51 protein-coding genes, 2 tRNA genes and 1 riboswitch (1 of these 54 running past the window's edge) are annotated in these 57470 nt (G+C 70.0%); of the genes, 25 read left to right on the top strand and 28 right to left on the bottom strand.

Features of this window, described 5'->3' with window-relative positions; genetic code table 11:
• Together IL992_RS38125 and purU are read left to right on the top strand one after the other, a co-directional pair.
• Positions 1–548, top strand: partial view of a tetratricopeptide repeat protein gene (locus IL992_RS38125; RefSeq protein WP_226874554.1) — the final stretch only. Its footprint begins 1378 nt before the window's first position; 548 of the gene's 1926 nt are visible here — the last part of the coding sequence; the start codon falls outside the window, past its left edge; the stop codon is at positions 546–548.
• A gap of 120 nt (positions 549–668) precedes the next feature.
• On the top strand, positions 669–1517 hold the full coding sequence (gene purU, locus IL992_RS38120; RefSeq protein ID WP_193208169.1) for a formyltetrahydrofolate deformylase: 849 nt from the start codon (positions 669–671) through the stop codon (positions 1515–1517).
• 10 nt (positions 1518–1527) lie between these two features.
• Here the strand turns inward: purU and IL992_RS38115 are convergent, their stop codons facing one another.
• The gene (locus IL992_RS38115; protein WP_193208168.1) at positions 1528–3591 is read right to left on the bottom strand and encodes a prolyl oligopeptidase family serine peptidase; all 2064 of its coding nucleotides are present in this window, start codon (positions 3589–3591) and stop codon (positions 1528–1530) included.
• A gap of 301 nt (positions 3592–3892) precedes the next feature.
• On the opposite strand from IL992_RS38115, the gene IL992_RS38110 reads away from it, so the two are divergent.
• The 3 genes from IL992_RS38110 to IL992_RS38100 all read left to right on the top strand — a co-directional run bounded on the left by IL992_RS38110 (position 3893) and on the right by IL992_RS38100 (position 5516).
• Entirely contained in the window at positions 3893–4402 is a 510-nt protein-coding gene (locus tag IL992_RS38110; protein ID WP_193208167.1) for an HNH endonuclease, read from the top strand.
• Between the two features lie 11 nt (positions 4403–4413).
• Positions 4414–5229, top strand: coding sequence for a GNAT family N-acetyltransferase (locus tag IL992_RS38105; RefSeq protein WP_193208166.1), 816 nt, complete (start codon positions 4414–4416; stop codon positions 5227–5229).
• A gap of 62 nt (positions 5230–5291) precedes the next feature.
• Complete coding sequence (locus tag IL992_RS38100; RefSeq protein ID WP_193208165.1) at positions 5292–5516, top strand: FmdB family zinc ribbon protein; 225 nt, start codon at positions 5292–5294, stop codon at positions 5514–5516.
• An 80-nt stretch (positions 5517–5596) separates the two neighbouring features.
• On the opposite strand, the gene IL992_RS38095 is transcribed toward IL992_RS38100, so the two are convergent.
• The gene (locus tag IL992_RS38095) at positions 5597–6091 is read right to left on the bottom strand and encodes a helix-turn-helix transcriptional regulator (protein WP_193208164.1); all 495 of its coding nucleotides are present in this window, start codon (positions 6089–6091) and stop codon (positions 5597–5599) included.
• Positions 6092–6643: 552 nt separating this feature from the next.
• Between IL992_RS38095 and IL992_RS38090 the strand changes: the two genes are divergently transcribed.
• Positions 6644–7117: a hypothetical protein gene (locus IL992_RS38090; protein WP_226874553.1), complete on the top strand. Its 474-nt coding sequence runs from the start codon at positions 6644–6646 to the stop codon at positions 7115–7117.
• 48 nt (positions 7118–7165) lie between these two features.
• Here the strand turns inward: IL992_RS38090 and ilvD are convergent, their stop codons facing one another.
• Both ilvD and IL992_RS38080 read right to left on the bottom strand, forming a co-directional pair.
• Positions 7166–9004 (bottom strand): dihydroxy-acid dehydratase, encoded by a 1839-nt coding sequence (gene ilvD, locus IL992_RS38085; RefSeq protein WP_193208162.1) that lies wholly within the window; start codon positions 9002–9004, stop codon positions 7166–7168.
• A 91-nt stretch (positions 9005–9095) separates the two neighbouring features.
• The gene (locus IL992_RS38080; protein ID WP_319019084.1) at positions 9096–9875 is read right to left on the bottom strand and encodes a nuclease-related domain-containing protein; all 780 of its coding nucleotides are present in this window, start codon (positions 9873–9875) and stop codon (positions 9096–9098) included.
• 195 nt (positions 9876–10070) lie between these two features.
• Here IL992_RS38080 and IL992_RS38075 point away from each other — a divergent pair, with 195 nt between their 5' ends.
• On the top strand, positions 10071–11498 hold the full coding sequence (locus IL992_RS38075; protein WP_193208160.1) for an amidase: 1428 nt from the start codon (positions 10071–10073) through the stop codon (positions 11496–11498).
• 3 nt (positions 11499–11501) lie between these two features.
• Here the strand turns inward: IL992_RS38075 and IL992_RS38070 are convergent, their stop codons facing one another.
• The 3 genes from IL992_RS38070 to IL992_RS38060 are packed head-to-tail and all read right to left on the bottom strand — an operon-like array spanning position 11502 to position 14503.
• Positions 11502–12473 (bottom strand): hypothetical protein, encoded by a 972-nt coding sequence (locus IL992_RS38070; protein WP_193208159.1) that lies wholly within the window; start codon positions 12471–12473, stop codon positions 11502–11504.
• 9 nt (positions 12474–12482) lie between these two features.
• Entirely contained in the window at positions 12483–13949 is a 1467-nt protein-coding gene (locus IL992_RS38065) for a DUF2207 family protein (RefSeq protein WP_193208158.1), read from the bottom strand.
• Positions 13950–13951: 2 nt separating this feature from the next.
• A complete protein-coding gene (locus tag IL992_RS38060; protein ID WP_193208157.1) occupies positions 13952–14503 on the bottom strand; it encodes a LemA family protein in 552 nt (183 codons plus the stop codon).
• A 391-nt stretch (positions 14504–14894) separates the two neighbouring features.
• On the opposite strand from IL992_RS38060, the gene IL992_RS48010 reads away from it, so the two are divergent.
• On the top strand, positions 14895–21050 hold the full coding sequence (locus tag IL992_RS48010) for a DNRLRE domain-containing protein (protein WP_264295173.1): 6156 nt from the start codon (positions 14895–14897) through the stop codon (positions 21048–21050).
• Entirely contained in the window at positions 21032–21511 is a 480-nt protein-coding gene (locus tag IL992_RS38050; protein ID WP_193208155.1) for a hypothetical protein, read from the top strand. The genes IL992_RS48010 and IL992_RS38050 overlap by 19 nt, the downstream gene beginning before the upstream one ends.
• Positions 21512–21550: 39 nt before the next feature.
• Here IL992_RS38050 and pepN read toward each other — a convergent pair whose 3' ends face one another.
• Positions 21551–24115 (bottom strand): aminopeptidase N, encoded by a 2565-nt coding sequence (gene pepN, locus IL992_RS38045; RefSeq protein WP_193208154.1) that lies wholly within the window; start codon positions 24113–24115, stop codon positions 21551–21553.
• Between the two features lie 182 nt (positions 24116–24297).
• On the opposite strand from pepN, the gene IL992_RS38040 reads away from it, so the two are divergent.
• Both IL992_RS38040 and IL992_RS38035 read left to right on the top strand, forming a co-directional pair.
• Positions 24298–24906 (top strand): mycothiol-dependent nitroreductase Rv2466c family protein, encoded by a 609-nt coding sequence (locus IL992_RS38040; RefSeq protein ID WP_193208153.1) that lies wholly within the window; start codon positions 24298–24300, stop codon positions 24904–24906.
• A 95-nt stretch (positions 24907–25001) separates the two neighbouring features.
• Positions 25002–26408, top strand: coding sequence for an aldehyde dehydrogenase family protein (locus IL992_RS38035; protein WP_193208218.1), 1407 nt, complete (start codon positions 25002–25004; stop codon positions 26406–26408).
• Positions 26409–26412: 4 nt separating this feature from the next.
• Here IL992_RS38035 and def read toward each other — a convergent pair whose 3' ends face one another.
• Entirely contained in the window at positions 26413–26901 is a 489-nt protein-coding gene (gene def, locus IL992_RS38030; RefSeq protein ID WP_193208152.1) for a peptide deformylase, read from the bottom strand.
• 108 nt (positions 26902–27009) lie between these two features.
• Between def and IL992_RS38025 the strand changes: the two genes are divergently transcribed.
• On the top strand, positions 27010–27480 hold the full coding sequence (locus tag IL992_RS38025) for a ribose-5-phosphate isomerase (RefSeq protein WP_193208151.1): 471 nt from the start codon (positions 27010–27012) through the stop codon (positions 27478–27480).
• 16 nt (positions 27481–27496) lie between these two features.
• Here IL992_RS38025 and IL992_RS38020 read toward each other — a convergent pair whose 3' ends face one another.
• Entirely contained in the window at positions 27497–27670 is a 174-nt protein-coding gene (locus IL992_RS38020; RefSeq protein WP_193208150.1) for a hypothetical protein, read from the bottom strand.
• 54 nt (positions 27671–27724) lie between these two features.
• Positions 27725–28954 (bottom strand): GNAT family N-acetyltransferase, encoded by a 1230-nt coding sequence (locus IL992_RS38015; protein ID WP_193208149.1) that lies wholly within the window; start codon positions 28952–28954, stop codon positions 27725–27727.
• A gap of 117 nt (positions 28955–29071) precedes the next feature.
• Between IL992_RS38015 and IL992_RS38010 the strand changes: the two genes are divergently transcribed.
• Positions 29072–30184, top strand: a complete 1113-nt coding sequence (locus tag IL992_RS38010; protein ID WP_193208148.1) for a PP2C family protein-serine/threonine phosphatase — start codon at positions 29072–29074, stop codon at positions 30182–30184.
• A 4-nt stretch (positions 30185–30188) separates the two neighbouring features.
• Here IL992_RS38010 and IL992_RS38005 read toward each other — a convergent pair whose 3' ends face one another.
• Positions 30189–30794 (bottom strand): response regulator transcription factor, encoded by a 606-nt coding sequence (locus IL992_RS38005; RefSeq protein ID WP_193208147.1) that lies wholly within the window; start codon positions 30792–30794, stop codon positions 30189–30191.
• 190 nt (positions 30795–30984) lie between these two features.
• Between IL992_RS38005 and IL992_RS38000 the strand changes: the two genes are divergently transcribed.
• Positions 30985–32289 (top strand): M50 family metallopeptidase, encoded by a 1305-nt coding sequence (locus tag IL992_RS38000; RefSeq protein ID WP_193208146.1) that lies wholly within the window; start codon positions 30985–30987, stop codon positions 32287–32289.
• Positions 32290–32307: 18 nt separating this feature from the next.
• Here the strand turns inward: IL992_RS38000 and IL992_RS37995 are convergent, their stop codons facing one another.
• From IL992_RS37995 to IL992_RS37985, 3 genes are read right to left on the bottom strand one after another with little or no spacing between them, the layout of a single operon-like run.
• Positions 32308–32817, bottom strand: coding sequence for a DinB family protein (locus tag IL992_RS37995; RefSeq protein ID WP_193208145.1), 510 nt, complete (start codon positions 32815–32817; stop codon positions 32308–32310).
• Between the two features lie 37 nt (positions 32818–32854).
• Positions 32855–33409: a dihydrofolate reductase family protein gene (locus tag IL992_RS37990; RefSeq protein ID WP_193208144.1), complete on the bottom strand. Its 555-nt coding sequence runs from the start codon at positions 33407–33409 to the stop codon at positions 32855–32857.
• A 5-nt stretch (positions 33410–33414) separates the two neighbouring features.
• Positions 33415–33660, bottom strand: a complete 246-nt coding sequence (locus IL992_RS37985; protein WP_193208143.1) for a hypothetical protein — start codon at positions 33658–33660, stop codon at positions 33415–33417.
• Positions 33661–34168: 508 nt separating this feature from the next.
• Here IL992_RS37985 and IL992_RS37980 point away from each other — a divergent pair.
• The gene (locus IL992_RS37980; protein WP_193208142.1) at positions 34169–34432 is read left to right on the top strand and encodes a hypothetical protein; all 264 of its coding nucleotides are present in this window, start codon (positions 34169–34171) and stop codon (positions 34430–34432) included.
• A 1495-nt stretch (positions 34433–35927) separates the two neighbouring features.
• The gene (locus IL992_RS37975; RefSeq protein WP_193208217.1) at positions 35928–36377 is read left to right on the top strand and encodes a tyrosine-type recombinase/integrase; all 450 of its coding nucleotides are present in this window, start codon (positions 35928–35930) and stop codon (positions 36375–36377) included.
• 13 nt (positions 36378–36390) lie between these two features.
• On the opposite strand, the gene IL992_RS37970 is transcribed toward IL992_RS37975, so the two are convergent.
• From IL992_RS37970 to IL992_RS48710, 7 genes are all read right to left on the bottom strand, one after another.
• On the bottom strand, positions 36391–37281 hold the full coding sequence (locus IL992_RS37970) for a coiled-coil domain-containing protein (RefSeq protein WP_193208141.1): 891 nt from the start codon (positions 37279–37281) through the stop codon (positions 36391–36393).
• A 55-nt stretch (positions 37282–37336) separates the two neighbouring features.
• A riboswitch (cyclic di-AMP (ydaO/yuaA leader) is annotated at positions 37337–37475 on the bottom strand.
• A gap of 70 nt (positions 37476–37545) precedes the next feature.
• Positions 37546–38604: a galactose-1-phosphate uridylyltransferase gene (gene galT, locus IL992_RS37965; RefSeq protein WP_193208140.1), complete on the bottom strand. Its 1059-nt coding sequence runs from the start codon at positions 38602–38604 to the stop codon at positions 37546–37548.
• A gap of 63 nt (positions 38605–38667) precedes the next feature.
• Positions 38668–39471, bottom strand: a complete 804-nt coding sequence (locus tag IL992_RS37960; protein ID WP_193208139.1) for a DeoR/GlpR family DNA-binding transcription regulator — start codon at positions 39469–39471, stop codon at positions 38668–38670.
• A gap of 234 nt (positions 39472–39705) precedes the next feature.
• Positions 39706–40272: a TIGR03086 family metal-binding protein gene (locus IL992_RS37955; RefSeq protein WP_182900108.1), complete on the bottom strand. Its 567-nt coding sequence runs from the start codon at positions 40270–40272 to the stop codon at positions 39706–39708.
• A gap of 87 nt (positions 40273–40359) precedes the next feature.
• Entirely contained in the window at positions 40360–42093 is a 1734-nt protein-coding gene (locus tag IL992_RS37950; RefSeq protein WP_193208138.1) for an ATP-binding SpoIIE family protein phosphatase, read from the bottom strand.
• A gap of 162 nt (positions 42094–42255) precedes the next feature.
• Entirely contained in the window at positions 42256–43614 is a 1359-nt protein-coding gene (locus IL992_RS37945) for a TrpB-like pyridoxal phosphate-dependent enzyme (protein WP_193208137.1), read from the bottom strand.
• A gap of 77 nt (positions 43615–43691) precedes the next feature.
• Positions 43692–44189 (bottom strand): DUF2087 domain-containing protein, encoded by a 498-nt coding sequence (locus IL992_RS48710; protein ID WP_193208136.1) that lies wholly within the window; start codon positions 44187–44189, stop codon positions 43692–43694.
• 20 nt (positions 44190–44209) lie between these two features.
• Between IL992_RS48710 and IL992_RS37935 the strand changes: the two genes are divergently transcribed.
• Entirely contained in the window at positions 44210–44632 is a 423-nt protein-coding gene (locus IL992_RS37935) for a VOC family protein (protein WP_226874552.1), read from the top strand.
• A 3-nt stretch (positions 44633–44635) separates the two neighbouring features.
• Here IL992_RS37935 and IL992_RS37930 read toward each other — a convergent pair whose 3' ends face one another.
• Positions 44636–45397 (bottom strand): enoyl-CoA hydratase, encoded by a 762-nt coding sequence (locus IL992_RS37930; RefSeq protein WP_193208135.1) that lies wholly within the window; start codon positions 45395–45397, stop codon positions 44636–44638.
• Positions 45398–45560: 163 nt separating this feature from the next.
• Positions 45561–45637, bottom strand: a tRNA-Pro gene (locus tag IL992_RS37925).
• A 90-nt stretch (positions 45638–45727) separates the two neighbouring features.
• Between IL992_RS37925 and IL992_RS37920 the strand changes: the two genes are divergently transcribed.
• A tRNA-Gly gene (locus IL992_RS37920) sits at positions 45728–45798 on the top strand.
• A gap of 190 nt (positions 45799–45988) precedes the next feature.
• On the opposite strand, the gene IL992_RS37915 is transcribed toward IL992_RS37920, so the two are convergent.
• Together IL992_RS37915 and IL992_RS37910 are read right to left on the bottom strand one after the other, a co-directional pair.
• On the bottom strand, positions 45989–46327 hold the full coding sequence (locus tag IL992_RS37915) for a tyrosine-type recombinase/integrase (protein WP_193208134.1): 339 nt from the start codon (positions 46325–46327) through the stop codon (positions 45989–45991).
• Positions 46328–46335: 8 nt separating this feature from the next.
• Positions 46336–46476 carry a hypothetical protein gene (locus IL992_RS37910; RefSeq protein WP_193208133.1) on the bottom strand — a complete coding sequence of 47 codons (141 nt, stop codon included), beginning with the start codon at positions 46474–46476 and terminating at the stop codon, positions 46336–46338.
• A 231-nt stretch (positions 46477–46707) separates the two neighbouring features.
• On the opposite strand from IL992_RS37910, the gene IL992_RS37905 reads away from it, so the two are divergent.
• Positions 46708–47019 carry a hypothetical protein gene (locus tag IL992_RS37905; RefSeq protein ID WP_193208132.1) on the top strand — a complete coding sequence of 104 codons (312 nt, stop codon included), beginning with the start codon at positions 46708–46710 and terminating at the stop codon, positions 47017–47019.
• A gap of 230 nt (positions 47020–47249) precedes the next feature.
• Here the strand turns inward: IL992_RS37905 and IL992_RS37900 are convergent, their stop codons facing one another.
• Together IL992_RS37900 and IL992_RS37895 are read right to left on the bottom strand one after the other, a co-directional pair.
• Positions 47250–47897: a class I SAM-dependent methyltransferase gene (locus IL992_RS37900; protein ID WP_193208131.1), complete on the bottom strand. Its 648-nt coding sequence runs from the start codon at positions 47895–47897 to the stop codon at positions 47250–47252.
• A gap of 114 nt (positions 47898–48011) precedes the next feature.
• Positions 48012–48491, bottom strand: coding sequence for an ATP-binding protein (locus IL992_RS37895; RefSeq protein WP_193208130.1), 480 nt, complete (start codon positions 48489–48491; stop codon positions 48012–48014).
• Positions 48492–48767: 276 nt separating this feature from the next.
• On the opposite strand from IL992_RS37895, the gene IL992_RS37890 reads away from it, so the two are divergent.
• From IL992_RS37890 to IL992_RS37865, 6 genes are all read left to right on the top strand, one after another.
• On the top strand, positions 48768–49634 hold the full coding sequence (locus tag IL992_RS37890) for a helix-turn-helix domain-containing protein (RefSeq protein WP_079317764.1): 867 nt from the start codon (positions 48768–48770) through the stop codon (positions 49632–49634).
• Positions 49635–49835: 201 nt separating this feature from the next.
• Positions 49836–51230 carry a trigger factor gene (tig, locus tag IL992_RS37885; protein WP_193208129.1) on the top strand — a complete coding sequence of 465 codons (1395 nt, stop codon included), beginning with the start codon at positions 49836–49838 and terminating at the stop codon, positions 51228–51230.
• A gap of 356 nt (positions 51231–51586) precedes the next feature.
• Positions 51587–52231, top strand: coding sequence for a ClpP family protease (locus IL992_RS37880; protein ID WP_030509565.1), 645 nt, complete (start codon positions 51587–51589; stop codon positions 52229–52231).
• Between the two features lie 14 nt (positions 52232–52245).
• A complete protein-coding gene (locus tag IL992_RS37875; protein WP_193208127.1) occupies positions 52246–52893 on the top strand; it encodes an ATP-dependent Clp protease proteolytic subunit in 648 nt (215 codons plus the stop codon).
• Between the two features lie 222 nt (positions 52894–53115).
• Positions 53116–54399, top strand: a complete 1284-nt coding sequence (gene clpX / locus IL992_RS37870; protein ID WP_079317756.1) for an ATP-dependent Clp protease ATP-binding subunit ClpX — start codon at positions 53116–53118, stop codon at positions 54397–54399.
• A gap of 73 nt (positions 54400–54472) precedes the next feature.
• Positions 54473–57061 (top strand): valine--tRNA ligase, encoded by a 2589-nt coding sequence (locus IL992_RS37865; RefSeq protein WP_193208126.1) that lies wholly within the window; start codon positions 54473–54475, stop codon positions 57059–57061.
• Positions 57062–57470 lie beyond the last annotated feature (409 nt).

The following is a 57470-nucleotide window of genomic DNA, read 5'->3' as shown; positions in this document are numbered from 1 at the left end:
AGGCGTACTACAACCGGGCGGAGCTGCGCCTGGCCGCCGGGGACCTGGACGGCGCCCGGGCCGACCTCGACCACGTGCTCGACCTCGACCCCGGCTACCTCGACGCGTACGTCAACCGGGCCGGCGTGCTGGAGATGCTCGGCGAGCACGAGGCCGCCAGGCGCGACGTCGAGGCGGGGCTCGCGCTGGACCCCGGCAACGCGCACCTGCACGGCGTGCTCGGGCAACTGGAGACCGAGGCCGGCCGCTACGCGGAGGCCGCCTTGGCCTTCGACGCGGCGCTGTCGGCCGACGCCCGCCTGGCCTCGGCCTGGGCGAACCGCGCGACCCTGCGGTTCGAGACCGGTGACGCGCAGGGGGCCGTCGACGACCTGACCCAGGCGATCGAGCTGGGCGAGGACGCGGCCCTGTACTTCAACCGGGCCACCGCGCTCGACGCGCTCGGCCGGGGCCGGGAGGCGCTGCTCGACCTGCGCCGGGCGCTGTCCCTGGCCCCCGGCGACCCCGACGTACGCGCGGCGCTGGAGCGGCACGAGAAGGAGGGCTGACGCGGGGACGATCATGGCGGGCGGCCGGCCGCCCGCCATGATCGCCTCCACCTGCCCGCACCCTCCGATCCGCTGGCCCTACCCTTGAAGCCGACACCGTCACCCGTCGAGGATCTGAGCATGAGCGCTGAATATGTGCTGACCCTTTCCTGTCCGGACCGGCCCGGAGTGGTCGCGGCCGTCTCCGGGCTGCTGGCCGGGAAGGGCTGCAACATCATCGAGAGCCAGCAGTTCGGCGACCCGGTCGAAGAGCGGTTCTTCATGCGCGTGCAGTTCTCCAGCGGGTGCGCCGCCGACGAGCTGCGGGCCGCGTTCGCCTCGCTCGCGCCGGAGTTCGCCATGGAGTTCCAGCTCTTCGACCTCGCGGTGCGGACACGTGCGCTGGTGCTCGTCAGCCGGTTCGACCACTGCCTCAACGACCTGCTCTACCGGGTGCGCTCGGGCCTGCTGCCCATCGAGATCGTGGGCGTCGCGTCCAACCACCCCGACCTGCGCCCCCTCACCCAGTCGTACGGCGTGGACTACCACCACCTGCCGGTCACCGCGGAGACCAAGCCCCGGCAGGAGGCGGAGATCCTCACACTGGTCGACCACTATCAGGCCGACCTGGTCGTGCTCGCCCGCTACATGCAGGTGCTCTCACAGGAGATGTGCGCCAAGCTCGCCGGGCGGATGATCAACATCCACCACTCGTTCCTGCCGTCGTTCAAGGGCGCCAAGCCGTACCATCAGGCGTACTCCCGGGGCGTGAAGCTGATCGGCGCCACGGCACACTACGTGACGCCCGACCTCGACGAGGGGCCGATCATCGAGCAGGAGGTCGCGCGGGTGAACCACACCCACTCGCCCGAGGACCTCGCCGCGATCGGCCGTGACCTCGAATGCCAGGCGCTGGCCCGGGCCGTCCGCTGGCACGCCGAGCACCGCGTGCTGCTGGACGGCCACAAGACCGTCATCTTCCCGCGCTGACCTCTACGCCTCAGCCGACCTTCAGGCCGGTATGCCGGGCCATGAACGCGAGCTGGTCGGCCGAGAGCTCGACCGACCGGCTCACCGCCCGGGCGCCGTGTCCTACCTCGGTCTCGTTGCGCAGCAGGATCGGGCGGTCGCCCGCCTGGGCGTGCTGCAGGGCCGCCGCCATCTTCCACGCGTGCAGGGGATGGACGCGGGTGTCGGAGGCGAACACGGCGAACAGCGTGGCCGGGTACGACACCCCCTCACGCACATGGTGGTAGGGCGAGTAGCCCCACAGCCAGGCGAACTCCTCCGGCACGTCGGCCGAGCCGTACTCGACGTTCCAGGTCGCTCCGAGACCGAACTTCTCATACCGGACCATGTCGAGCAGCGGGGCCAGGCAGACGACGGCCGCGTACAGGTCGGGGCGCTGGGTGAGCGCCGCGCCGACGAGCAGGCCGCCGTTGGAGCCGCCGGAGATGGCGAGCCGGTCCGGGCTGGTGACGCCGGTGGCGATGAGATGCTCAGCCGCCGCGTGCAGGTCGTCGAAGACGTTCTGCTTGTTGCCGAGCATGCCGTCCCGGTGCCACTGCTCGCCCTCCTCGCCGCCGCCGCGAAGCTGGGCGACCGCGTAGACGCCGCCCGCCTCGACCCAGGCCAGCGTCGTGGCGGAGAACCCGGGGTTCATCGGGACCCCGAAGCCGCCGTAGCCGTACAGGATGGTGGGACGGGGCCCGGAGCCGGGGCGTGAGGTGATCAGCATGCGCACCTCGGTGCCGTCCTTGGACCGGTAGACCACCTGCTCGGTCGTCGCCTCGGGCACCTCCACCGCGCCGGGAGGCGCTTCCCAGAGGGAGGTCTCGCCGGTGAGCGCGTCGTAGTGGTAGACCGCGGTCGGGGTGATGCCGTCGGTGTAGCTGAACCAGGCCTCGTGCCCGCCCTCCGGACGCTCGGAGATCCCCCCGATCGAGCCGAGCCCCGGCAGCGGGACCTCGCCGATCCGCTCGCCGCCCTCCAGGGCGTGGACGGAGATCTCGCCGATCGCGTGCCGTGTCCAGCCGACGAGCAGGACCGGCTCGGCCATGCCGTCGAGGATCGCGAAGTCGGACAGCACCGCCTCGCCGTCCTCGGGAATCAGGTCGCGCCAGTGCTCGGGGCCCGGCGTCTCCGGTGAGGTGACGCAGACCCGCCCGCGCGGGGCGTCGAGGTCGGTGAAGACGTAAAGCCGCCCGTCGCGGCCGAAGTGGAGCCCGGTCTGGGCGTCGACGTCCTTTTGCACGGTGACCAGTTCCGGCGCCTGCGGCGACGAGGCGACCAGGTCGGCCACCCACAGGTCGTTGCGCGGGGCCGTTCCCCGTGAGGCGGAGACCGACAGCCATCTGCCGTCGAGGGAGACCGAGACCCCGTAGTAGTTGGTCTTCTCCAGGCCCTCGCCGAAGATCAGCACGTCGTCGTCGGGGGAGGTTCCGACGCGGTGCAGGTAGACGCGGCGGTGGTACTGCTCCTCGCCGGCCGGGACCAGCGAGGGCGCCAGCCTGCGTACGTAGTAGAACGCCTCACCGCCGGGCAGCCAGGCCACGGGGGAGTAGCGGCAGCGGTCGATCGGCCCCTCGACGACCTCTCCGGTCACCACGTCGACGACGTACAGGCGCGACTCCTCGTCACCGCCGACCGAGATCTGGTACGCCAGCCGGTTGCCCTCCTTGTCCGGCTGGTAGGAGTCGAGCGTGGTCAGGCCCGAGGGGTCGAGGGCGGTCGGGTCGAGCAGCACGCGCTCGCCGTCTCCGTCCGCGACGTACAGCACCGGGTGCTCCTGGTCGGGGGCCCGGCGGGTGAAGAAGCGACGCTCGCCGCGCCAGGACGGCGTCCCCACCGACCCGGATCGCAGCAGTTCGGCGATGCGCTCCCGGAAGTGGTCGCGCCCTTCGAGTTCGGCGGACCGGAACAAGGTTTCCTGCGCGTCCAGCCACTCCTTCGTCGCCGGATCGTCCGGATCCTCCAGCCACCGGTACGGGTCGGGGACGGGCGTTCCGTGGAGATCGTCGACGATGTCGTCACGGCGGGCTGGTGGGTACGGCACTCGGCTCATGCTGGCACTTTAAATCAGCCGGACGACTGCGACGGTACATCGTCCGTACCCGGCCAAGACGGGAATAAAGGGGTGAACGGCTGGGCATAGAAGCAGCAGGCGTCCCAGTCGTTCACCTCACAGACCCTTTTTATGGGGTGGCGAAGGGGCCGCCGAAAAGGCCACACTTTGGTGAAGGGCGGTGCCGTGGTGACGATCCGCTGGGCCGTCCGGCGGAGGTCCCTGTGACGGAAGCACCAGGGTCCCAACAGACGGGGCCACAACCCAGGCGCACAGCCGAGACCGCTGTGGAGGCCGGCTGATGCGCCAAGTCCTGCTACTCAACGCCACATACGAACCGCTGACCACGCTCTCCCTGCACCGGGCCGTCATCCTGGTGCTGAGAGAGAAGGCGGACGTCGTTCACCGCGACGGCCGGGGTGCGGTTCTGCGCTCGGCCACCCGCACGCTCGACGTCCCCTCGGTGATCCGGCTCCGGCGTTACGTCCGCATCCCCTACCGGACGCGTATCCCGCTCACCCGGGCGGCGCTGATGCGCCGGGACAACTTCCGCTGCGCCTACTGCGGCCAGCGGGCCGAGACCATCGACCACGTCATCCCGCGGTCTCGGGGAGGCCCCCACACCTGGGAGAACTGCGTCGCCTCGTGCATGCCGTGCAACCATCGGAAGGCCGACAGGCTGCTGGAGGAACTCGGGTGGGCGCTGAGCGTGGCCCCCGTGGTGCCGCACGGCGCGCACTGGCGGCTCATCGGCGCGCAACTCGACGGCGATCCGCAGTGGGCGCCCTACCTGTCGGAGACGGCGGCCTGACGGGTGACGTCATGAACTGGACGTTCACCAGCGACGTGGAGGAGTACGCCGCGGCGGCCGAGCCCTGGCTGCTGCGCGATCCCGTCCGCAGCACGGTCATGCTGACCGTGCTGCGCGGGATCCGCGGCGGCCAGTTCACGGCCGAGCCTTTGCTGGCCTGGCTGGAGGACGGCGGCATCGTGGTGGGGGCGGCCTGTCAGACGCCGCCCTATCCGCTCGCGCTTGGCGACGTCCCGCTCGCGGCGCTTCCCCTGCTGGCGCGCGACCTCATCGAGATGGACCACGACGTGCCCGCGGTCGGCGGTCCCGTGGCCGTCGCCGAGGCGTTCGCCCGCGCCTGGTGGCGGCCGGAGACACGCCGCCGGGCCGAGCGCCTCTACCGTCTCGGCGCGCTGCGGGCACCCTCCGCGCCGGGGAAGCCCCGCGTCGCCGGCACCGACGACCTGCCGATCGCCGTGCGCTTCTTCCGGGAGTTCCAGGAGGAGGCGCATGTCGAGCGCACGGCCGATCCCACCCCGGTCGTCGCCGCGCGTGTCAACCGCGAGGAACTGGTCCTGTGGGAGGACGACGACCGGCCCGTGTCCATCGCCGGCGCCTCCGCGCCGATCGCCGGCATGTCCCGGATCGGCCCCGTCTACACCCCGCCCGACCTGCGCGGACGCGGGTACGGCAGCGCCGTCGCCCATGCAGCGAGCAGGAAGGCGCTCGACGACGGTGCCACCGAGGTGCTGCTGTTCACCGATCTGAGCAACCTCACGTCGAACTCCATCTACCAGCGGCTCGGCTACCGGCCCATCGCCGACTACGCCACCATCCACTTCGCCTGAGGTGCTTCCCGTGCTTCCCCTGTGGCGCTCGCGTCCGCCGCGTCGGGCCGTAATCTGGACGCATGCCTCGCTATGACTACCGTTGCCGCGCGTGCGGATCGACGTTCGAGCTCAACCGTCCCATGGCGGAGGCCGGTGACCGGGCGGTCTGCCCCTCCGGCCACGACGACACCGTGAAGCTGCTGTCCACCGTGGCCGTCACGGGCAGGGCCTCCGGGGCTTCCGCTCCCCGTCCGGCGGGTGGCGGGGGCGGCGGTTGCTGCGGCGGTGGCTGCTGCGGCGGCTGAGCCGTACTGTCTCCGGTCGCGCCGCCGTGTCCGGCCGTGCGGTCCGCGGGCGTGGGCGCCACGCCCGCGGGCCGGCGGGGTCAGGCCGCGGACGGCCGCCTGGTGCGCGAACGCCGTTGGAACGGCAGGTAGCGCTGCGGCAGGTGGGCGCGGGCCGGCAGGTCGGTCGGCTCGACCGCCAGGATGCGGTCGAAGCGGAAGGCCCGGATCGACCGGCGCATCCGGCACCAGCCCACCAGGTACCAGAACTCGCCGTGGACCAGGCAGGTCACCGGCTCGACGTCGCGGACCGTCATCCGGCCCGCGGCGTCGTGATACTGGATGCGGATCACCAGGCGTGCGGTGATCGCGTTGGCCACCGCCCGCGCCCGCCGGGCGACGTCCGTGGGCAGCGGAGTGGTCAGGGTGGTCAGGGTCGTGGCGATGACGTCGTCGTCCAGATCGAGATGCTCGAAGGCGTGGCGCAGTCCGCGCCGGGCGGTGACCGACTGCGGGCCGGCACCGAGGTGAGCGAGCGACAGGGCGAGGGCGGCGAGTTCCTCGGCGGTCAGCGCGTGCCGAATGACGTTGGCCATACCTCGACAATAACGGCGAGGACTGACATTTTTCCGAACGCGTGCTCGCAAGAAGAGGCAGTATGGCCTATCCTTCCGGCCATCTTTTCCTGACTGGGGCGCCTATCCGCCGACGGGGAAAACCACTTCCCGGCCCCTGCCGGTCACTGTAGTTCCTCCGGTGCCTGGTCGTGGTGGACGACGCGGGGCGTCGGCGGCGACGCCGTGCGCCGGGAGATCGGGGCGGCGCCGGACGGTTCGCAGCGGGCGCGGCGGGCGGATGACGCGCTGAAACTTTCACCGGCCGGGCTCCGCCCGGAAATCGCGGCGGTCGAGGTATTCGAAATATTTCGCCGAATTACCCGCATAAATGTCGTGATCGCCGCTGCATATCGGATTTCGGCCGAGGGATCGGCCGGCGCCAGGTTTCGGGCGCTCGGCAGGGCACACTTTCGCGTGCCTGCCGGCCCGACGTTCCGGCCCTGCCGAAATCGCTGGTGATTGACGGTGCCCCGGGGAGGTGGTGAATTCGCGGTGCTCGATGTCGAGGGGAGAACGTTACTCATGTTTGCTGTGAATTCAGCCCGGCGGGTGCTCGCGTTCGGTGCGGCGCTCGTCACGACCGGCGTGCTGAGCCTGGCACTCGCGCCCAGCCCTGCCATGGCCGGCACCGTCACGCTGCAGGCCACGGTGGACTGCCTCAACTACAACAGTTTCGGGGACACCAGGGACTGGTACCCCATCGCCCCGGCCGTCGGCGCCTCGCCGTACGGGGGAGGAGGGGCGGTGCCCTACACCAGCATGGTCGCGGTCCCGGCCACGCACGCGTGGCAGTTCACGCAGGCGCTGCCCAGTGGGACGACGTCCGTCAGCGTCTCCGCCAAGTGCAGCGAGGGCCATACGTACGACCTCACCGGCTCCACGGGCGGCGTCAGCATCCCCGCGGGAACCACCACCGTGACCGCCACCTGGGGCTGCACGACGGCCCCGGTCTATCCCGGTCCGTGGATGACAAACTGCAGCGTGCAGTCGGTTTCCTACAGCTGACCGGTATGAACACGTGGGGCCGCCTCCGGCGAGGCGGCCCCGAACGACCTACCGGGAGAGCTGGGACAGGTCGCGGGACGCGCCGGTCGAGGCCGAGGTGGTCAGCGCGGCGTACGCCTGCAGGGCGGCCGACACCGGGCGGTTCCGGTCGCGCGGCCGGTAGCCGCCGAGGTCGGCCAGCAGCCGCTCGCGGCGGGCGGCCAGCACGTCCTCGGCCACCTTGAGCTCGATCGAGCGACCCGGGATGTCGATCTCGATGGTGTCGCCGTCCTCGACCAGGGCCATCGTGCCGCCCTCGGCCGCCTCCGGGGAGGCGTGGCCGATGGACAGGCCGGACGTGCCGCCGGAGAAGCGGCCGTCGGTGACCAGCGCGCACACCTTGCCCAGGCCCCGGCCCTTCAGGAAGCTCGTCGGGTAGAGCATCTCCTGCATGCCCGGGCCGCCCTTGGGGCCCTCGTAGCGGATGACGACCACGTCACCGGGCTTGACCCGGTTGCCGAGGATGCCCTCGACGGCGTCCTCCTGCGACTCGAACACCACGGCGGGGCCGGAGAAGCGCCAGATCGACTCGTCCACGCCGGCCGTCTTGACCACGCAGCCGTCCTGGGCGAGGTTGCCGTACAGCACGGCGAGGCCGCCGTCCCTGGTGTACGCGTGGTCGAGGTCGCGGATGCAGCCCTCGGCGCGGTCGAGGTCGAGCGACTCCCAGCGGGCGTCCTGCGAGTACGCCTTGACGGTCCGCACGTTGCCGGGCGCCGCGTGCCACAGTTCCACGGCCTCGTCGGTGACCTCGGGCGACTTGGGGTCCCACTTGGCGATGTACTCCGCGATGGAGGCGGAGTGGACGGTCGGCAGGTCGCGGTGGAGCAGGCCGGCCCGGTCCAGCTCGCCGAGGATGCCGGGGATGCCGCCCGCCCGGTGCACGTCCTCGACGTGGTACTTCATCGTCGCGGGGGCGACCTTGCACAGGCACGGCACCCGCAGCGACAGCTCGTTGATCTCCTTGAGCCCGAAGTCGACGCCCGCCTCGCGGGCGGCGGCCAGGATGTGGAGGATCGTGTTGGTCGAACCGCCCATGGCGACGTCGAGCGCCATCGCGTTCTCGAACGCCTCGCGGGTGGCGATGCTCCTCGGCAGGACGGACTCGTCGTCCTCCTCGTAGTAGCGCCGGGTGAGGTCGACGATCCGCCGTCCCGCGTCCTCGAACAGGGCCTTGCGGGCGGTGTGGGTGGCGAGCGTGGTGCCGTTGCCCGGCAGGGCCAGGCCGATCGCCTCGGTGAGACAGTTCATGGAGTTGGCCGTGAACATGCCGCTGCAGGACCCGCAGGTCGGGCAGGCGTTCTCCTCCATCTCGAGGAGGTCGGCGTCCGACACGCTCGCGTCGGCGGAGGCGATCATCGGGTCGATCAGGTCGAGCTTGCGGCCGGGGACCTTGCCGGCCTCCATCGGGCCGCCGGACACGAAGATCGTGGGAATGTTCAGCCGCATCGCGGCGAGCAGCATGCCCGGCGTGATCTTGTCGCAGTTGGACACGCAGACCAGCGCGTCGGCGCAGTGGGCGTTGACCATGTACTCGACCGCGTCGGCGATCAGCTCGCGGGACGGCAGCGAGTAGAGCATGCCGCCGTGGCCCATCGCGATGCCGTCGTCCACGGCGATCGTGTTGAACTCGCGCGGGATGGCCCCCGCCTCGCGGACCGCGCCGGCCACCACCTCGGCGACCTCGCGCAGGTGCACGTGGCCGGGCACGAACTGGGTGAAGCTGTTGGCCACCGCGACGATCGGCTTGCCGAGGTCGCTGCCCGCTACGCCCGTGGCCCTGAGCAGCGCACGGGCGCCGGCCATGTTCCTGCCGTGGGTGACAGTGCGGGACCTGAGAGCGGGCATCGAGGGACCCCCATCCGGAGACTACTGAGTCTTCAAATGGTACGACCAGTGCCCGGCTGCCGAGACCCGCTGTCCACGACTCGGACCGTGTCTACTCGGGATACCGCGCGGGCAGCACGCGTTCGGCGGCCCGGTAGATCGCGTCGATCTCCGCGGTGGTGAGCGACCTCTCCCGCTTGGTGATCCACTTGCGCACCAGCCCGCCGGAGAAGACGTCCACCTCACGGATGTTGAGGATGCGCCACGGGATCGGCGGACCGTAGATGGCCAGGGACGGCACCACGGTGATCTCCCGGCCGAGCGCCTTGCTGATCAGGTCGCTGGCCTGCGCCGCCTCCCACCGGGCCTCGTCGAGGCGCGGCTTCTGGTTGAACGGGCCGTGGAAGAGCTTGCGGTGCGACTGGACCCGTACGGGCAGCCGCTTGTCCCACTTCTCCGAGTCCACCGCGTAGACACCGGTGGGGCCGACCACCAGATGGTCGATCTGCGCCTCGCTGCCGGGAATGGCCCTGGCATGCAGCGTTTTGTAGCCGTTGCGCTCCAGCTTCTTGAGCTGGGCCTCCGTCTGGCGCTCGGCGGCGGAGGCGCGCCGCCACGCGGGGATGGAGGAGACCGTCCTCGCCCGGTAGACGGCGTCGGCGACGCACGCGAGGATGGCCGCGGTGAGCCCGAGCCGCCAGCTGCCGAAGAGCACGCCGAACACCACACCCGCCGCGACCGCGATCACGGCCCGGCGGCGCAGGTGGCGGTATCGCGTGTCCTGCCACAGGCTGCTGAGCGACGTGCGCTCGACCGGAGCGTACGTGGGAGACTCCGGCGCCTCAGGTGGCGCCGAAGGGCGTTCCGCCTGCTCCGACGATTGGTCACCCACCCAGATAGGTGACGTATCGTGACCGTCTTCTGGCGCTAGACCGGTATCCACATCACTCACGGTAGTTGAGCCGTCAGCGGCTTGCCTAGTGTTGGATGGTTCATACTTTTGTGGCCTGCTTGAGCCGATTCGTTGCGCGGAAGTGCGGGTATCTTCTCTAGATATCCGCGCCCCGGAGGCCTACCGTTCGGTAGCGTGGCGCACATTCACGATCTTACCGCCCTTGAGCAGGCGGCAGCCGTACGTACGGGTGAACTTTCTCCTGTCCAGATCACCGAGCACTACCTGGAGCGTATCGAGCGGCTCGACCCCGGCCTGGGGGCGTTCGTCACGGTGACCGCGGAGCGGGCCCTGGCCCAGGCGCGCGAGCAGGAGGCCCGGCTCGCCGCCGGCGACACGGAGGACCTGCCCCCGCTGCTGGGCGTGCCGATCCCGATCAAGGACCTCAACTTCGTCAAGGACGTTCCGGTGCACTTCGGCTCGGCCACGTACGAGGGGTTCGTCGCGCCCGCGGACGACAGCGTGGTCGAGCGCCTGCGGGACGCCGGCACGATCATGCTGGGCAAGACCAGCACCCCCGAGTTCGGCATGCCCTGCTACACGGAGACCTACCTGCACGAGCCCACCCGGACACCGTGGGACACCACGCGGTCGGCTGGAGGGTCGAGCGGGGGAGCGGGGGCCGCCGTCGCGGCCGGTCTCGCGCCCGCGGCGCAGGGTAGCGACGGCGCGGGCTCGATCCGCATCCCCGCCTCCGTCTGCGGCCTGTACGGCATCAAGCCCAGCCGCGGCCGCATCTCCGCGGCGCCCATCATGCCCGACCTCGCGGGGCTGTCGACCAACGGGCCGCTGGCCAGGAACGTCGCCGACGCCGCGGCGCTGCTTGACGTCATGGCCCACAACAACCCCGGCGACCTCTACCACGCCCCGGCGCCGGCGCTCGGGTCGTTCTCCGCCTACGCCGGGCGCGACCCGGGCCGCCTGCGGATCGCCAGGTTCGCCACGCCCGCCGTGCCCGGCGCGGAGGTCCACCCCGACGTGCTCGCGGCGTACGAGAGCGCCTCGGCGGTGCTGGAGTCGCTCGGCCACGAGGTCGAGGAGATCGCGCCGCCGTTCGGCCCCGACGTCGTGCCCGAGTTCGTCAAGATGTGGTTCAGCTTCTCCTGCATGCACCCTGTGGCGGAGGAACTGGAGCCGAAGCTGCGCCCGCTCACCGCGTGGCTGCGCGAGCGGGGCCACGCCGTCTCGGCCCCCGAGTTCCTCCAGGCGCAGTCGACGCTCCAGCTCGCCACCCGGTTCGCGCTGCTCGTGACCGACGCCTACGACGCGGTGCTCTCGCCGACCGTCACCCAGCCGCCCGTGCCGGTGGGCTGGTTCGAGGACGTCGAGTCGCCCGAGGAGACGTTCGAGCGGATGATGCGCTTCGCGCCCTTCGCGGCGATCTACAACGTGAGCGGCCAGCCCGCGGTGAACCTCCCGCTCTACTGGACGCCCGACGGCCTGCCCATCGGCGTCATGCTGGCGGGCAGGTACGGCGACGAGGGGACGCTCATCTCGCTGTCGTCCCAGGTGGAGGCGTCGGTCGGCGGCTTCTGGGGGGATCGCAGGCCGCCGGTCTGGTGACGGCTACCCCCGAAGCAGTTCGACGACGTACGCCGAGACGTCGGCGAGCAGCGTGGCCGGCCGCACCGGCGCCGCCGCCACGGCGGAGAACAGGGCGGGCAGCCCCGGCAACGGGAAGCCGTCGTCGGCGGTGACCGCGGCGGCCGCCTCGTGCTTGGCCAGCGCGGCGCGGCTGCGCTCCCACGCCTCCAGCACCTCCTCCGGCGACGGCACGCCGAAGCCGTGCCCGACCGGGGCGGCGTGGCGCAGCCGTACGAGCGGGGTCTCGGCGAACGCGAGCGCGATCCGGCAGCGGGCGGACAGGCCGTCGAGGTCCGCCACCCAGTCGAGGGCGGGACAGGGGGTGCGGCACCGGCCCGCGCAGGTGGCGAGGGCCCCCGCCACCTGGCTGTGCTGCCGGTCGAAGTAGGCCCGCCATCCCGCGGGCGGCTCAACGGCCACCCGCAGCGTCCGCTCGGCCGCCGAACGCTCGGCCCTGGTGTGGTCACACTCCCGGTCGGGCATGACCCCGAACCGGCTGCCGGGGGCGCGCAGGCCCTCCGGCCAGCGAACCGGGTCGCCCGCGTGGCCGAGCGCGGGCTCGAAGGCGAGCAGCGGGAGATACTCGCTGCAGATGTGCACGGCCGCGATCATCGAGCTGAGCTCGCGCCGCCGCCAGCGGGCCTCGACGACCTCGAGGAGCAGCGCGTACGCCGGCCGCAGCGAGTCGAGCGCGCCGCGCGGCTGCTCCCTCGGCGTCTGCGGCATGTGGCACGCACGGGCGCGCCTGCGCAGGTCCGCCGGCACCGTCTGGGCGTCGATCTCGGTGTGGAAGTCCTCGGCGTCGAGGGTGAGCAGCCGCTGGCCGAACTCGCAGACCGACGCCACCAGGGCCGCCCGCCCGCCCTCCCCGAGCACGGCCGGCGCGAGCGCGCCGACGTCGCCGAACGAGTACCTCCCGGCCAGGGCGATCAACAGGTCGTGGGCTGAGTGCACCCGACGACCCTACTCAGGGCGCCGAGGGCCGTCCGCCGGGCCGTCCCACGCGCGCGGCGGGCGGTCGGGCAGGACGCGCACCTCGCCGAGGTTCTCCGGCGCGTCCACCAGGTATTCGCCGGTGTCGTCGTAGGTGGCGGCGTCCCGCAGGCGCGAGCCCTCGATCACGTCGACCCGCCTGATCCAGCCGAGCCTGCGCCCCGCCACGGCCCGCACCCTGTCGCCCTCCCGCAGGGGGCGCCACATCTCCTCGCTCAGGCACATGGCCCTGACCTCGCGCGAGCCCCCTTCGTCGATCGCGCACCAGTACGTCCACTTGGGGGTGTCGTTCGCCTTGCCGCCGTCCCCGAAGCGGCGCAGCCGGACGATCTGGCCCTCCACGGTCGCCGCACCGCCGAGGTCGGAGATCGCGCGGACGACCGGCAGGCCGGCGACCGCCAGGCCCACGGCGAGGGCGGCGGGCAGGACCAGCCCGTCCGGCCACACGCCGAAGGCGGCGGCGACCACCAGGAGGATCCAGGTGAAGAACCCGGTGAACCAGCCGGCCGCGAGGCCCCGCAGGATCGTCGCCCCCGGCGGCCGTCCCCACAGCAGGCGTGAGGGGTAGCGGACGTTCACGACGTGCCACATCCCGCCGTAGTCGGACCAGGCCCGGTTGTCGTCGGCCGGGGTGCTGACCGGAAGGCTCCTGACGGCCCGCGGCGCGAGCCCGACCGCGGCGGCGTACGCGAGGTGGCGGCCCCAGATCGTGACCGAGGCGGCGGGCTGCTCGGCGAACCGCCCGGTCGCCCGCAGGTGCTCGCGGACGCCGAGCCAGTGGGCGGCGGCCCTGGCCCCCTCGGCCGTGCCGCGCTCCCCGTTCAGCCTGCCCATCAGCGCCATGAGCAGGGCGAAGGACACGATCGCCGCGCCGGGCCCGCCGTCGTGGTTCCCGCGGGCGTCGTCGGCCGCGACCGCGATGCCGATCGCCGCGGCGGGGACGACCGCCGCCACGCCGAGGAGCAGCGCGTGGGCCCTGCTCCAGCGCGGCCGGGACAGGCCCTGCGCCCGCGCCTCGACGATCACCTTCTTGCGGAAGCTCTTCCACCACCGGCCGAGGTCGCGCGAGCCCTCGGCCAGCGCTCCCGTCGCCACCACGCCGTCGACGGCCAGCGAGCGTACGTGGTCGTAGACCAGCCGCTCGTACGGCCGCAGGCCGCCGGGCTCTCCACGCAGCCGTACGAGGGACAGCTCGGGACCGATCTCCTCGACGGCCACGACGCCCCTGGCGGCCAGGTCGAGCAGGGTGGCCGAGGGCGCCTCGTCGCACAGCCGCCAATCGCCCGTGATCAGGTCGACCACCGCGGGGGACTGCTCGTCGAGCTCCCCGGTGGCCGGCCCCGGCTCGACGTCCGGGTTCCTCGTCGCCATGGCGAGCGCGAGCAGGAGCAGCAGCCACAGGCCGGTCGCCGCCGCTGCGGCAATCCAGGCGCCCATCGTCAGAACCTGACCTGCACGGGGCCGCGCTCCTCGCCGGGCGCCCGGAAGTACTCGCGGGGCGTGAAGCCGGTCATGCCGGCCACGATGTTGGCGGGAACCGTCTGTATGGCGTTGTTGTAGGTCAGGACGGCGTCGTTGTAGTACTGCCGGGAGTAGGCGATCCGGTTCTCCGTGGCGGCCAGCTCCTCCTGCAGCTCGGCGAAGTTGGCGCTCGCCTTGAGGTCGGGGTAGGACTCGGCCACCGCGAACAGGCTCTTCAGCGCGCCGGACAGCATGTTCTCGGCCGCCGCCTGCTCCTCGGGGCCCCGGGCGCCGATGGCCTGGGAGCGCGCCGCGACGACGGCCTCCAGCGTGGCCCGTTCGTGCGCGGCGTAGCCCTTGACGGTCTCGACCAGGTTGGGGATCAGGTCGTAGCGGCGCTTGAGCTGCACGTCGATCTGCGCCCAGGCGTTGTCGGCGTTGTTGCGGGCGCGTACGAGGCGGTTGTAGACGGAGACGAGCGTCGCGACGAGGACGGCCACGACGGCGAGGACGACGATCATGGGGATCATGGGGGCCTCCTGCACGGACGGTAGTCCCGGCCCGTTCGCCCTGTAAACGGCCCGGCGCGCCGCACCGCTGACGGTGCCGCGACCGGTGAACGACCCGGTGCGCCCCATGTCACCCCGGCGGCCTTGCACGGGGCTTGCGCCCCGCTTTCGGGGCGGCGCACGGCGACCGCCGGGTGGGGTGGATACCCGATGAAATCTTCGTGAATCCCGCTTCGGGATAGTTCCGGGGCTTGATCGTAAACGTTTACGATCACCGCGGTTGATCTTTGGACGAGATCGGAGAACCGAATTGCCCCACGGTCACACCCCCCTCGGTCGCCTTTGCGACTGGCATCCCCGCCGCGGCTTCGCCGGGCCCGCCCGAGCCGTCGCCGCCGCTTTGTCCGTGACGATGGTGGTGAGCCTCGTGGAGGAGGTGCCGGCCCGGGCCGCCGCGACCACCGCGGCGGCGCCGTCCCCCGCCCCCGCCACGGCCGCCGCCTCCGCCGACCCCTCCGCGACCCCCGACGGCGGGCCCAGCGCCGCCGACGAGCCGTCGGCCAGGCTCACGGCCCGGCTGACGGGCCGCAGGACCGAGATCGAGTCCCTGCGAACCGAGACGTCCACCACCTACGCCAATCCCGACGGCTCGCTCACCATGGAGTCCTTCTCCGGTCCCGTCAGGACCAGGCAGGGCGACGGCTGGGCCCCCGTCGACGTCTCCCTCGTGAAGATGACGGACGGGACGGTGGCGCCGAAGTCCCACTCCCGCGGCCTGCGCATCGGCGCGCGGGGACAGGCGCGGTCGGCGGCGGCGGACACCGACCTGATCACGCTCGGTGAAGGTGACGCGCAGGTCACGCTCCAGTGGCGTGGCGCGCTGCCGGCGCCTCAGGTGTCGGGACAGGACGTCACCTACCCGGAGGTGTCGCCCGGAGCCGACCTGCGGGTGACCGCGACCCGGACGGGAGCCGAGCAGTTCCTGATCCTCAACCGCAGGCCCGGCGGCGAGCTGTCGTACCGGCTGCGGCTGAAGGCGCCCGGCCTGAAGGCCCGCCAGACCGGCGACGGCGCGATCGAGCTCACGGGCAAGGACGGCAAGGCCGTCGTCACCGTGCCCGCGCCGGTGATGTGGGACGCCACGGTCGACCAGGCGTCAGGGGAGCACCCGCGCAGGGGCGCGGTGCGGATGACGCTCGACGGCAAGGACCTGGTCGTCACCCCCGACCCCGCCTTCCTCGCGGACCCCGCCACCGTCTATCCGGTCACCGTGGACCCCTCGGTCAACCTCGGGCAGGTCTTCGACACCTTCGTCCAGGAGGGCTACGGCACCGACCAGTCGGGGTCGACCGAGCTCAAGCTGGGCAACAACGGCAGCGGCCAGGTCGCCAGGTCGTTCATCACCTGGAAGACGCCCGGCATCGCCGGCAAGAAGATCCTCTCGGCCACGCTCAACCTGTGGAACTTCCACTCCTGGTCGTGCACCGCCAAGAGCTGGGAGGTCTGGGCCGCCAACCGCGCCTCCACCTCCTCGCGGTGGCCGGGGCCGGCCATGGCGGCCAAGTACGCGGCCTCCACTCAGACCAAGGGCTACAGCTCGTCCTGTGCCGACGGCTGGGTCACCGCCAACGTCACCTCGCTGGCCCAGTACTGGGCCGACAACGGCTGGTCGGAGTCCGGCATGGGGCTGCGAGCCACGGACGAGTCCGACCCCTACGGCTGGAAGCGGTTCAACTCCGGCAACGCGTCGTCGCACGTGCCGTACATCTCGGTCACGTACAACTCCTACCCGACCACGCCGCTGTCGGCCTGGATCTCGCCGTACAGCGACTACACCGACGGCGGCACCACGACCCACTGGACGAACACCACCACGCCCCAGCTCAGGGCGCACGTGGGCGACCCCGACGGGGGTAACGTCCGGGGCCTGTTCGACGTCTACGACGGGAGCACGCTGCTCTTCAACGACGTCTACGGAGGCTACGTCGCCAGCGGCGGCTTCTCGTCGGCCTCCGCGCTGGCGTCGGGCAAGCTCGTGAACGGCAAGACCTACTCGGTCCGCGCCTGGTCGAACGACGGCTCGCTCACCTCCAAGGCGTACCAGACCTACACGTTCACCGTGGACACCACCAAGCCGCCCGCCCCGTCCATCACCAGCACCTCCCACCCCAACGACGGCGGCTGGTACGGCGACGCGGGCAAGGTCGCCACGTTCACGATCCAGCCGGCGAACGGCGACACCGGGTGGATCGCCTACAAACTCGACGACGGAGCCGAGACCCGGGTGCTCACCACCGGCGCCGCCAAGGCCGTCTCGGTGACGCCGGCGAGCTCGGGGACGCACACGCTGAGCTTCTACACCGTGGACAAGGCCGGCAACGCCTCTCCCACCGTGAGCCACGAGTTCAACGTGGGCGCGGGAACGGTCGTCTCGCCCACCGACGGGCAGCGCACGGCTCGCCGCCTGGAGCTCGCCGCCGCGGGCCGCGGAGAGTTCGACCGGGTGACCTTCCAATGGCGCAGGGCCGAGACCGACGCCTGGGCCGATCTTCCCACCGCCGCCGTGGCGGGCGCCGACGGCAGGACGCTCACGTCCTGGCCGGTGACGGCGACCGCGGCGAACGGCTCCGCCAAGGTGTCCGGCCTCACCTGGAACATGGTCGACCAGCTCGGCGGGGACGCCGCCGTCCAGGTGCGAGCGGTGTTCGCCAACGGATCGGGCGGCTCGGCGACGACCGCGGCGGTCGACGTGGTCGCCGACAGGCAGGCCACCGGCGCCGCCACCGAGGAGATCGGCCCCGGCACCGTGAACCTGCTGACCGGCGACTTCCGCCTGGAGGCCACCGAGGCGTCGGAGTTCGGTCTTTCGCTCTCGCGCACCGCCTCCTCCCGCGACCCGCTCCTCGGCACCCGCGTCAGCGGGCAGACCTCGCCCTTCGGGCCGGAATGGTCGGCGGGCGGCGTGTCCGAGGTGGCGGAGACCGACTACGCGACGCTCCGCGAGACCTCCGCGACGTCGGCCGAGCTGACCCTCGTCGACGGGACGCCCATCCAATTCGTGAAGTCGGCGAGCGGATGGAAGCCGGAGGAGGGCGCGGAGGAGCTCACGCTCACCGGCCCGGCGTCCGGCGCCTACACCCTGAAGGACTCCGACGGGGTCGTCACCACGTTCACCAAGCCGTCGGGCTCGGCCGTCCACCTGGTGGCCACCACGACGCCGCCGGGCGAGCAGAACGTCACCCGCTACGTGTACGAGACGTCGGGCGGCGCCACCCGTCTGAAGGCGATCGTCGCGCCGACGCCCGCGGTGGCCGATCTCGCCGCCGACTGCGCCCTGCCCGCGCCCAAGGTGGGCTGCCGTGTGCTTGAGCTGGTCTACGCGACCACGACGACCGCGACAGGCTCGTCGCTCGGCGACTACACGGGCCGCGTGAGCAAGGTGCTGTTCCACGGCGCCACGCCGGGCGCGTCGGCCGGGCAGGCGACGATGGGCACGCCGGTCGCGCTCGCGCAGTACGCCTACGATGCCTCGGGACGGCTCCGCGAGGCGTGGGACCCGCGGGTGACCCCCGCGCTGAAGACGGCCTACGCCTACGACGCCGCGGGCCGTGTCACCTCGCTCACCCCGCCGGGGACGCTGCCGTGGACCTTCCAGTACGGCAGGGCGGGCGACCCGGCCGACGGCAACGACGGCCGGCTGCTCTCGGTGTCCCGGCCGGCGCTCAAGCAGGGCACGGCCGACCAGGTGGAGGGCGAGGCCCGCACCACGATCGTCTACGACGTGCCGCTCGACAAGGCGGGCGGCGGCCCCGCCGACATGCGGCCGCAGCACACGGCGGCGTGGGGCCAGCGGGACAACCCGACCGACGCGACCGCGGTGTTCCCGGCCGACCAGCGGCCGGGCTCCAGCACGGGAGCGCAGGCGTCCTGGACCCGGGCGAGCGTGACCTACCTGGACGCCAACGGCCGTGAGGTGAACGGCCTCACGCCCGGCGGACACCTGACCACCCGGGAGCATGACAAGTTCGGCAACGTCGTACGCGAGCTCACGGCGGGCAACCGGGAGCTGGCGCTCGGCCGGGGCTCAGCCGATCGGCTCGCCGAGCTGGGCCTGACCGGCCTCGGCACCGCCGAGCGCGCCGAGTTGCTGTCGTCGCGGACGATCTACGACGACGAGGGCCAGCGTGAGCTGGAGAAGCTCGGCCCCGTTCACACCGTGACCCTGCAGGCGGCGGCCCCCGCCGTGGCCGGCCTGCCCGACCTGCCCGCGGGCTCCCAGGCCGTCGCCCGCGCCCACACCGTGAACACCTACGACGAGGGCCGGCCCGCCGACGCGCCGACCAGGAACCTCGTGACCAAGGCGGCGGCCGGCGCCGCGATCCTCGGCAGGCAGGGGCCCGACGCCGACGTGCGGGTCACCGCGACCGAGTACGACTGGAAGCTCGGCCAGGCCGTCAAGACCGTCCAGGACCCGGGCGGCCTCGCCATCACCAAGACCACGCAGTACGACGACCAGGGCAGGGAGATCAGGTCCACCCTTCCCAAGGGCTCCGACGCGGGCACCACGGTGACCACGTACTACTCGGCCACCGGCTCGGGAGACTGCGCGGGCCGTCCGGAATGGGCCGGGCTCGTCTGCCGCAAGGCGCCGGCCGGGGCGATCACGGGAGGCGGGTCGAACCCGTCCCAGCTTCCGGTGAAGACCACGACGTACAACCGGTTCGGCGATGTCGTCACGTTCACGGAGTCCGCGAACGGCACGACCAGGACCACCACCACCGACTACGACACGGCCGGACGCCCGGTCACGACGTGGACCAGCGGGGGAATCGGCGAGCCGCTGCCCGCGGCCAACGTCTACTACGACCCAGCGACGGGCGCCGTGCTCGAGAACCAGCGGATCGACGCGGCGGGCAAGGTGATCGAGCGGGTCGTCACGGCCTACGACAAGCTCGGCAGGACGATCTCCTACACCGACGCGGACGGCGGGGTGACCAGGACCGAGTACGACCTGCTCGGCAGGAAGGTCAAGGTCGCCGACTCCGCGCCGTCCACCACCGTCTACGCCTACGACCACCAGCAGGAGCCGCGAGGGCTGGTCACCTCCCTCACCGACTCCGTGGCCGGCACGTTCACCGCCGAGTACGACGCCGACGGCGAGATGACCGGTGGCGACCTGCCCGGCGGCGTGCACCTGGTGGCCGAGGGCGACGAGACCGGCGCGGACACCTCCCGGATCTTCACCCGGGACGGCGTGGCCGAGCCGCTGCTCAGCGAGCAGGTGTCGGAGTCCGTGCACGGTCAGTGGCTCACCCACGCGCGCAGCGACTCGGGCGCGTCCCAGGTGTACGGGTACGACAAGGCGGGCCGCCTGACGTCGGTGCGCGACACCGCGGGCGAACAGTGCACGCTCCGGCGGTACACCTACGACGAGAACTCGAACCGCACCCGGCTCGCCGTGCAGACCGGTGAGACGGAGTGCCCGCAGGCCGACGACTCGGCGGCGGCGATCACCGCGTACGGCTACGACTCGGGCGACCGGCTGGTGGGCGACGGGTACGCCTACGACGCGCTCGGCCGGACCACGTCGCTGCCCGGGGGCCGGTCGCTGGAGTATCACGTCGACGACCTGGTGCGCCGCCAGACGATCGGGTCCGACCGGATGACCTGGTCGCTGGACGCGGCCGGCCGGATCAGGTCCTTCACGGCCGAGACCGAGTCGGGCGGCACGTGGAGCCCGTCCTGGACCAAGGTCAACCACTACGGCTCCGAGAGCGACTCGCCCGACTGGATCGTCGAGAACGTCTCGACCGGGGACGTCACGAGGAACGTCTCGGGAATCGACGGCGACCTCGTGGCGACCACCGCGAAGACCGGTGACGTCCGGCTTCAGCTCACCACCCTGCACGGCGACGTCGGGACCGAGCTCGTGCTCGGCACGGGCGAGGCCACGGTGCTCGACGCCGACGAGTTCGGCGTGTCGCGCTCGCGGCCCCAGCGGTACGGCTGGCTGGGTGGCAAGCAGCGGTCGGCCGAGACCCTGGACGGCGTGATGCTCATGGGCGTGCGGCTCTACGATCCGTCGCTCGGCCGGTTCCTCCAGCTCGACCCGGTCGAGGGCGGCAGCGCCAACGCCTACGAGTACTGCATGGGCGACCCGGTCAACTGCACGGACCTCGACGGGAAGTGGGCCTTCCTGGTCCGCCTCGGCGTCCAGGCCTGCATCCGCTTCTGCGCCCGGGCCGGCCGGGCGATCTGGAGCGGGGCGAGGTGGGCCGCTCCCCGGGTGGCGCGCTGGGGCAAGCGCTGGGGCCGCCGCGGCTGGCGCTTCGCCTACAGGACCGCCCACCACGGGCGGGTCTGGACGAGCCGCGGGGGCTACATCGGCGGCGCCTCCGGCGTGGGGTACTGCGCCTACCGGCGTGCCTGGCGCAACTGCCACAACTACTTCTGGCGCGGAGCCGCGCTCGGCGGCATCTCCGGCGCCGGATGGGGCACGTCGTACGGCGTCTTCCGCGGCGTGAGGTACGGCTACCGCATCTATCGCAGATGGCGGCGGATCTTCTGAGCCGCGCGAACCGGGGGCATCGGGAGGAGCGCTCCTCCCGGCGCCCCCGCCTTCTCGTCTGCCTGGCGGGCCTGCCGTTCCTGACCGGTGCCCTCCTTCTGGCGGCGGGAGGCGTGACCGGATGGCTGTGGCCCGCCGTGGCGGCCCACGTCGCGTACTGCGCGTGGCTGCCGGGCGGGCGGTTCACGACGGCCCGTTCGCGGCGCAGGGAACTGGCCGGGGCCGCCTACTGGCTGGCGTTCGGGCCGCCGGCGTTCTGGTGGGCGCTGCGTGCCGGGGAGATGGGGATGCGGCCACCGGCGGCCGTGATCGCCGCCTCGGCCGCGGTCGTCCTGGGTGCCGTGGCGATCAGTGACGGCGTGCTGCACGTCGTCCGCGCGTTCGGCTCGCGGCCCCCGTCCCCTCCGGAGAACACGACGCAGCCGGAAAACAGCGGCGCGGAAGACAACGACGCCCCCTGACCACGCTGGTCAGGGGGCGTCCGTGGTACGGGATCAGGATCAGGCGGAGGCGTCCCGCGCCCGGGCGCGCAGCGCCCGGCTGACACCGTCCGCGCCCTCCAGCAGCAGGCGCCGCAGCGCGTGCGGCGGCTGCTTGTCGCTGATGTGGTCCTGTGTGCGGGCCACGGTCTCCGGACGGATCAGCAGCGCGGGGTAGCAGCCGATGGCGAAGTTCTGCGCCATGTCGGAGGTCCACTCGCTCCAGATCCGCCCGACCTCCTCGAAGTACCGGTCGGCGTACGGCTCCAGCAGCTCGGGGTGCTGCGGGTCGACGAAGCCGAGGATCGTGGCGCGCAGCAGCGCGCCGCTCAGCTGTCCGCCCACGATCGTCGCCCAGGTCTCGGCCTTGGCCTCCGGGGTCGGGATCGAGGCCCGGCTGGTGGCGGCCGAGCGCTCGCCGGTCGCCGTGGCGTCCCTGGCCAGCTCCGCGTCGATGTCCCCGCTGCCGAGGACGCCGCCGGACACGAGCGACTGGATGAGCGTCCAGCGCAGGTCGGCGTCGACGGTGAGGCCCTCGAGCACCTCGGTGCCGTCGAGCACGCCCTTGAGGAACGCCAGGTCTTCGGAGGAGGTGGCGGTCGCGGCGAGGGCGTTGACGTAGGCGAGCTGGTGGTCCGAGCCCGGCTCGGCCGCCGCGACGAGGCGGCGCAGCGCGCCGGCCAGCTCGGCCAGGCCGGTGGCCCGCCACGCCGGGTCGGCGTACTGCTGCACGGCCTGGCGGGCCTGACGCAGCACGGTCTGCAGGACGGTCATGTCGCGCACCGAGTCGATGCCGGAGACGACGAGCTTGACGTAGTCGCGGGTGGCCATCTCGGCGTCCCGCGTCATGTCCCAGGCGGCCGACCAGCACAGCGCGCGGGGCAGCGACTCGGTGAACGCGGTGATCCCGCCGCCGACGAGGGTGCGCAGCGATCGCTCGTCGAGCCGGATCTTGGCGTAGGTGAGGTCGTCGTCGTTCACCAGCACCAGGTCGGGCTGGACCTCGCCGACCAGCTCGGGCACGGCCGTGCGCGCGCCGACGACGTCGAGCTCGACCCGCTTGGTCCTGGTCAGCACGCCGTCGCGCAGCGAGTACAGGCCGATGGCCACCCGGTGCGAGCGCAGCGTCGGGTGCTCCTGCGTGGCCTCCTGCAGCACGTCGAAGCTCAGGAACCGGCCCTCGTCGTCGGTCGTGAACGACGGCCGCAGCGTGTTGACGCCCGAGGTCTCCAGCCACTCCTTCGACCAGGACGACAGGTCGCGCCCGGAGGTGCGCTCCAGCGCCGACAGCAGGTCCTGCAGGGTGGTGTTCTTCCAGGCGTGCTCGTTGAAGTAGTCGCGCACCCCGGCGAGGAAGTTGTCGAGCCCCACGTACGCGACGAGCTGCTTGAGCACCGAGGCGCCCTTGGCGTACGTGATGCCGTCGAAGTTGACCTCGACGGCCTGCATGTCCGGGATGTCGGCGGCGATGGGGTGGGTGGAGGGCAGCTGGTCCTGCCGGTAGGCCCAGGCCTTCTCGACGTTGGCGAACGTCGTCCACGCGCCCTGGCCCCACCGGGTGGCCTCGGCCTGGCACAGCACGGACATGTAGGTGGCGAACGACTCGTTCAGCCACAGGTCGTCCCACCAGCGCATGGTGACGAGGTCGCCGAACCACATGTGCGCCATCTCGTGCAGGATCGTCTCGGCGCGGCGCTCGATGAGCGCGTCGGTCACGCGCGAGCGGAAGACGTAGTCCTCCAGGAACGTCACCGCGCCCGCGTTCTCCATGGCGCCCGCGTTGAACTCCGGCACGAACAGCTGGTCGTACTTGCCGAAGGGGTAGCGCAGGCCGAAGACGCGGTGGAAGAAGTCGAAGCCCTGCTTGGTGACCTCGAAGATGTTCTCGGGGTCGAGGTACTGCGCGAGCGAGCGCCGCACGTAGATCCCGAGCGGGATCCCGTCGTGCTCGTCCCGCACGACCGCGTACGGCCCGGCGACGAGGGCCGTGATGTACGTCGACATGACGGGGGTCGGCGGGAAGTGCCAGCGCCTGGCGGCCTGCAGCGTGCCGTGCCGCCCGCGGTGCTCCGCCAGCGCCTCGACCGCGTCGGGGGCGGCGTTGGACACCACCTCCCAGTCGCCGGGGGCGAGGACGGTCAGCTCGAAGGTCGCCTTGAGGTCCGGCTGGTCGAAGCAGGCGTACATCCGGTGCGCGTCGGCCGTCTCGAACTGGCTGTGCAGGTAGACCTGCTGGTCCACGGGGTCGACGAAGCGGTGCAGGCCCTCACCGGTGCGCATGTAGGAGCAGTCCGCGTCCACGCGCAGCTCGTTGTGCCCGGCCAGCCCCGGCAGCGGGATGCGGCCCTTCTCGGCGTCGTAGGTGCTGACGTCCAGCTCCCTGCCGTTGAGTACGACCTTCCGCACGTGCGCGCCGTGCAGGTCGATGAACGTGTCCGCCCCCTCGCGGTCCGACGTGAAGTGGACCGTCGTGATGCTCTCGAACCGCTCCTCGCCCTCCGTCAGGTCGAGTTCGACCTGGTAGGACTGGACGGAGAGCAGCCGAGCACGCTCCCGAGCCTCGTCCCGTGTCAGATTCCCTGCCACACCCGCTCCTCATCACATGATCAACGCCCCCGATCCCCGCCGCCCCGTCGCGTCAGGGATTGCATGAATCCTGCCACGTCGCGGCGACAAGGCGGATTCGAGATCGCTCCTACCTGGAATAGGAGATTTCTTGCCCGGGTTGACGACCGAGGGAACCATAGTCCGTTCGAGAGGGTGTCACAGTGTCCGACCGAAAGCTTGTCGATTTCTGGTTCGACCCCGCCTGCCCCTGGGCGTGGATCACTTCACGCTGGATCCACGAGGTGGCCGCGCTCCGTCCCATCGACGTGCGCTGGCACATCATGAGCCTGGCGGTGCTGAACGAGGACAAGGACATCCCCGACGACTACCGCGAGCGGATCAAGCAGACGCTCGGCGCCGTACGGGTGGTGGCCGCCGCCGCGGACAAGTACGGCGAGGAGGTCCTCGGCGACCTCTACACCGAGATCGGCCGGCGCTTCCACGACGAGGGGCGCGAGCGCGGCCGGGACACGATCGCCGAGGCCCTCACCGCCGCCGGGCTCGACCCCGCGCTGGTGGCGGCGCACGACTCGGACGAGTACGACGAGGCGATCCGGCGCTCGCACGGCGAGGGCATCGACCTGGTCGGCCAGGAGGTCGGCACGCCGGTCATCGCCGTCGAGGGCGCGGCGTTCTTCGGCCCCGTCGTCTCGCCCATCCCCAGGGGCGAGGCCGCCGCGCGTCTGTGGGACGGCGTCCTGCTCGTCGCCGGCACCGACGGCTTCTTCGAGCTGAAGAGGTCCAGGACCCGCGACCCGATCTTCACCTGAGACTTCACAGGCTCCTTCACCGTCGCGCGAAGTGACCGGAAAGGTTTCCGCTGGAAGGCTCGCCATCTGACAGCGGAGGCGCAAGGATGAGTGACATGCGTCACCTCTACGTGAACGGAGCCTGGGTCCCGTCCTCCTCCCGCGAGGCCGTCGACATCGTCAACCCCGCGACCGAGGAGGTCGTGGACCAAGTGCCCGCCGGGGCGCCCGCCGACGTCGAGTCCGCCGTCGCCGCCGCCCGTGCCGCCTTCCCGTCGTGGTCGGCCCTGGAACCGGCGGAACGCGCCGCGTTCCTGGGGGCGTCGGCCGGGCTGCTGCAGGAGCGCGCCAAGGAGATCGCGGCGACGATCGCCACCGACATGGGAGCCCCGCTCACGCTCGCGCTGAAGGTGCAGACGCTGATGCCCGCCGAGGTGCTGGCCTCCTACGCCGACCTCGCCAAGCGGTACGAGTTCGACGCCGGCCGCGTGGGCAACTCGCTCGTCGTGCGGGAGCCCGTCGGCGTGGTCGGCGCGATCACGCCGTGGAACTACCCGCTCCACCAGGTCGTGTGCAAGGTGGCCCCGGCCCTCGCGGCCGGCTGCACCGTCGTGCTCAAGCCGAGCGAGGTCGCGCCGCTCGCGGCGTACGCGCTGGCCGACATCTTCCACGAGGTCGGCCTGCCGCCCGGCGTGTTCAACATGGTCAGCGGCCACGGGCCGGTGGTCGGCGAGGCCATCGCCGCCCATCCGGACGTGGACATGGTGTCGTTCACCGGGTCCACCAGGGCCGGCCGCCGGGTCGCGGCCCTCGCGGCCGAGACGGTCAAGCGGGTGGCCCTGGAGCTGGGCGGCAAGTCGGCGAACATCATCCTCCCCGACGCCGACCTGGAGAAGGCGGTGAAGAACGGGGTCGCGGGCGCCTACCTCAACTCGGGCCAGACCTGCTCGGCGCTGACCCGGATGCTCGTCCACTGGGACCAGTACGACGACGCCGTACGGCTCGCCGTGGCGGCGGCCGGCGCCTACGTCCCCGGCGATCCGTTCGCCGAGGGCACGCGCCTCGGGCCGCTGGTGTCCGCCGCCCAGCGCGACCGGGTCGTCAGGTACATCAACCGCGGCCAGGAGGAGGGCGCCCGGCTCGTGCTCGGCGGGACCGACAACCCGATGGAACGGGGTTACTACGTCGAGCCCGCGATCTTCGCGGGCGTGTCTCCCGGCATGTCGATCGAGCAGGAGGAGATCTTCGGCCCGGTGCTGTCGATCATCCCGTTCGCGTCGGAGAACGAGGCCGTCGAGATCGCCAACGGCACGCCGTACGGGCTGGCCGGGGCGGTGTGGGCGGGCACCGAGGACAAGGCGCTCGCGGTCGCGCGCCGCCTGCGCACCGGGCAGGTGGCGGTCAACGGCGGCCGTTTCAACATGATGGCGCCGTTCGGCGGCTACAAGCACTCCGGGATCGGGCGCGAGCTCGGCGAGTTCGGCCTGGAGGAGTTCCTGGAGGTCAAGGCCATCCAGCTGTAGGACGTCAGGGCGCCTGCAGGAGGATCTTGCGGCGCTCGTCCTTGCCCAGCCGGTCGACGTACAGCGTGCCCTCGAGGTGGTCGAACTCGTGCTGGAAGCACCGGGCGAGCATGCCGCGGGCCTTGACGGCGACGGGCCGGCCGAGCTTGTCGACCCCGCGCAGGGTGACCCCGGCGGCGCGGGGGGTCGGGGCGTACAGCGGCTTGCCGGTCTCCTTGCCGGGCACCGACAGGCAGCCCTCCTCCTCGACGACCTGCTCGGGGTCGTCGATCGTCAGCTCCGGGTTGATCACGTGGCCCTTGCGGTTGCTGATGTCGTAGACGAACAGTCGCCGGCCCACGCCGATCTGCGGCCCGGCGAGCCCGACGCCGTCGGCCTGGTACATGACCGCGAACATCTCGTCGATCAGCCGGCGCAGCTCGCGGTCGAAGTCCGTCACCGGTTCTGCGGGGGTACGCAGGACCGGGTCGCCGACATAACGAAGCTCGCGCATGACACTCCTGTCAAGCCGGAGGGTGTAAGGGACGGAAGCCCATCTCGGCTATTACTTTAGTGGAGCCCGGGGTCGTCTCCGCCAGAGGCTTTCTGGGAAACTTGTGTCGTGCGTGTCTACATCGGTGCCGACCATGCCGGCTACGAGCTGAAGAATCACCTTGTCTCCTGGCTGAAGGAGCAGGGCCACGAGGTGGAGGACTGCGGTCCCCACGTCTACGACGCGGAGGACGACTACCCGCCGTTCGTGCTGCGCGCCGCGCAGGGCGTGGCCGGCGACGCGGGCAGCCTCGGGGTGGTGATCGGCGGCTCCGGGAACGGCGAGCAGATCGCCGCCAACAAGGTGCGGGGGGTGCGTGCGGCCCTCGCCTGGAACGAGGACACGGCGAAGCTGGCCCGCGAGCACAACGACGCCAACGTGATCAGCCTGGGCGCCCGGCAGCACACGCCGGAGGAGGCCGCCAGGTTCGTCGGGCTCTTCCTGGCCACGCCGTTCTCGGGGGCCGAGCGGCACGCCCGGCGGATCCGCCAGCTCGCCGACTACGAGGCGACCGGCGAACTGCCGCCGCTGCCCGCCTGACCCCGTCTAACCCTGTCTAGCTCTGCGCCTGGCGGGTGTCCCTGTCGCGTCCCCGGCGGGGCTCCCGCCGGGGCGCCTCGTCGCGCAGCGGCCGCTCGTCGGCGGCCTCCTGCTGCTCCGGCGTCGGCCGGGACACGTCGCGGGCCCGCATGGCCGTGATCGCGGTGATCTGCAAACTCTGCAACGCCATGTTCTGGAGCCTACGCGGTTCCGAAGCCTGCGCCCCGGCTGTCGGCGGCGCGTCTCAGAACACCCGGCAGCCCCAAGGGGCCGGGTCCCACGCCATCGCGGCCGACAGCTCGCGCAGGGCCCCCGGCCGGTGCTCCCGCACCAGCCCGGCGTCCGCCGCCGCCCGCAGGGGCCGCCCGCCGAGGTACGCCGCGCCCAGCACGTCGACCGGCAGCGTGAGGTCGGCGGGTGCGCCGGTCGGTTCGCAGGACGCCTTGTCGGTGACGAGGCGCCGGCGGCCGGCGTTCCACGGGCAGAACTCGTCCTGGACTTCCAGCACCAGGTCGGCCGGGGCCGCGTAGGCGCGGGAGGCCAGGGCCCGGTCCACGTCCACCAGGCGGATCCACAGGTCGTCGAACCAGGCGGCGTTGAGCCGGCGGGGTTCGGCCAGCAGGTGCGTGATCGGGTCGTCCACCGGCCGCCGCTCGGCGTGGACGACCGAGCACAGGTCCCGGTCGAGGACGCCACGCCAGACCAGCGCGTACGCCGCGGGGTCGGAGGCGAACAACTCAAGGAGCCGGACCTCCCCGTCCGGCACGCCGTGCTCGTCCCAGTCGGCCTTCGCCCGGAACAGCGCGTAACCGCGCGCTCCCGCCGCGTCCTCCGCGATCAGGCAGCGCAGCGGGCCCATCCCGCCGCGGTCGTGCTCGGTGTCCGGGAGGATCTCGGTCCGCCAGTACCCTTCCGAGCGCCCGTACAGGCCGGGACGGCCGGGGCGTACGGCGTCGTAGATCCGCCGAAGATCGGCCAGCGCATCCGCCGGGGTGGCCACGCGCAGGCGCAGCGCCGGGTCGGCGGGGGCCGAGCGCGTGAAGGCCGATCCGTGGGTGGGGATGCGGAAGTTCAGGGTGTCGGCGGCCCTGCCGTACCCGAAGCGCCCGTAGATGCCCGCCTGGCTGGCGTAGAGCGCGGCGACGGCCTCGCGGCCGTCCTCGTGCAGGCCGTGCAGCTGCCGGGTCATCAGCGCGGTCAGCACGCCGCGGCGGCGATGCGAGGGGAGCACGCCCACCGACGTGACACCGGCCACGGGGATCGGCCCGCCGGGGACCGTCATCTCGAAGGACAGCGCGCCGGCGCAGCCGACCATCAGGTCGCCGTCGAAGGCGGACAGCAGGCGGTCGATCTCCAGGACATCGAGCCACCGGTCGGCGATCTCCAAGGGATAGGTGGCGCTGAACGCCTCATAGTTGACGGCGACGAAGGCCGGCCACTCGGATGCCTCGATGGGGCGCACGGCGATGCTCATCGAAACACCGTAGAAGCGGGCCGCCGCGTGAGGCGACCCAATATCCGTGCCGGATGATCTAGACGTTGGTCAAGCAGGTGCCGCCACCTGGGATGTCCGGATACAGTCGAGGCCATCATGACTTCCCGTCCGGCGCCGCTGATCCCTCCTCGGCTGCGCGCGCTCCTGGCGCGCGTGCCGCTCCTGGTGCCGTTGGTCCGTTTTGTCAGGAAAGTTTGGTCGAAGGACCGGTACCTCCTCATCGCTCTCGTCGTGCTCACCATCGTGGTCGGCGTGCTCGACGCGGAGGTGTCGCCGTACTGGTTCTCGCCCTCGCTGCTGATCCTCTTCACGCTGATCGGCGGCCTCCAGCTCCGGCTGCGCAGCCTCGCGATCCTGCTGTGCGTGGTCGTGGCGTCCCTGGCGTACATGGGTCCGGTCAGGGGAGTGCTCAGCGTCGGCCCCGGCCTGCTGATCACGATGGCCTTCACCGCCGTGCTGGCCTGGATGATGGCGCGGACGCGGGGCAAGCTCGGCGTCCAGGGGCTGCGCGGCGACGCGATGCTGCTGGAGCTGCGCGACCGGCTCAAGCGGCAGAGCGAGCTGCCGCCGCTGCCCAAGGACTGGGGCGGCAAGGTGGTGCTGAAGCAGGCGGGGGGATCGTCGTTCGGCGGCGACTTCGTCGTCTCGATGCGGGAGGGCGACCGGGTCCGGGTGGCGGTCGTCGACGTGTCCGGCAAGGGCGTGGACGCGGGAACACGCGCGCTCATGCTGTCGGGCACCTTCGGAGGCCTGCTCGGCTCGGTGGACGACTTCCTCGCCGCGTGCAACTCCTACCTGCACCGCCAGCTCGGGGACGAGGGGTTCGTCACCGCCGTCCACCTGGAACTCGACCTGTCCACGGGGGAGTACACGATCACCTCGGCCGGGCACCCGCCCGTGGTCCGGTTCGACTCCGGGTCGGGCACGTGGCGGGTCTCCACGGCGAAGGGCGTCGTGCTCGGCGTGGTGCCCGACCTGGCCTGCGAGACCGACAGCGGGGTGCTGCGCAAGGGCGACGCGCTCATGCTGTTCACCGACGGGCTGATCGAGCAGCCCGGCCGGGACATCGACGCCGGGCTCGACCGGTTGCTGGGCGAGGCCGAGCGGCTGCTGCCGTCGGGATTCCGCGACAAGGCCCGGCAGCTCGTCCAGTCGATGTCCTCAGGCCACAACGACGACTGCGCGCTCGTCCTGATCTGGCGCCCCTGAGTTCCTACAGCCAGCCGGAGTCGGTGGCGATCCTGACGGCGTCGACGCGGTTGCGCGCTCCGGTCTTGACGAGGATGCGCGACAGGTGGTTGCGCACGGTGCCGACGGACAGGCCCAGCTCGGCGGCGATGTCCTTCGACCGCGCGCCCCCCGCCGCGAGCCGCAGCACCTCGTGCTCCCTCGGCGTCAGCGGGCAGTCGGCGGCCTCCAGCGCGGCGACCGCCAGCTCGGAGTCGACGACCCGGCGTCCGGCGATCATCCGGCGGATGCCGTCGGCGAGTTGCTCGGGGGCCACCTCGATGCTCAGGTAGCCCAGGACGCCCGCCGCGAAGGCCCGCTTGACGTGACCCGGGCTGGGCTGCGCCGACAGCAGCATCACGCGGCAGCGCGGCGCCTTCTCTCCGAGCCGCGCGGCCGCGTTGAGCCCGTCCACCCCGGGCAGGTCCGCGTCGATGACGGCGGCGTCCGGCCGCACGTCCAGGGCCGCGGGCACGATGTCCTCGCCCGACCCGACGTCCGCGACCACCCGCAGGTCGTCCTCCCCGTCGAGGGACGCGACCAGGCCTCGCCGTACCAACGGAAGGTGTTCGGCCACCAGAATCCGGATCAAGGCTCTCCCCTCTGGACGTCTCTCAAAGGGTGATCGACCAACTCCGTACTGTCAACGAAGTGTCCCCAATCGGTCACACACGGGCAAGCCGATCGCGCGCCGGAAAAGTCTTCGCCCTCGTGCGGGTGGGCTACGCTCGAAGGGTGCTTCGTCTGCCAGGGCACCTTCTCCGATTCGGAGGTACGCGCTGATGAGCTGGCTCATCGTGGCCGGATTCGTGATCGTCTTCGTGGGTCTGCTCCTCTCGATCGCGCTTCACGAGATCGGGCACCTCGTGCCCGCCAAGCTCTTCGGCGTCCGCGTGACTCAATACATGGTCGGCTTCGGGCCCACGATGTGGTCGCGCAGGCGGGGCGAGACCGAGTACGGCGTGAAGTGGATCCCGCTCGGCGGCTACATCCGCATGATCGGCATGCTCCCGCCGCGCCCCTCGGACGAGCCCGGCAAGCTGCGCAGCGTCTCCACGGGCCCCTGGCAGGGCCTCATCGAGAACGCGCGGGCGGTCGCGTCCGAGGAGATCCGGCCGGGTGACGAGAACCGGGTCTTCTACCGCAAGCCCTGGTGGCAGAAGGTCATCATCATGGCCGGCGGCCCGGCGATGAACTTCGTGCTCGCGTTCGTGCTGTTCGCCGTCGTGATGATGGGGTTCGGCGTACGCGGGCAGACGCCGGTCGTGTCCTCGGTGTCCAAGTGCGCCATCCCCGCCGCCGAGGCGGGGCACCGCGACTGCCGGGACAGCGACCCCCTGACGCCCGCCGCCAAGGCGGGCCTGCGACCCGGCGACCGCATCGTCGCCATCGGCGGCACCCCGGTGACCGGCTGGGAGAGCGCGCAGCGGCTGATCCGGGAGCACGGCGCGGGGGTGACGACGCTCGGCATCGAGCGGGCCGGGCAGCGGACCGACGTGAAGGTCGACCTGATCGCGCAGGACATGCCCTCGCTGACCGACCCCGACAAGGTCGAGAAGAACGTCGGCTTCCTGGGCGTGAGCCCGACCATCGTCGTCGAGAAGAAGGGCCCCGGCTACGTCGTCGGGCAGATGTGGGACCTGACCGAGCGCACCGCCGTCGCGATGGTCAACATCCCCAAGAAGATGGTCGGCGTGTGGAACGCCGCGTTCTCGGGCGAGAAGCGCGATCCGAACGGGCCGATCGGCATCGTCGGGGCGGGCCGCATCGGCGGTGAGATCGCCGCCTCTGACCTCTCGGTCGAAAACAAGATCGAGATCTTCATCAATCTGCTGGCCGGCCTGAACCTCGCGGTGGGCATGTTCAACCTGATCCCGCTGCTGCCGCTGGACGGCGGTCACATCGCCGGCGGCCTGTGGGAGGGCGTCAAGCGGGCCTTGGCGCGGGTGCGCCGCCGGCCCGTCCCCGGTTACGTGGACGTGGCCAAGGCGCTCCCGCTGACGTACGTCATGGCGGCCCTGCTGGTCGTCATGGGCGGCCTTCTCATCTACGCCGACCTCGTCAACCCGGTCCGCCTGTCCGGCTGAGCCTCGCCGGGCAGGGGGCTACTCGCCCGTCGCCCCGTCGATGCGCTCGCGCAGCAGATCGGCGTGGCCGTTGTGGCGGGCGTACTCCTCGATCATGTGGCACATGATCCAGCGCAGCGAATAGTGGACTCCCTGGCGGTCCGTCTTCGTCAGCGCGTCCAGGTCGGCACAGGCCTCCTCGGCCGCCCGGGCATGCTCGATCTCCGCGCGCCAGGTCGCGAAGGCCTCCTGGGCGGACGCGGTGTCCACGTTGTCGAACTCGCCGTCCGGGTCGTCGTCGCTGTAGTAGATGCCGCCGAGGTCCTCGCCGTTGAGCCGCCGCCGGAACCAGCTCCGCTCGACGTCGGCCATGTGCCGTACGAGGCCGAGTAGCGACATGCTGGAGGGAGGCACGGAGCGCAGCCGCAGCTGCTCCTCCGTGAGGCCCTGGCACTTCACCGCGAGGGTCTCACGGTGCCAGTCCAGCCAGGCGCGCAGCATCGCGCGCTCGTCCGCGGCGACAGGGGGATCGATACGTGTGTCGGTCATTCCGGCATCCTGCCCTGAGCCGCGGCGCGGAGTCATGTCATTTGCAGCTCGCCGGCCGGTATTCGAGCAGGACGATGCGCGAGTCGATGACCCTGGTGCCGGCCAGTTCCAGCCCCGTCCGGGGGTAGCCGGCGTAGGCGGGCTCCCGGCCGTCGCCGCCCAGCGTGAGGGGAAAGACCATCACCCGCAGCCGGTCGACCAACCCGAGCTCCACCAGGCTTCCGACCAGCGTGAGGCTGCCGATCGAGCGCAGCGGCACGTCCGACTCCCGCTTCAGCGCCCGAACCCGCTCGGCGAGGTCGCCGCGTACGAGCCGGGTGTTCCTCCAGGCGAGCGGCTCTCGCAGGGTGTTGGAGTAAACGGCCTTCGGCAGGTCGTTCATCCGGGTGCTCGCCTCGTCGGTGGCCGTGGACGAGATCGCCGCGAGCGCCTCATAGGTGACGCGCCCCATGAGCATCAGCTGCGGCTGCTCGGTCGCCTCGCGTATCCAGGCGTCGAGGCCGGGGCCCGGGTAGCCGAAAAAGGCGCCCACGTCCACGCCGGCGGCGAAGCCGTCGAGCGACACGAACAGGTCCGCGATGAGTTCACCCACGACGGTCACCCCGCTTTCCGGGTCCGCCGGCGCCTTGCGGAGGCGCTCGCGAGCCGTCGCGGCACTCGGAGGAGGAGCCGGGCGAGGCCGAAGAGGAACGCGAGCTCGAACAACGCCGTGCACGTGAGCATGGCCTCGTCGAGCAGCCTTCCGCCGATCCGGCCACTCGCCCAATCGGCGACGACAGGCGTGACGACCATGCCCAGCACGTAGCCGATCATCACCAGCGCCTCTTGGTACGCAGTACGCATGGCCTGATCGTAGGGCGGCAGGCGGCACCGGGTGATCTCCATGCGACAGGCTTATCGAGAAACCCAGTCCTCAGCTGAAGTGACCCTTCGCGCCAGTGCCGCCACTATGTGGAAGGTGGTGACCCGGGGAGTTCGCCGTGGTCGATGACCACTCCTGTGGACGCCAACCCAACGGTTCGCCGACTGGCAGAGCGAACCAGGATCGACGCCGAGAAACAGGCGCAGGAGAGGGGCACGCCGTGAGGTGTACCTTCGATGAGGGACGACACCGGTCAGGCAAGCGGGAGCGTCGATGGCGACTGAGAGGGGTCTCAATCTGAGTCGCTTGCCGCGAGGTGCGACGGGGTTCCGAGATTTCAGATCCGAGCCGCTGCCCTTGACGGATGCGCGGGTTTTCGCCTCAGTCTGTCACGAGGCTGCTCGGCTTGTGCGCGGCAGGGTTCTGGAGATCAGGCAGCCGGAGGTCACGCCCAACTTTCGGACAGCAGTGATTCGGCACGGCGAGTCCATGGCCGCAGTACTCGGTCACATGCACCTACCGGTCCTTGCGATCGCTCAGGTTCCGGCTGACGGCGTGATCATTTGCGAGAGCTGTGATTCCCTTGAAGAAGCGTTACGATCCCTGGACGCTTTCCAGGTTCTGACCTCGACCGACTTAAACACCCCTATCGGCTTGATCGATACGTCAAACCTTGACAGGGCAGAACGCAACCAGATCGCTGATTGGAAGCCCCAGACCCTCGGCGAACTGCTGTTCAACTACTGGGATTGAGCGACAGTCTCTGAGCTGCCCTGCCCGGACCGAACGTCCGGGTAGGCGGCTTGCGGGTTCAGTACATCGAGATCTGCCTGGTGGCCTGAACTCCGCCGCCGAGAGCCTGAAGAAAAGGGATTTTCCTCCAGCGACGACTCTGGAGATCACACGTCGTAGATCTGATCTGTCCTGGCGGCTGACCTGCGGCGACTGCTCAGCTCATGCGCTGAGCCGGGCTTTCAGCGTTCGCCGCTTCTCATCGTTTCGCACTGCTTTTCGCGTTCATGTGCCCTGGATGTGCCCTCGGGTGCGCAGCCGGCTACAGCCGTTGCCGCTCCTGGTGGGTAACATCCTCGCCGTGGACGATCTCCCACTTGGGACAATGAGGACCTGACGGTGGCGGCTGTCCTTGTCACCGTGCTTCTCCTATTGCCTACTGTGGTGATGGTCGCGTTCTGGATGCTTCGTCGCCACAGGGAACGGCTGGTGCCGCTGATGCGGCCCGCGCTTCGGGGCCTGGCGCGGGGACTGTGTTCCGGCTTCGTCGTAGGCGCCCTCGCCGTCTGGCTACTGTTTCGAGACGGTCGATGGGATCGTGTCCTCGCCTTGACCTTCTTGGGCGGTCTGATCTGGACCATGAGCGAGATCCGCGAGGAACTCAAGCGGAAGACATAAGCTTCTGCGATCAGAACTTCCAGTCCCGCCATCTACGGCCGGCACGTTCCGCGGGCCGCCTGCTCGGATCGAACGTGCAGGTAGACGGCGGGAGGGTTCAGTACATCGAGATCTAATCCGTCCTGACAGCTGACCTGCGACGTCTGCCCGGCTCTTACGCAGAGCCGGGCTTTCGGCGTTCGCCGGTTCTCATCGTTTCGCGCTGTTTTTCGCGCTCATGTGCCCTGACTGTGCCCTGGAGTCGGACCGGACTCGCTCAGGAACCTTGGGGTCGCTCTTATTCGTCCTCATGACAGCGATGCCGCGCGCGGCAAAGGCGACCAATGCTAGGAGCTGCCGTGCTTGGAGACCTGATCAGAGACCTGACTGCTTCGTGGCTCGGAAACCTCGTGGGGAGACGCCTAGGGCTGCCTTGTCCCGTGTCACATACCGATGGGTCTGTTACCGTTCCGGGCCTGGTATACGGCTTCGATGTGCCTTCCTATGCGTCTCATCGTGGGTGGATAGGTGGGTATATCACCGTTACGCCTGACACCCTGGCGCATTCCATTGATCCTGATGGGAAGATCTCCCGTCGGGTGATTCCACGTCAGGAGGCATTTGTCAAGGTCCGCACTCCCACCCCGGAGGAAGTCGCCTCCGTGCTGAATCGAGCGGTTGTCTGTATCACGATCGCAGATGGCCGACGATTCAAGGTCGCCATAGATCGAGGGTACGGCCAGATTCTCGAACAGCTAGAGAAGTGCACCGGATAGGTGCCCGTCATAATCTGATCTCCAAGGGTGCCCACGTCCCCGCGCAGTCTTCCCCGTCCTGATCTCTCGTCTGCCGTCGACCCATCGCGAAGCGACAGCGGGCCGGGGACGGAGGGTCAAGCCCTGCCTCCCGTGTACCTGCTCCCGGTGACCTTCCTCGCGCGCTGGTTGCTCGGCTCGTCTTCACCACTCGCCAGCGAACCGTGATCGTCCGCAACGAGTTCAACCGCTTCGCGTGGAAGACGGCTCTAGAGAAGGCGGGACTCCCGACTACGCGGGAGAACGGCTTCCACATGCTGCGGCATCACTTCGCCTTGGTGCTCCTCGAAGACGGTGTGTCGATCAAGGCGGTCACCGAATTCCTCGGCCACGCCGACCCTGGCTTCACCCTGCGGACGTACACCCACCTGATGCCCTCCAGTGAGGACCGGATGCGGGCGGCCATCGAGAGCGCCTGGGCCGAGGGCCGGCAGACAGCTCAAGTGCCCTCGATGTGCCCTGAGCTGCCCTGCCCGGGCCGAACGTCCGGGTAGGCGGCTTGCGGGTTCAGTACATCGAGATGTGTACGTGGTCGTAGTGGTTGGCGGTGATTCCGCCGCGGTCGGACATGGTTCGCCAGCCCGGATGGCCGAGGTTGTAGATGCGCTGCTGCCAGATCACGTACATCACGCCCAGCTTCGGCCCGTTCTTGATGGCCCAGGCGGCCAGGCTGTCGCCGAACGCCTTCATCTCGGGGGAGGGCATGGCGCCGCCCGAGCTCATCATGAAGTCGCAGGCGCGCCCGAGGGGGTGCTCGCCGCTGTTCTCGGCGCGGTAGCAGCCGACCGGAAACCGCAGGTCGAAGTGCTTTTCGACCTCCGTGCGCATGAGCCGCATCCGCGGGGTGATGTTGTCGGCGCCGCCGGGCAGCTCCGGCGCCCACGACCCGCCCGCGCGCTTGCCCGGCGCGATCGGGATCAGCGCGTCGAGCTTGTCCTTGATCTCGTCGATGAGGTCCTCGGCGTCCTCGCGCTGTCCGGCGACCTCGGCGGCCTGCGCCTTGAGCTGCTCGGTCAGCGTCTTGGCGGCGTCCGCGGCCCGCTGCCGTTCGGCGCGGACCTGGTCGAAGCGCGCGAGCCTGGCGGCCTGCTCCTCCTTGAGCTGGTAGTTCAGGGCGGCGGTGTTCATGTCGGGCAGCGCCATCGCGCTCTCGGTCTGGTAGCGCAGCCCGGCCATCTGCCGTACGGCGTCGCTGGCGACCTCGTAGTCGGCCTCGGCCTTGGCCAGCCGACCGCGGGCCGCCTTCTCCTCGACGCGGGCCTTGGCGAGGGCGACACGTTTGGCGTTGTAGTCGCCGATCAACCGGTCGACCTTCTTGCGCAGGTCCGACAGCTCCTTCTTGAGCTGCTTCTCCGTCGGTTTGGGGTCGGCGGCGCCCGGGGTGGCCGCGCCGAACACGAGGACGGCGGAGGCGAGCGCACCGACAGCCAGGGGGAACGCGCGGGGCAGAGCCCACTCCTCTCCATCTGCCGACCGGGTTAGCTGACGGGTTCGGGCTGGAGAAGCCCGGGCAGGCGACTGCCTTGACCCCAGGTGCGTGGTTGGGTCCCCGGCTCCCGGGCGGGGCGCCCGGGATTAGGCGTACCGGTTGTGACGTCCGGTGTCAGGGATACTAGTGGTAAAGAAACCATGGCTGCCACCCAAGCCGCAACCATTCGGAGATCAATCCGTTATCGCCTCGCGAAGCATCCGGGCGGCCTCCTCGGGGAGCACGTCGTTGACGAACGCGCCCATGGCCGACTCCGATCCGGCGAGGTACTTCAGCTTGTTCGGCGCCCGCCGGATCGTGAAGAGCTGCAGGTGGAGGTAGGCGAGGTCGCGCCGGTAGGTGACCGGGGCCTGGTGCCAGGCGGCGACGTACGGCATGACGACGCCGAACAGCCCGTCCAGACGGCGCAGCACCTCGATGTAGAGCGGCGCGAACGCGGCCCGTTCCTCGGGCGACAGCGCGGGGATGTCCGGCACGTGACGGTGCGGGTAGACGTGCACCTCGAACGGATAACGCGCGGCGGCCGGGACGAAGGCCGTCCAGTGCTCGTTGGCGGCCACCACCCGGGGGCCCCTCCGCTCGGCGGCCAGGACGTCCGCGAACAGGTTGCCGCCCTGGTGGCGGGCGGCGGCGTCCAGCATCTGCCGGGTACGCGGCGTGACGTACGGATAGGCGTAGATCTGCCCGTGGGGGTGCGGCAGCGTGATGCCGATCTCGGCGCCGCGGTTCTCGAAGCAGAAGACCTGTTCGACGCCGGGCAGCGAGGACAGCTCGGCCGTGCGGTCGGCCCAGGCCTCGACGACCAGTTCGGCCTGCTCGTCGCTCAGAGAGCTGAACGACGCGTCGTGGTCGGAGGTGAAGCAGACGACCTCACAGCGCCCGATCCCCGGCCGCACCTCGCTCAGCCCGCCCACCTGCTCGTACGCTCCGGTGTTGAAGCTGAACGACGGAAAGCGGTTCTCGAACACCGCCACCTCGTACGGCGAGGGGATCTCCGAGCCGGGATGGCCCGGGCAGAGCGGGCACTCCTCGGCGGACGGCAGGTGGGTGCGCGTCTGACGGTGCCGCGCGACGGCCACCCACTCGTCCATCAGGGGGTCGTAGCGCAGCTCGGAGGCGAGCGGGCGCGGCGGCAGGTCCCTGGTGTCGGTGGCGCTGTGGTCGGCGTCGTCGCGCCGGTCGAAGTAGATCAGCTCACGGCCGTCGGCGAGATGGGTGATGGTGCGCTTCACAGAGCGGTCTCCAGCTTCACGGTGCGGTGTCCCGGGTCATGGCGGGCTTCCAGAGGTCCGGCGTCACAGTGCGGTCTCCAGCTCGGTCTCCCCGGACGGATCGGCGAGGAGGAGTTCGCCGGCGTGCTCCGACAGCGCGACGCGCGCCTCCTCCGGCAGGCCGACGTCGCTCACGACCACGCCGGCCTCGCCGAGGGCGGCGATCGTGCTGATGCCGATCGTCCCCCACTTGGTGTGGTCGGCCAGGACCACGAGCTGCTGGGCGGCCGCGATGAGGGCGCGGTCGGTCTCCGCCTCCAGCAGGTTGGGCGTGGTGTAACCGGCTCGGACGCTCATGCCGTGCACGCCGAGCATGAGCGTGTCGACGTTCAGGGAGCGGACGGCCGCCACGGCCACCGGGCCGACCAGCGCGTCGGAGGGCGTGCGCACGCCTCCCACCAGCACCACGGTCTGGTCGGGCCGTCCCGCCCGGTGGAAGACGTCGGCCACCTGGACCGAGTTGGTGATCACGGTCAGCTCGGGCACATCCACCAGGTGGTGGGCCAGTGTCCAGGTCGTGGTCCCGGCCGAAAGGGCGACCGAGCTGCCCGGCCGTACGAGCATGGCGGCCCGGCGGGCGATGGCCTCCTTCTCGGCCTGCTGCCGCACGGACTTCGCCGCGAAGCCCGGCTCCTCCGTCGAGCCGGTGCCGGTGGCGGTCGCCCCGCCGTGCACCTTGACGATCAGGCCGCGTTCCGCGAGGACCTCCAGGTCGCGGCGGATCGTCATGTCCGAGACCCCGAGGTCGCGTACGAGCTGCGCGACGCGCACCCCGCCGGTTCTGCGTACCCTCTCCAGGATCGCCTGCTGCCGTTGCTGGGCCAGCATCCACCACTCCTGTCAACAGATTCAAACAAATTATGCCCCACGTACGTGGAGACATGTTGAGTTGGGGTGTGAGTACTTGCCGACGGCGGTCCGGGGGAGGACAGTGAGCGAAAGCCGTACTCGACGGAAGGCGGTCGTGATGGGCAGGCGCGCACGCAAGTCGAAGGCCCGCAAGAAGAAGAAGGCCAACCACGGCAGGCGGCCCACAGGCCGATAGGACCTGAGCGGTAGGACCTAAGGGTTCCTGCCCCAGGCGGCGAGCAGGTGAGTCTGCTGATCGGCGCCGGCCGGGACGCCGCGCTCGTCCCCGATGACCCCCGCCTCGCGGTAGTCCTCCCGCGCCTTCTCGAACCATTCGGAGCAGGAGGCGACGAGCTCGGGGTCGAGCCGTTCCGGCCCGCCGATGGCACGTGCCAGGTCCCAGGTGTGGATCAGCGCGTCCGCGAACAGCTCGGTGATGTACTCCTCGCCCGGCACGTCGCCGAAGGACAGGTGGGTCACGCTGGTCAAAGCGCCTTCGGCGTACACCGCCTGGACGGCGCCCTGCGCGGACGCCTCGAACGCCTTGAGCGGGTCGTCGCCGAGCACGTCGCCCTCGAAGGCGTCCCCCACCTCGGCGACCGTACGGCCGGACAGCAGTTCGGGGGCCCACAGGTTCTCGGCCACGACATGATTGACGAGCCCCCGGACGTCCCAGTCGACGCAAGGAGTCGGCAGCTCCCACTGTCCGCGGCGGACGAGATGGAGGCGGTCCCCGAAACCGTCCAGCGCCCTGCGGTACGCGTCACGGATGTCGATCATGTCCCCTCCTCGCCACGAACTCCCCATTCGAACGTAACTCTTCTCAACGATCAGTCATACACGCTCGCGGGGGAGGGAACGCCCGGGTCAAGGGACGTGCTGCTCGACCCAGACGATCTTTCCGTACGGCGTGGGCCGGGTGCCCCAGCGGTAGGCGAACCGCTTGATCAGCTGGAGACCGCGGCCGGTGTCCTCGTCGGGGGTGGCCGTGCGCGGGGCGGGAGTGGCGGGGGAGCCGTCGACGACCTCGACCACCAGCGTGCGGCCGCGCAGCAGGCGCAGCTCGATCGGCGGCCAGCCGTGCTTGAGCGCGTTGGTGACCAGTTCGCTCACGATGAGCTGGGTGCTGTCCACCAGGGCGCTCAGCCCCCACCTCTGCAGCGTGCCGCGGACGAACCGGCGGGCGTGCGAGACGAACCGCGGGTCGGACGGCAACGGGCAGGTCGCCACCTCGTCCGGGTCGAGATCGCGTACCCGGGCCACCATCAGGGCGATGTCGTCACGCTCGTGGCCCGACCGCTGGCTGCTGATGATCACGTCGCACATGTCCTCCAGGTCCTCGACCGGACCGGCGAGCAGGCGGCGCAGCCCCATGATCCCGGCGTCCAGGTCCCGCTCCCGGCTCTCCACCAGGCCGTCGGTGTAGAAGGCGAGCACGCTCCCGGCCGGCAGAACCAGCTCGCGCGACTCCAGCGGGTCGCTGCCGATGCCGAGGGGCAGGCCCGACGGCAGCTCGATGATCTCGGTCGACCGGTCGGGGTGCAGCAGGATCGGCGGCACGTGCCCGGCGCGGGCGAGCGCGCACGTGCGGGTCACCGGGTCGTAGACGGCGTAGATGCACGTCGCGATCTGGCTCGGGTCGAGGTCCTGGCTCATCAGGTTGAGCCGGAACAGCACCTCGTCGGGCGGGAGGTCGAGGCTCGCGAGTGTACGCGCGGCCGTGCGGAGCTGGCCCATGGTCGCCGCGGCCCTGGTCCCGTGGCCCATGACGTCGCCCACCACCAGGGCCGTACGGCACCCGGGCAGGGCGATCACGTCGTACCAGTCGCCCCCGACGCCCATCAGGTCGCTGGCCGGCAGGTAGCGCGAGGCGATGTCCATGCCGAGCGCCTGCGGCAGTTCGACGGGCAGCAGGCTGCTCTGCAGGGTGAGCGCGGTCCTGCGCTCCCTGGTGTAGAGCCGCGCGTTGTCGATGCACAGGGCGGTGCGGGCGGCCAGGTCCTCGGCCACCACCACGTCCTGTTCCTCGAACGGCAGGCTGTCCGGGCGCCTGGTGAAGATCACGCAGCCGAGGACCCGTCCCCGCGCCCGCAGGGGGACCGCGAGGAACGAGGAGTCGGTCAGGAGCGAGGCGACCGCCTCCTCCCGGTCCAGGCTGGCGCCGATCAGCCGCGCGCTCTCCTTGTCGAGCGCCGGGTACATCAGCGGCTTGCCCCCGGCCATGCACTGGGCCTGCGGAAGGATCGCCGGGTAGACCGTCGCCTCGCCGACGGGGAATGCCTTCACCCAGGAGTCCGGATCGGCGCCGGCCACGCCCAGGGCGACCCGGCGTACAAGGGTGGTCCCGTCCACCGGCCGGGACGACAACTCGCCGTCCGCCATGAGGCGGTCCTGCACCATCACGGCCGCGGCGTCGGCGAAACGGGGAACCGCCACGTCGACGAGCTCGCGGCTCGTCTCGGATAAGTCGAGCGTGCTGCCGATCCGCCGGCTCGCCTCATTCAGGAAAGCCAGCCGCTCGTGCGCGGACGCGGCGCTGCTGCGGCGCCACTGCGCCCGGTTGCCCGGGGCGGGGTCCTTGATAACGCAGTTCCGGTTCAACGAATTCTCCGGAGAGAGCGGATGGTGTTCCAGAATCGTATGGAGCTGATACCGCGCATTTCAGCCGTTTGACATGAGTGCTCCGGTCGGTATTACGGCGCGATGGCGCAGCCGTACCCGCCGGTCAAGGGACGAAACGGATAACGGTGGGCATGCGTCGCGTCAGACGATGGGCAGGTGCGCGAGGGCCGCGTCGATCCGCTCCTGCGGGAGCGTGAAATCCTCCAGGCGGCCGGCGAGGCGGCTCTCGTACGCGGGCAGGTCGAAGTGGCCGTGCCCGCACAGGGACATCACGATGACCTTCTCCTCGCCCGACTCGGCGCACCCCAGCGCCTCCGCGATCGTCGCGGCCACCGCGTGGGAGGGCTCGGGTGCCGGCACGATCCCCTCGGCCCTGGCGAAGCGGATCCCCGCGTCGAAGCACTCGGTCTGCGTGACGGCCACGGCTTCCACCAGGCCCAGCGCGTACACGTGCGAGAGCAGCGGCGACATGCCGTGGTAGCGCAGCCCGCCCGCGTGGATCGGGTCGGGCACGAACGTGTGCCCCAGCGTGTGCATCTTCATCAGCGGCGTGAACCCCGCCGTGTCGCCGAAGTCGTACGCGTAGGCGCCCCGGGTCAGGGACGGGCAGGCGGCGGGCTCGACGCTCCGCAGCACGGGGTTCATCCGCCCCGCCAGCTTCTCGCGCAGGAACGGGAAGGCCAGCCCGGCGAAGTTGGAGCCGCCGCCGGTGCAGCCGATCACCACGTCCGGGGTCTCGCCGAGGGCGGCCAACTGCTCCAGGGCCTCCTCGCCGATCACGGTCTGGTGCAGCAGGACGTGGTTGAGCACCGAGCCGAGGGCGTACCGCGTGTCGTCGTGCTGCCCGGCGACCTCGACCGCCTCGCTGATCGCGATGCCCAGCGACCCCGTGCAGTGGGGGTCCTCCGCGAGGATCCTGCTGCCCGCCGTGGTCACCGCAGACGGGCTTGCGTGCAGGGTCGCGCCGTAGACCTTCATCAGCGTGCGGCGGTACGGCTTCTGCTCGTACGACGCCCTGACCATCCAGACCTCACAGGCCAGGCCGTATTGGGCGGACGCGAACGCCAGGGCGGAGCCCCACTGGCCCGCACCGGTCTCGGTGGTCAGCCTCCGCACGCCCTCTCGCGCGTTGTAGTACGCCTGGGGGACCGCCGTGTTGGGCTTGTGCGAGCCCGACGGGCTGCCGCCCTCGTACTTGTAGTAGATCCGTGCGGGCGTGCCGAGGACGCGCTCGAGGCGCCGGGCGCGGATGAGGGGCGTGGGCCGCCAGAGGCGGTAGACGTCGAGCACGCCGTCGGGGATCGGGACGAACCGCTCACCCGACACCTCCTGCTCGATCAGCGCCGCCGGGAAGAGCGGGGCGAGGTCGTCGGGGCCGACCGGCTGCAGCGTCGCCGGGTGGAGCACCGGCGGGGGAGGCGTGGGCAGATCAGGGACGACGTTGTACCAGTTCCGGGGGATCCGGGACTCGTCGAGAAGGACCCTGGTCGGCTCGCCCATATCTCCCAGTGTCCGCGCCGGGGGCCCATCGGGAAAGGGCGTCCGCCGAAGTGGCCGGACCCGGTCAGACAACTGCGTCAGGTGGTTCCTCCCGAGCGCCAGTAGACGTTGGCCTCCCGGGTGAGGAACCCCTCGTCCACCAGGTAGCGGCGCAGCGCGGCGTAGTCGTCGTGGAACGCCCGCAGCGCCACGTCGACCTCCTTCTCCGGGTAGCGCACGCCCACCTCGAACACCTGTGCGACGTAGTCGAGCACCATCAGCCGTTTGGCCCTTTTCGCCGGTATCGAGACGAGTCGCCCGTCGACCAGGAACGCGTCCATCGGGTCCGCCGGCGTCGAGGGGATAGTACGCAGCAGTTCGCGGAAGGTCTCGGGCCGAGCTCGCCAGTGGTCCTCGTCCCGTTCGGCGAGGCCGCCCCTGGCCAGCCGGTCCAGTGCCTTGGCCACCGCTTCAGGGTCGAGCCCGGTGACCTTGTCGAGCGGCTCACCGGGACGCAGGACCAGCCCGGCGAGGACGCGGAGCGTGTCGTCCTGCCCGAGTAGCCCGAGTACGCGGGAGATGTGCTTGTCGATCACCTGTCCACGGTATTGGCTCGATGAGGACCGTAGGAAACCTGGAGGGCGACGTGACCGCTCAACTGGACCACACGATCGTGCACAGCAGCGACCGCTTCGAGTCCGCCCGGTTCCTGACCGGGCTGCTCGGCGAGCCCGAGCCCGGCGCGTTCGGGCCGTTCGCCACGGTCCGGGTCGGCAACGGGGTGACGATCGACTACGCCGACTCGATCGTCGACCGGGACCGGATCGTCATGCAGCACCTGGCGTTCCTCGTCTCGGAGGACGAGTTCGACGCCATCTGCGCGCGCATCGCCGAACGGGGCCTGCCGTACTGGGGCGGTCCGCAGCACCAGGAGCCGCAGCAGATCAACCACCGTCACCACGGCCGCGGGGTTTACGTGGACGACCCCGACGGCCACGCCATCGAGTTCCTCACCCATCCGTACGTCGAGGAGGAGTGACTTTCAGCGGGCCTGCGTCCGGCCCCGGTCGAACACGGCGCGCCTGCGGGCGGCGAAGTCCTCGGGGCCGGCGATGGTGAGCCCGTCCCGGCCGGTCTCCAGTTCGGCCCGGAGGCCGTCGGCGCCGGTGCCGTCGCGCAGGAGGTCGTAGATCTCCCGGATCCTGCCCAGCGTCTCCGGCGTCGTCGTCGCGATGCTCTGCGCGAGCTCCACGGCCCGGGGCAGCAGCCGGTCGTGCGCGACGACCTCGTTCACCAGGCCGATGCGCAGCGCCAGGGCAGCGTCGACGAAATCCCCGGTGAACGTCATCTGCCGGGCCCAGGCCTGCCCGACGGCCTGGCTGAGCCGGGCCGTCATGCCCCAGGAGGGCACGATGCCGACGCGGGTGTGGGTGTCGGCGAACCGCGCCCGTTCGCTGGCGATCCTGAAGTCGCAGGCGAGCGCGAACTCCAGGCCGCCGGTCACCGCCACGCCGTTGACCGCCCCGATGACGGGCACCGGGAAGTTCCGCAGCGGGAGGATGGAGTCGGGGTGGCCGATCTTCACCCCCGCTTCCAGCTCGCCGAGGTCCAGGCCGGCGCAGAAGGCGGGGTCGGCCCCGGTGAGGACCATCGCGCGCAGGTCCGGCTCCTCCGCGAGCCGCTTGAGCGTGTCATGGAACTCTTCGAGCAGCGCCTTGGAGATCGCGTTGTACTTGCGCGGACGGTTCAGCGTCACGACCGCGACGGCCTCGGAGGGCCGGTCGACGAGGACCAGGTCGCCCATGATGCTCCTCAGCGTTCCGGGATACGGCGAGAACAGGTTATAGAAACGCGCCGGGCTGCTCCCGTACCGGTGACCGGCGGAGCCGTGTCACTCAGTTGGTCACCCAAGGGACGGACAAGGCCGCCTCCGATGATCGGAAGCGGCCTCCGTAGTGCGTGATCGCTGGTCGGGGCGACAGGATTTGAACCTGCGACTTCTTGCTCCCAAAGCAAGCGCGCTACCAAGCTGCGCCACGCCCCGTCTCGTCGGGTACGCGAGCAGTCCGAGACTCCGGTACGCTTACGCCCTGACGACCGGATGAAGTCTAGACCAGATGGACACCGGGCGCGCGCGGACGTAGCTCAATGGTAGAGCCCCAGTCTTCCAAACTGGCTACGCGGGTTCGATTCCCGTCGTCCGCTCTCAGTGCGAAAGGCCAGGTTATCCCGTACGGGGAACCTGGCCTTTGTGATCTCAGGAAGATGTTTCCGATCTTCCGTGCCATACGTGTGCCACTTCAGCTCTCGATCTTCGTTCCGGCCGCCGTCTTGCACGCCTGCCCGAGCGCTCTGGCGATCGCCTGATCACGGTCCTGCCTGGCGTGCAGGTAGATCAGGGCCTCCCGAGTGGACGAGTGACCATGCGTGCCATCAGCTCCTTGAGGCCGGCACCGTTGGCAGCCGCCGGCGTGTTCCCCACGTGCCGCAGGTCGTGAAAGTGGAGATCGGGAAGGTCGACCGCTGTACGGGTCTTGTTCCAGGTCCGGCGGAAGCCGGAGCGCCGGAGCCGAGCGCGCTTGGGGTCGACGAAGACCCAGCCGTCCGCGCCTTGTCCGAGTAGCGCCTCGACGTGTTCGCGAAGCTGGGGGAGGAGTTCCGGATAGGGAACGCCACGCCACAAGCCAAGATCTCGCCTCCGGCGGGGGCGCTTCGGCTCCAGGGTGATCTCCAAGGGCATGCTCATTGCGGTCGGCCGTAGCTGGCTGAGGTAGCGGGCTTGATCACCTCGTCGACAACGCTCTCAACGAGATTTGCAACGGCGTCCACCTCAATGAGTGGGACTTCCAGACCCGCATAGGTGTTGATCGCGAGCACGCGCACAAGGTGCTCCGTGCGATGGGTGCGGCGATCGCCGTGATGAAGGAGCAACGCCAGGCCGAAGGTAAGGAGTGGTAGCCCCAAGCTCCAGTGGCTGATCGTCGTGCAATTGGCGTGCAATTAGCCAGGGGAGCGTGGGGGCAACCACGGTCACTCATGAGCGGCTCCATGCCCAGCTCAGCGCCGGCACGGGCCGTGATCCATGCTGACAGTTCGCCTTCTACTCTCGTCCTCATGACACCACCGCGTGAACTTCCCCCGAAGGTCGAGCGTGTTCATGACATGCGAGACTTCGCCGCCTACCTGAAGATCATGGCTGACGACTTCGATGCCGATCGCGCCGAGTGCGAACGGCAAGTCTGCGAGGGGAAGCGGCTCGTCGAGGGCCGCTGGAGCAGCATGTACGTTGGCGACTTCCTTAGAGCTTGGGCAGCATGGCTCCAGGACGGCTGTGTCCGTGAAGGAGCCCCGTTCAAGGACGATGTCGACCCGCCGACATGGCAGTCGCTCGCTCTCCAGATCCACGCCGCCCACCTGTACGAGTAGCCGGTTCTGGGAGCCACCTTGGGAGCCAACCGGACGGATGATCGGGAGCTGAGCCGGACGGATCTGGACGACCGCGATGTCGTTTGGGGACCTGCGGTTCAGAAGGTGTGTTCGACCGAATCAGAGCTTGAACGGGCAGTGAGCCCTGATCATGGGCCGATGCCTGGAGCCGGACGGCTCCCCGTGCGGCAGGTTGGATGCGCTCATGCGTTCGGTCAGACAGCCCCTGCCTAGGCTTTGCGGACGAGCAGTTGAACCTCCTGGAACTGCCGTCGGTCGGTGGGCTGGGGCTGGCGAACCATCCGGGCAACTTCGGGCAACCCGGACTCGTGCAGCATCGCGGCGAGGTGATCAGGCCACCACCGATAGGCCGGCGCGACTGCGTGATCGAAGACCTGCGTCGGGTGAGACGGATCATCGCTTGCCGAAAAGCCGATCAGAAGGTGGCCGCCGGGTGCCAGCACACGATGGAACTCCGCCAGGATGACGGGGACTTCCTGCGGCGGAGTGTGGATGATGGACCAACGTGAGAGTACGCCGCCCAGCACGCCGTCAGCGATGTTCAAAGCGGCCATCGAACCCACGCCGAACCGCAGGCCCGGATAGGCCTGTCGAGCCAATCTGATCATCGCAGGAGAGGCATCAACCCCAAACGCCGCCAGCCCCAGCTCGTCTAGATAAGCGGTGATATAGCCAGGCCCACATCCCAGGTCCGCGACCTGACCGTCCCCACTCGCCCTTACGACCTCGGCGAAGACACCCAAGATCGCGCGGTCCAGGGGACTGTCACGCAGCGAGTCGCTGAACAGTTGCGCATAGGTGGAGGCGGCAGCGTCGTAAGCCTCGCGGGTGGCACCGAGGGCATCGTGTTCGACCATGCTCGCGACAATAGTTCCTGGCCCCGAGGTGAGCCGATCCGGTGACCCGGAGCGCGGATCGTCCGTATGGCCGATTGCAGCGAGGGTGGGGAACGGCAGAGCGCCGAGGAATCGTCAGTCGCCGGTGCGGAAGAGGGCCCAGACGGCCTTGCCGCCCTCGTCCAGCGCGTCCCAGCCCCACGCCTGACTGTAGGTCTCGACGATGTAGAGGCCGCGTCCGTGCTCCGACACGAAGTCGGGCTGCACGGGCGACGGCGCCTGGTCGCTCGGATCCGAGACGGCGAGCAGCACGTGCGGGGCGATGCGCAGAAGCGTCAGCGTTATCGGCCGGTCGCCGTCGCGGTTCGCCGGATACAGAGCGTAACGGACCGCGTTCGTCACCAGTTCGCTCACGACCAGGGCCGCGTCGTCGCTCAGTTCCGACAGACCCCACTGTTGCAGGGTCGTCCGCGTGACGTCACGAGCGGTCTTTACGGAGTCGGCCTGCGGGGCCAGGGGGCACATCGTCGTATCGGACGCCCCTGCCGCCCTCCGGAACCAGCCGAATCCCACGTCGCGGGTCAGCTGGCCGCCGGGTTTGGGCTCGTCCGACATGGTTGCCCGTACCTCCCGCTGGCCTGAATCGAGGACTGGTGCACATTTTGGCCCAATATGCACCTAGACATGATGGATCAGCGCCTCCTGCCGCTGCAAGACCCAAATGCACGTGCAATTGTCATGTGCAGACGCACAATGCGGAAGTGCTAACCGTCAGGGACACGTAGATCAGACCTTGTCATCGGGCCCCGAAGTGGTGACACTGTGTGGGCTGGGGGTGTCGTGCGGGTCGTCCCTTGGCGGCACACAGGGCCGAGGTGAGAGGGAGGCGCCGTGATACAGATCCAGGCTGGATCGGGTCCGACGGCTCTGCGCATCCTTCTCGGTTCTCAGCTCCGCAAGCTCCGTGAGAGCAAGGGCATCAGCCGTGACCAGGCCGGCCAGTGCATCCGGGCGTCCGAGTCGAAGATCAGCCGGATGGAGCTGGGCCGGGTCGGATTCAAGGAACGCGACGTCGTCGACCTTCTCGCCCTCTACGGGGTGGAGGACGAGGAGACGCGCGATGTCGTGATGAACCTGGTCGAACGGGCCAACGAGCCCGGGTGGTGGCACAGGTTCAACGACCTGCTGCCCTCGTGGTTCCAGGCATACGTCGGCCTGGAGGAGGCCGCCGAGCGCATCCGTACTTACGAGGTGCAGTTCGTCCCCGGCCTGCTGCAGACAAAGGAGTACGCGCGGGCCGTCATCATGGCCGGTGCGGTCGGCGCGGCGCCGGAGGAGATCGCCAGGAGGGTGGACCTGCGGCTGGAACGCCAGCGCATCCTCGACGGAGAGAACAGCCCCAAGTTCTGGGCCGTGATCGACGAGGCCGCGCTGCGCCGCCCGATCGGCGGAGTCGAGGTGATGCGGGGTCAAATCCAGCACCTCATCGACCTCATGAACCAGCCCAACGTGACGATCCAGGTCATTCCGTTCAGCTATGGCGGACACGCCGCCGAGGGCGGCGCCTTCAGCATCCTGCGGTTCGCCGATCCCGACCTGCCCGACATCGTGTACGTCGAGCAGCTCGCCAGCGCGCTTTACCTGGACAAACGGGAAGAGGTCGACCGTTACAGCGAGGTCATGGAACGCCTCTGCGCGGTCAGCACCACCCCAACGGAGACGGTGGACCTGCTGCGGCAGATCATGGCCGACCTCTGAGCAGTCGCTACCGGGCCTCATCTGCTCTAGACTGCCCTTGGCGTTGGACACCCGCCACAGTCGAGCATGCCCGGACAGGTCGCGTGCAGGCGAGACGGTGATCCTGCGCCTCTCACGTGGGCGCGGCGCGCGTTACTGTGCCGCGGTTGCCGTGCACGACGTGCCCGCGATCACCAGATGCTGGATCAAGGAGACCACCCCGTGAAGACCGCTGTCGAGGAGCTCAGCCCTACCCGGGTCAAGCTCACCGTCGAGGTGCCGTTCAAGGAGCTCGAGCCGAGCCTGCAGGCCGCGTACAAGAAGGTCGCGCAGCAGGTGCGCGTGCCCGGCTTCCGTCCTGGCAAGGTGCCGGCCCGGATCATCGAGCAGCGCTTCGGCCGCGCGGTGGTTCTCGAGGAGACCCTGAACGACGCCCTGCCCAAGCTGTACGGCCAGGCCGTTGACGAGACCGAGGTCTTCCCGGTCAGCCAGCCGGAGATCGAGGTCACCAAGATCGAGGACGGCGAGCAGGTCGAGTTCACCGCCGAGGTGGACATCCGCCCCGCCTTCGACATCCCCGATTACCAGGGCGCCGAGATCGTGGTCGACCCCGCCGAGGTGACCGACGAGGACATCACCGCCCAGCTCGAGGCCCTGCGCCAGCGCTTCGCGACGCTGACCGGCGTCGAGCGGCCGGCCCAGAACGGCGACTACGTCGTGATGGACCTGCGCGCCGAGATCGACGGCCGCAACCTCGACGAGCAGCAGGCCGCCGACGTGTCGTACGAGGTCGGCGCGGGCTCGGTCCTGCAGGGTCTGGACGACGCGCTGCAGGGCATGGCCGCCGGCGACGAGAAGACCTTCCGCACCACGCTCGTCGGCGGTGAGAACGCCGGCGAGGAGGCCGACGTGATCATCAACGTCAAGTCGGTCAAGGAGAAGGTGCTGCCCGAGCTGGACGACGAGTTCGCGCAGCTCGCCAGCGAGTTCGACACGCTCGACGAGCTCAAGGACAGCATCCGTGAGCAGGTTCGCCGCAACAAGCTGGTGGACCAGGTCGTGCAGAGCCGCGAGAAGGCGCTCGACGCGCTGCTCGAGAGGATCGACATCCCGCTGCCCGAGAGCGCGCTCCAGGCGGAGATCGACGCGCGCAAGCACAACCTCGAGCACCAGGTCGCCGAGAGCGGGCTGAGCCGCGAGGCCTACCTCCGCCTTCAGCAGACCACCGAGGAGGAGCTGTTCGCCGAGTACGAGGCGACTTCGGCCAAGGCGCTGAAGTCCGGCTTCGTGCTCGACAAGATCGTCAAGGCGGAGGAGATCGGCGTCAGCGAGCAGGAGCTGACCGACTTCGTGGTGCGCCGCGCCATGCAGATGGGCGTCGCGCCGAACACGCTGGCCCAGCACCTCGCCGACAACAACCAGCTCCCGCTGGCCATGATGGAGATCGTGCGCGAGAAGGCCAAGACCCTCATCGGCGACGCGGCCAAGGTGACCGACACGGCCGGCAACGAGGTGGACATCAAGGCCATCTACGCCGAGCTCAACCCCGAGCAGGAGGCCGTGGGCGTGGAGGAGGCGGGCGCCGGGGAGCCCGCCGACGAGGCCAAGGAAAGCTGATTCCGTCGGCTCTCGCCTGACTTCCTGCCGCCGGCAGGCCGGGAGGCCGGTCGGTGCGGCGGCAACGGTGAAACCCCCGTCGCACTCGGGTGCGTCGGGGGTTTCCGGTTATATTCGGGCAAATCCCTGCAAATTTGTTTCTTGCCGCGTATCGGGGAGCAATCGTACGGCTGAGATCCGTGTGTCCCTGCCCGCGCGGCCATGGCGGTAAACACGGGCGTTGCGGCGTGGCGCCCCGCCGCGGGCCGGGCATGCGCCGTCAGCGAACAGTACGGCGCACGGGCATGACCTGTCCGCGTCGCGCGTTAAGGTCACAAGCAAAGCCAATCGATTACGACGCATCGGAAGGTGACGCTGTGACCAGCCCGCCGACCTTCTTCCCGACCGGTGGTTCCGGCTTCGAGGCCCGGAGCCCGGAGGGTGGCCCCTCCCGCCTCGAGGACCAGCTCTACCAGCGCCTGCTGCGCGAGCGGATCGTGGTGCTCGGCACCCAGGTGAACGACGAGGTGGCCAACCGGCTGGCCGCTGAGCTCCTGCTCCTCGCCGCCGATGACCCCGACCGCGACATCTGGATGTACATCAACTCCCCCGGTGGCTCGGTGACCGCCGGCATGGCGATTTACGACATGATGGAGTACGTGCCGAACGACGTCTGCACGGTCGCCATGGGCTTGGCCGCCTCCATGGGGCAGTTCCTGCTCTGCGCCGGCGCCCGCGGCAAGCGATACGCGCTCCCGCACGCCCGGATCATGATGCACCAGCCGTCGGGCGGCATCGGCGGCACCGCGGCCGACATCGCGATCCAGGCCGAGCAGATGCTCTACGTGAAGAAGACGCTCGCGGAGCGGATCGCTTTCCACACCGGCCAGCCGCTCGACCAGATCGAGCGCGACTCCGACCGGGACCGCTGGTTCACGGCCGAGGAGGCCAAGGACTACGGCTTCATCGACCACGTGGTGCGCAGCGCCCGCCAGGTGCCCTCCGAGGGCGCCGTCTCGTGACTGGAGCTTCCCAGATGAGTGAGCTGATCCGGCCGGGTGACATCAACGGCCGCTACGTCCTTCCCTCCTTCGTCGAGCGCACGTCGTACGGCGTCAAGGAGATGAACCCCTACAACAAGCTGTTCGAGGACCGCATCATCTTCCTCGGCGTCCAGATCGACGACGCTTCGGCGAACGACGTGATGGCACAGCTGCTGACGCTGGAGTCGCTGGACCCGGACCGCGACATCAGCATGTACATCAACTCGCCGGGCGGCTCGTTCACCGCGATGACCGCGATCTACGACACCATGCAGTTCGTCCGGCCCGAGATCCAGACGGTCTGCCTTGGGCAGGCGGCCTCGGCCGCGGCGGTCCTGCTGGCCGGCGGCACGCCGGGCAAGCGGTTCGCTCTGCCCAACGCCCGCGTGCTGATCCACCAGCCCTACACCGAGGGCGGTGGCCAGGGCAGTGACATCGAGATCCAGGCTCGTGAGATCCTGCGGATGAGGTCGCTGCTCGAGGAGATCGTGGCGAAGCACTCGGGCAAGTCGCCCGACGAGGTCCGCAAGGACATCGAGCGTGACAAGATCCTCAGCGCCGAGGAGGCGAAGGCGTACGGGCTGGTGGACGACATCATCCCGTCGCGGAAGAAGCGCGCGGCGGCGGTCGCCGCTTCCTGAGGGAGTTGCCGCACCGGAACGGTGCCCATTTGGGCACGTTCCGGTGCGACTCACCGCTAGGGGGCTCACTGAGGGCCCGAGAGACGGTAACGTCGAAACCTGAGCGGGATGACGTTTTCGCACCGGATCGCGATCCCAGGATCATGAGCCCGGCTCGCGAGCAGGGTGCGGACGGAAGCGACCGCGGCGGCAGGGGCGGTCCCACGCAAAGGAGTATCTGGGGTGGCACGCATCGGCGACGGGGGAGACCTGCTGAAGTGCTCGTTCTGCGGCAAGAGCCAGAAGCAGGTCAAGAAGCTCATCGCCGGACCAGGCGTCTACATCTGCGATGAGTGCATCGATCTCTGCAACGAGATCATCGAGGAGGAGCTGTCCGAGTCCTCCGAGCTCAAGTGGGACAACCTCCCCAAGCCGCGCGAGATCTACGAGTTCCTCGACGCGTACGTCATCGGGCAGGACAAGGCGAAGAAGGCGCTGTCGGTAGCGGTCTACAACCACTACAAGCGCGTCCAGTCCGGGGAGCGGGGCCGTGACGACGGCCTGGAGCTGGCCAAGTCCAACATCCTGCTGCTCGGTCCCACCGGGTCGGGCAAGACCCTGCTCGCGCAGACCCTCGCCAAGATGCTCAACGTGCCGTTCGCCATCGCGGACGCGACCGCGCTGACCGAGGCCGGCTACGTCGGCGAGGACGTGGAGAACATCCTCCTCAAGCTGATCCAGGCCGCCGACTACGACGTCAAGAAGGCCGAGACCGGCATCATCTACATCGACGAGGTCGACAAGATCGCCCGGAAGAGCGAGAACCCGTCGATCACGCGGGACGTGTCGGGCGAGGGCGTGCAGCAGGCCCTGCTGAAGATCCTGGAGGGGACCACGGCGAGCGTGCCCCCGCAGGGCGGGCGCAAGCACCCCCACCAGGAGTTCATCCAGATCGACACCACCAACGTGCTGTTCATCTGCGGCGGCGCCTTCGCCGGCCTCGAGAAGATCATCGAGTCGAGGGTCGGCAGGAAGGGCATCGGCTTCAACGCGATCATCCACTCGAAGGAGGAGATGGACTCCTCCGACATCTTCTCCGACGTCATGCCGGAAGACCTCCTGAAGTTCGGCATGATCCCCGAGTTCGTCGGGCGCCTCCCGGTGATCACGTCGGTGCACAACCTCGACAGGGACGCGCTGATCCAGATCCTCACCGAGCCGCGCAACGCGCTCGTCAAGCAATATCGGCGCCTGCTCGAACTGGACAACGTCGAGCTGGAGTTCTCCGACGACGCGCTGGAGGCCATCGCCGACCAGGCCATCCTGCGCGGCACCGGCGCCCGGGGGCTGCGCGCCATCATGGAGGAAGTCCTCCAGTCCGTGATGTACGAGGTGCCCTCCCGCCAGGACGTGGCCCGCGTCGTCATCACTCGCGAGGCCGTGCTGGAGCACGTGAATCCGACCCTGGTGCCACGCGACCAGCTGCAGGCCAAGCAGCAGCGGACCCCGAGGGAGAAGTCGGCCTGACGCGGGCCTTCGCCGGCACGTTGTCCACAGGGCGTGCGGCGACGGCTCGGGTGGCGTCCGGACGTCCCTAGAATTGGGCACCGTGACTACGTCTGAGCTGCCCACCCAGTACGCCCCCGCCGATGTCGAGACCCGGAGCTACGAGCGCTGGGTATCGGCGGGCTACTTCACAGCGGACCCGGGCAGCGGGCGCGAGCCGTACAGCATCGTGCTTCCCCCGCCCAACGTGACCGGGTCGCTCCACGTGGGCCACGCCCTCGACCACTCGATCCAGGACGCGCTCACCCGGCGGGCCCGGATGCGGGGCATGGAGACGCTGTGGCTCCCCGGCATGGACCACGCCGGCATCGCCACGCAGAACGTCGTGGAGCGCGAGATCGCCAAGGAGGGCCTGTCTCGCCACGACTTCGGCCGTGAGGCGTTCGTCGAGCGCGTCTGGCAGTGGAAGGAGGAATCCGGCGGCCGGATCCTCGGCCAGATGAAGAAGCTCGGCGACGGCGTGGACTGGTCCCGCGAGCGCTTCACCATGGACGAAGGGCTCTCCCGGGCCGTCCAGACGATCTTCAAGAAGCTGTTCGACGACGGGCTCATCTACCGCGCCGAGCGGATCATCAACTGGTGCCCCCGCTGTCTGACCGCCCTGTCCGACATCGAGGTCGAGCACAGCGACGACGACGGCGAGCTCGTCTCGATCCGCTACGGCTCGGGCGACGAGGAGATCATCGTCGCCACCACCCGCGCCGAGACCATGCTGGGCGACACCGCGGTCGCCGTCCACCCCGCCGACGAGCGCTACGCGCACCTGGTCGGCAAGTATGTCGAGGTCCCGCTCACCGGGCGGCGCATCCCGATCGTCGCGGACGAGCACGTGGACCCCTCCTTCGGCACCGGCGCGGTCAAGGTCACCCCCGCGCACGACCCGAACGACTTCGAGATCGGGCGCCGCCACTCGCTGGAGTCGCTCGTCATCATGGACGAGCGCGGCATCATCACCGCCCACGGGCCCTTCCAGGGCCTCGACCGGTTCGAGGCGCGGCCCGCCGTGGTCGCCGCGCTGCGCGAGCAGGGCCGCATCGTCGCGGAGAAGCGTCCGTACGTGCACTCCGTCGGGCACTGCTCCCGCTGCAAGACCGTGGTCGAGCCCCGGCTGTCGCTGCAGTGGTTCGTCAACGTCACACCGCTGGCCAAGGCCGCGGGTGACGCCGTGCGCGACGGCCGCACCCGCATCCACCCGCCGGAGCTGGCCAAGCGCTACTTCGACTGGGTCGACGACATGCACGACTGGTGCATCTCCCGGCAGCTGTGGTGGGGACACCGGATCCCCGTCTGGTACGGCCCGGACGGCGACATGGTCTGTGTGGGGCCCGACGAGGAGCCGCCGGCCGGTTACGAGCAGGACCAGGACGTCCTCGACACGTGGTTCTCCTCCGGACTCTGGCCGTTCTCCACGCTGGGCTGGCCCGACGCCACACCCGATCTGGCCCGCTTCTATCCGACGACCGTGCTCGTCACCGGCTACGACATCCTGTTCTTCTGGGTCGCCCGGATGATGATGTTCGGGCTGTACGCGATGGACGGCCAGCCGCCGTTCCGCACGGTGGCGCTGCACGGCATGGTGCGCGACCAGTTCGGCAAGAAGATGTCGAAGTCGTTCGGCAACGTCGTCGACCCGCTCGACTGGATCGAGCGTTACGGTGCGGACGCCACGCGATTCACGCTCCTGCGCGGTGCCAACCCGGGCTCCGACGTGGCGATCAGCGAGGACTGGGCGGCCGGATCCCGCAACTTCTGCAACAAGATCTGGAACGCCACCCGCTTCGCCTTGATGAACGGCGCCGTCTCCGACGGCCTGCCCGAATACCTCACCGCGGCCGACCGGTGGATCCTGTCGCGCCTGCAGGAGGTCGTCACGAGTGTCGACGCGGCCTTCGAGGAGTTCGAGTTCGCGAAGGCCTCCGACGCCCTCTACCACTTCGCCTGGGACGAGGTCTTCGACTGGTACGTCGAGCTGGCCAAGGTCCAGTTCGCCGAGGGCGGCGCGGTGGCCGAGAACACCAAGCGGGTGCTGGGGCATGTCCTCGACGCGCTGCTCCGGCTGCTCCACCCGCTCGTGCCGTTCGTGACTGAGGAGCTGTGGCGGGCTCTGACCGGCGGGGAGTCGATCGTGGTCGCTCCCTGGCCCTCGGCCACGCCCGGACTGCTCGACCCCGAGGCCGAGCAGGAGATCGCGTCACTGCAGGACCTCGTGACGGAGGTGCGCAGGTTCCGCTCGGATCAGGGCCTGAAGCCCGGCCAGCGGGTGGCCGCACGACTGTCCCTGTCCGGTACGGCTCTCGCCGCCCATGAGGGCGCGATCCGCGTTCTGCTGCGCCTGGACGAACCGGCGGACACGTTCAGCCCGACAGCCCGGCTCACCGTCGGCACGGTGCTCGTGGAGATCGACACGGCCGGAGCCATCGACGTCGTGGCCGAGCGGAAGCGGCTGGAGAAGGACCTGGCGGCGGCACGCAAGGAACAAGCCCAGGTCGCGGCGAAACTCGGCAACGAGCAGTTCATGGCCAAGGCGCCCGAGGACGTCGTGACGAAGGTGCGCCGACGGGCCGAGCAGGCCGCCGAGGACATCTCCCGTCTCGAAGCCCAGCTCGCAGCCCTGCCGGCCTAGGTCGTCGTCCTGTGCGCTCTCGTCGCGACGAGAGCGCACAGGCATCCGAAGCTTTGTGGCGGCAGAGGTTTGAAGACCCTGAAGACAGGGGAGGACCACAAAGTTGCCCAAGTTGTGCGCAGCACCTCTGGACGGGTGCTAGTCTTTCTGCACGCGCTGAGGACCGGCGAGCCTGAACCCCCCTCCGGGGATCGGCTGCTAGGCTCTCAGCAACTCCTTCTAATCGAACCCGATCTCGGGATGCCTCGTCACGATTCGACGGGCTTTCGAGAATCAGGTAAATTAGAGGGGTTGCCCCGGAAACGGGGGGTCGAATTCCTGTCGGTCGGCGGGTTTCGGGTCAAGTAGGTCCCGGTGGGGCGGATTTGACACGAAAGAGCCGGTCGGGAAGAATTAAGACCAGCAAGAC

It is taken from the genome of Microbispora sitophila (assembly GCF_014892245.1).
GTDB classification, from domain to species: Bacteria; Actinomycetota; Actinomycetes; order Streptosporangiales; family Streptosporangiaceae; genus Microbispora; species Microbispora siamensis.
Note: the sequence above shows the minus strand (reverse complement) of the source record. Positions and strands in the feature narration are given on the sequence as shown.

What these genes read in the sequence shown, in the direction of transcription:
- IL992_RS38060 (WP_193208157.1), bottom strand. Translation starts at nt 14,503, where the DNA reads ATGATCCCCATGATCGTCGTCCTCGCCGTCGTGGCCGTCCTCGTCGCG.
- IL992_RS37980 (WP_193208142.1), top strand. Translation starts at nt 34,169, where the DNA reads ATGGCCGCAGTACTCGGTCACATGCACCTACCGGTCCTTGCGATCGCT.
- IL992_RS38015 (WP_193208149.1), bottom strand. Translation starts at nt 28,954, where the DNA reads ATGAGCATCGCCGTGCGCCCCATCGAGGCATCCGAGTGGCCGGCCTTC.
- IL992_RS38035 (WP_193208218.1), top strand. Translation starts at nt 25,002, where the DNA reads ATGCGTCACCTCTACGTGAACGGAGCCTGGGTCCCGTCCTCCTCCCGC.
- IL992_RS37955 (WP_182900108.1), bottom strand. Translation starts at nt 40,272, where the DNA reads ATGATCGACATCCGTGACGCGTACCGCAGGGCGCTGGACGGTTTCGGG.
- IL992_RS37935 (WP_226874552.1), top strand. Translation starts at nt 44,210, where the DNA reads ATGAGGACCGTAGGAAACCTGGAGGGCGACGTGACCGCTCAACTGGAC.
- def (WP_193208152.1), bottom strand. Translation starts at nt 26,901, where the DNA reads ATGCGCGAGCTTCGTTATGTCGGCGACCCGGTCCTGCGTACCCCCGCA.
- IL992_RS38065 (WP_193208158.1), bottom strand. Translation starts at nt 13,949, where the DNA reads ATGGGCGCCTGGATTGCCGCAGCGGCGGCGACCGGCCTGTGGCTGCTG.
- IL992_RS37985 (WP_193208143.1), bottom strand. Translation starts at nt 33,660, where the DNA reads ATGCGTACTGCGTACCAAGAGGCGCTGGTGATGATCGGCTACGTGCTG.
- IL992_RS37995 (WP_193208145.1), bottom strand. Translation starts at nt 32,817, where the DNA reads ATGACCGACACACGTATCGATCCCCCTGTCGCCGCGGACGAGCGCGCG.
- IL992_RS48010 (WP_264295173.1), top strand. Translation starts at nt 14,895, where the DNA reads ATGGTGGTGAGCCTCGTGGAGGAGGTGCCGGCCCGGGCCGCCGCGACC.
- IL992_RS38105 (WP_193208166.1), top strand. Translation starts at nt 4,414, where the DNA reads ATGAACTGGACGTTCACCAGCGACGTGGAGGAGTACGCCGCGGCGGCC.
- IL992_RS38115 (WP_193208168.1), bottom strand. Translation starts at nt 3,591, where the DNA reads ATGAGCCGAGTGCCGTACCCACCAGCCCGCCGTGACGACATCGTCGAC.
- IL992_RS37875 (WP_193208127.1), top strand. Translation starts at nt 52,246, where the DNA reads ATGAGTGAGCTGATCCGGCCGGGTGACATCAACGGCCGCTACGTCCTT.
- IL992_RS38110 (WP_193208167.1), top strand. Translation starts at nt 3,893, where the DNA reads ATGCGCCAAGTCCTGCTACTCAACGCCACATACGAACCGCTGACCACG.
- IL992_RS37895 (WP_193208130.1), bottom strand. Translation starts at nt 48,491, where the DNA reads ATGTCGGACGAGCCCAAACCCGGCGGCCAGCTGACCCGCGACGTGGGA.
- purU (WP_193208169.1), top strand. Translation starts at nt 669, where the DNA reads ATGAGCGCTGAATATGTGCTGACCCTTTCCTGTCCGGACCGGCCCGGA.
- IL992_RS37960 (WP_193208139.1), bottom strand. Translation starts at nt 39,471, where the DNA reads ATGCTGGCCCAGCAACGGCAGCAGGCGATCCTGGAGAGGGTACGCAGA.
- IL992_RS38010 (WP_193208148.1), top strand. Translation starts at nt 29,072, where the DNA reads ATGACTTCCCGTCCGGCGCCGCTGATCCCTCCTCGGCTGCGCGCGCTC.
- IL992_RS38020 (WP_193208150.1), bottom strand. Translation starts at nt 27,670, where the DNA reads ATGGCGTTGCAGAGTTTGCAGATCACCGCGATCACGGCCATGCGGGCC.
- ilvD (WP_193208162.1), bottom strand. Translation starts at nt 9,004, where the DNA reads ATGCCCGCTCTCAGGTCCCGCACTGTCACCCACGGCAGGAACATGGCC.
- IL992_RS37930 (WP_193208135.1), bottom strand. Translation starts at nt 45,397, where the DNA reads ATGGGCGACCTGGTCCTCGTCGACCGGCCCTCCGAGGCCGTCGCGGTC.
- IL992_RS37905 (WP_193208132.1), top strand. Translation starts at nt 46,708, where the DNA reads ATGACACCACCGCGTGAACTTCCCCCGAAGGTCGAGCGTGTTCATGAC.
- IL992_RS37945 (WP_193208137.1), bottom strand. Translation starts at nt 43,614, where the DNA reads ATGGGCGAGCCGACCAGGGTCCTTCTCGACGAGTCCCGGATCCCCCGG.
- IL992_RS38000 (WP_193208146.1), top strand. Translation starts at nt 30,985, where the DNA reads ATGAGCTGGCTCATCGTGGCCGGATTCGTGATCGTCTTCGTGGGTCTG.
- IL992_RS38050 (WP_193208155.1), top strand. Translation starts at nt 21,032, where the DNA reads ATGGCGGCGGATCTTCTGAGCCGCGCGAACCGGGGGCATCGGGAGGAG.
- IL992_RS38100 (WP_193208165.1), top strand. Translation starts at nt 5,292, where the DNA reads ATGCCTCGCTATGACTACCGTTGCCGCGCGTGCGGATCGACGTTCGAG.
- IL992_RS37900 (WP_193208131.1), bottom strand. Translation starts at nt 47,897, where the DNA reads ATGGTCGAACACGATGCCCTCGGTGCCACCCGCGAGGCTTACGACGCT.
- IL992_RS38095 (WP_193208164.1), bottom strand. Translation starts at nt 6,091, where the DNA reads ATGGCCAACGTCATTCGGCACGCGCTGACCGCCGAGGAACTCGCCGCC.